This window comes from Plastoroseomonas hellenica (assembly GCF_018129085.1).
GTDB lineage: Bacteria > Pseudomonadota > Alphaproteobacteria > Acetobacterales > Acetobacteraceae > Plastoroseomonas > Plastoroseomonas hellenica.
Genome location: NZ_JAAGBB010000025.1, coordinates 1 through 57671, shown reverse-complemented (window position 1 = coordinate 57671; position 57671 = coordinate 1). Strand labels below are relative to the sequence as shown.

Below are 57671 nucleotides of genomic sequence, written 5' to 3'. Positions count from 1 at the left end.
TGCCGCGGCGCGGCTGGGCTATGTCTATGACCGCTCGGCGGCCGTCATGCGGTCCGGCAAGTCGCACACCATCGGCCTTCTGGTCTGCGAGATCACCAACCCCTTCTATGCCGAGCTGACAGCGGGCGTCGAGGAAGCGCTCGATGCCGCGGGCTATGTCACCATCCTCGCCAACACCTCGGAATCGGTGGCGCGCCAGAAGCGGATGCTGGAACGCTTCCGGGAGCAGCCGGTCGACGGCGTGCTGATCATGCCTGCCACCGGCACGCCGGCGACCTTGCTCGACGAGCTGGATAAGGTGCGCCTGCCCTATGCGACTGTCGTGCGCGGCTTCCGGCGCGGCGCGCATGCAGGGCCGGACGATCGGGCCGGCACCCGGCTCGCCACCGAGCATCTGCTGCGCCTCGGCCACCGGCGCATCGCCTTCCTGGGCGGCGGGCGGAAGAACTCCGTCAGCACGGGCCGATGGGACGGCTATGCGCGTGCGATGGCCAAGGCCGGCCTCGCCACCGAGCACATGCCCTGCCCGACGGACATCGGCGAGGCGTCGCGGCTGACGCGGGCGCTGTCGGCTGCGGGGCCGACCGCCCTCGTCTGCTTCAATGATTCCGTCGCCTTCGGCGCGATGCTCGGCCTCATGCGGGCGGGCCGCAAGCCCGGTGTCGACGTGGCGGTGACCGGCTTCGATGGCATCCGCGAAGCGGCGGCCTGGTATCCGTCGCTGACCACGGTCTGCGTCGCGCCGCGCGCGATCGGCCAGGCAGCCGCACGCGTCCTGCTGCAGCAGATGGCCAATCCCGGATCGACCCCGATACGGGAGATCCTGAAGCCAACCCTGATCATCCGCGAATCCTGCGGCGCTGCCGGAGGGGCCCCGCCGGATACGCCGTGAGCCAAGCGCCGTCGCGGCGGATGCCGGTGCAATCCGAGGAGGAAGTTCCGTGCTGGATGTCCTTGACGCGTCGGACCTGACCGACTGGCATAGGGCGCTGCGCGACACAGCGCGCCGCTTCGCCGAGGCCGAGGTCGCGCCGATCGCGGGCGAGCTCGATGAGAGCGAGCGTTTCCCGGCGGAGCTTTACGAGCGGCTGGCCGCGACTGGGCTGTTCGGGATCGGCGTACCGGAAGCGCTCGGCGGCGTCGGCGCCGATACCCTGGCCTATGCGCTGGTGATGGAGGAGTTGTCGCACGGCTATGCCTCGGTCGCCGATCAGGTCGGCCTGGTGGAGCTGCTGGGCACCTTGCTCTCGGCGCATGGCACGGCGTCCCAGCAGGAACGATATCTGCGGCCGCTGTTGCGGGCGGAGCGCCGCTGCGCTTATGCCCTGACCGAGGCGGAGGCGGGGTCCGACCTCGCGGGGTTGCGCAGCACGGCGCGCCGGACCGCGGATGGCTGGGTGCTGGATGGGGCGAAGCTCTGGATCCACAACGCACCGGTCGCGGATTTCGCGGCGGTGCTCGCGCGCACCGATCCGGAAGCCGGCCATCGCGGCATGTCGATCCTGCTCGTCGATCTGGATCAACCAGGCGTCACGCGGGACCGCAAGGAACGCAAGATGGGGCAGCGCGCCTCGCCGGTCGGCGGGCTGCGCTTCGATGGCGTCGCCCTGCCCGCCGACGCCTTGCTGGGGCAGGAAGGCCGTGGCTTCCACATGGTGATGTCGGTGCTGGACAAGGGCCGCATCGGCATCGCGGCGCTCGCGGTCGGCATCCTGCGGGCGGCGCTGGAGGACAGCATCGACTACGCCCGCCAGCGCCGGCAATTCGGCAAGCCGATCGCCGATTTCCAGGCGGTGCAATGGATGATCGCCGACATGGCGAAGGATACGCATGCCGCGCGGCTGATGGTGCACAACGCCGCTGGCCTGCTGGACCGCGGCCAGCGCGCCACCTTGCAGGCCAGCATGGCGAAGTGCTTCGCCTCCGACGCGGCGGTGGCGCGTACCGCGGATGCGGTGCAGATCCATGGCGGATCCGGCTATATCCGCGGCGTGCGCGTCGAGCGCCTGTACCGCGACGCCAAGATCACGCAGATCTACGAAGGCACCAACCAGATCCAGCGCATGATCATGGCGCGGGCCCTGCTGGCATGAGCGCGGATCGGCAACGCCGCCCGCTGGCCCTCGTCACCGGCGGGCGCCGCGGCATCGGCCGCGCGACCTGCATCGCCCTGGCGGAGCGGGGCTTCGACATCCTCGCCGCCGACCGCGAGGAGGAGGGGGCAGCGGAAACCGCGGCGGCGGTGGCGGCGGCCGGCGCCGCCTTCACCTTCCGGGTGCTCGACATCGCACGCATCGACACCCATGCCGCCTTCCTGGAGGCGGTGCGGCGGGATCTCGGCAGCCTCGACTGCCTCGTCAACAATGCCGGCGTCGGTGCGCTCCGCCGCGGCGATCTGCTGGAGGTGACGGCGGAATCCTGGGACCGGGCCTTCGGCGTGAATGCGCGCGGCAGCTTCTTCCTCACCCAGGCGGTGGCGGCCGGCATGCTCGCGGATGGGCCGTCCGACCGCTATCGCAGCATCGTCTTCGTCTCCTCGGCCAATGCCATCATGGCGGCGCCGGAGCGTGGGGAATACTGCGCTTCCAAGGCGGCGGTCTCGATGCTCGCGCGGCTCTTCGCGTTGCGCCTCGCCGAGCATGGGATCGCCGTGCACGAGGTGCGGCCGGGCGTCATCCGCACCGACATGACGGCCCCCGTCGCGGCACGCTACGAGCAGCGGATCGCCGAGGGGCTGTCGCCGATCCGCCGCTGGGGCGAGGCGGGGGATGTCGGCCGCGCCATCGCCATGCTGGCCGCCGGCGAGATGCCGTTCAGCACCGGCGACGCCCTGCACATCGACGGAGGCCTGCATGTCCAGCGGCTCTGACGCGATCCGCGCCGCCGATCGCCGGCTCCACTACGAGGAGATCACCCCCGGCATGGCCTGGCAGACCGGCGGGATCACCGTGACGGAGGCGCATCTCCTCGCCTTCGCCGGCCTCTCGGGCGATTTCTACGACATCCATGTCGACGATGCCTATGCGCAGGCGCTCGGCTATCCCGGCCGCATCGCGCATGGGCTGCTGGGGCTCGCCATGGCCGATGGGCTGAAGAACCGGGCGCAGACCCAGCTCGCGGCCATCGTCTCGCTCGGCTGGCGCTGGCGCTTCGTGGGCCCGATCCTGATCGGTGACCGCTTGCAGGCCAGCATCCGTGTCACAGGCCTGCGGCCGACGCGCCACGCCGATCGGGGCATCGTCACGCTCGGCTTCGACCTGCGCACCCAACGCGGCGAGACGGTGCAGGAAGGCGAGAACGACATGATGGTGCACCGGCGGGTTGCCGCGCCGCCGGCTGAGGTCAGCCCTCCCAGCCGGTGATGCCGAGATAGGCGGCGGCCAGGCGCGCCTGTCCTTCATGCATCGCACGGCCAGTGACGATCGGGCAGCCGCGCTCCCGCGCCGCCGCGAGCAGTGGCGTGATCTCCGGCTTCGGGATCACATCCGCCACCACCTGCCCCGGCGCGATCGTATCCGGCTGCAGCGGCAGCGGATCGCCGGGGCGCAGGCCGAGCGGCGTGGCGTTGACGATGATGGCGTGCCCGGCCGGCGCCGCGGCACCCGCCGCGACCTCGAGGGACGGCCAGCCCGCCTTGAGCGCTGCCACGAGCGCTTCGGCCCTGCCGGCCGCGGCGTCATGCAGGGTCAGCCGCCCGACACCGGCGCGAGCCAGGGCGAAGGCGATGGCGCGCCCCGCCGCGCCGCAGCCGACCTGCAGGATGGCGGCGCCGCGCGGTGCATGGCCCGCGCGTTCCAGCCCGTCGCGGAAGCCCTCGCCGTCGAACATCTCGCCTTCCCAGCCGCCGCCCTCGCGCCGGCGCACGGTATTGACCGTGCCGGTCAGCCGCGCGGTCGGGCCGAGCGCGTCCAGCAGCGGCACCACCGCTTCCTTGTGCGGCATGGTCATCACCAGCCCGTCGAGGTTGCGCAGCCGCGTCAGCCCCGCCCAGACGGCGGGTAAGTCACCCGCCGGCACCTCGAAGGGCAGGAAGGCAGCATCGCGCGCCAGCCGCGCGAAGCCCGCGTTGAACAGCGCCGGCGAGCGCAGCGGCGCCACCGGATCGCCGATGATGCCGAACAGCCGCGTCGTCCCGGTGATCATCATGCCGTGCCGGCCTCCTTCAAGAGATCCTCGATCAGGTGCTGGACCAGGAGCGCGGAGCGGATGTCGTTGCTCGGCGCGCGCCCCGCCTCCAGCGCATCCAGCATCTCCGCGATCAGGGCCCGGTGCGGGCCGTGGTCGAAGGCCATCGGGTCGGCGCCGCCGCCGGTCGCCGCATCCGCGCCGAGGGTCAGAGCCTCGCCGCCGCGTCCGTGCAGGGTCAGCCTTCCGCCTTCCAGCAGGGCAGAGCCCTCGGTGCCGGCCAGCTCGATGCGTTCTGGGTAGCCGGGGCGGGCGACGGTGGTCGCATCCAGCACGCCGATCGCGCCGCTGCGGAAGCGCAGCGCCGCGGCCACCACATCCTCGGTGTCGATGGCGCGCAGCGGTGAGGTCATGGCGAAGCCGCGCACCGCGTCGCAGGGGCCGGCGAGGTGCAGCAGCAGGTCGAGCGTGTGGATCGCCTGGGTCATCAGCACGCCGCCGCCATCGCGGGCCCGCATGCCGCGGCCGGGTTGCGCGAAGTAGGCGGCATCGCGCCACCAGCGGATGGAGGCGCTGGCCGACAGCAGCCGGCCGAGCCCACCCGCGTCCAGCGCCGCCTTCAGGCGCAGCGCGGCCGGGCGGAAGCGATGCTGCAGGCAGACGCCGCAGCGCAGCCCCGCCCGCTCCGACATCGCCGCCAGGGCCTCGCCGCGCACGGCAGTGATCTCGACCGGTTTCTCGACGATCATGTGCCGCCGCGCGGCGACGACCTGTTCGGCGATCGGCAGGTGGGTGCCGGGCGGGGTCAGGATCAGCACGAGATCGAGCCCGGGCGCCGCCAGCAGATCCTCCAGCCGCTCGAAGACCGGCGCGTGCCATTGGTCGGCGAAACCTGCGCGACGCGCCGGGGTCGGCGAGAAGCCGCCGATCAGTGTGACGCGGCCCTCCGCCGCAAGGTCGCGCAGCGCCAGCATATGCGGCGTCACGGCCATGCCGAGACCGATCAGTCCGACACCGATCATGGCTTTCCTCCGCTAAGTGTCGGCGCGTTCATCTTCCGCCGCGATTCTGTTGGAACGTTCCTATGTGCATGCTAGCCTCGGCAAAACCGGAGGAAAAGTCCATGCACATCCCGTCTCTCACGCGGCGCGATCTCGCTCGGCTGCTCTGCGGCACGGCCTTGCTCCCGCTGGTCTCCGGCGGCAGCGCCTCGGCGCAGGGACGGCGCGACACGCTCGTCATCGGGCTCGACATCAGCGACACCGTGACCTTCGATCCCGTGCGCCAGGCGCAGTACACGCCGCCGCTGACGCTCGCCGCCTGCTATGACAGCCTCGCGACCTTCGAGCCCGGCGACTACGTGAATCCGAAGCCTTCGCTGGCCACGCGCTGGGTGCGGCGCCCGGGTGGCGATGGCTGGCGCTTCACCCTGCGCGACGGGGTGAAGTTCGCTTCCGGCGCCGCGGTGACGGTCGAGGATGTGAAGTTCAGCTTCGACCGCCTGATCAACATGCGGGAACAGACGCAGGTCTACATCAAGTCGGTCGACCGCGTGGAAGTGGTCGACGCCAGCACCGTCGACTTCGTCATGAACGCGCCCAATGCGCCGATCCTGCCGATCCTCTGCAACCCCGGCTGCTCCATCCTGGAAAAGGCAGTGCTGCTGCGCAACGGCGCGGTGCAAGGGCCGGAGGCGCGCGACAGCGATCGTGCGACGGATTGGCTGAACGGCAACAGTGCCGGCACCGGCCCCTATCGCCTGATGCGGTGGGAGCGCGGCTCCCAGATCATGCTCCAGCGCAACCCGCATTACTGGGGCCCGGCGCCGGCCTTCGAGCGCGTGGTCATCCGCCATCTCTCGGACAGCGCCGCCCAGCTCCTGGCGTTGCGGCGTGGTGACGTGCACGCCGCCTTCAACCTGATCCCCGAACATGTCGCTTCGCTTCAGGGTGACGGCAACGTCACCATCACCCGGCTGCCGAGCCTCGACTTCGTCTACATGGCGGTGACGCAGAATCCGGCGGCCAATCCGGCATTGGCCAAGAAGGAAGCGCGCCAGGCCATCGGCTACGCCATCGATTATGACGGCATCCTCGGCAATCTGCTGGGCGGCGCCGCGGTGCGGCCGGCGCATTTCCTGCCGATCGGCGTGATCGGCAGCACGCCGGAGATCGCCCGCGACATCGGCTTCCGCCAGGATCTCGACCGTGCCCGGCGGCTGCTGCAGGCGGCCGGCCTGCCGGACGGCTTCGAGATGGAGATCGCCTATGGCAATGCCGCGGTCGCCGGCGTGTCCTATCAGGTGCTGGCGCAGAAGGTGCAGGCGGATCTCGGGCGGGTCGGCATCCGGGTGCGCCTCAATCCGATGGACCAGGTCAATCTGCGCACCACCTACACCACCGGGCGCATGCAGGGCGGCGTGCTGACCTTCTGGAATCCGCCGGCCGTCTCCAACGATCTCTGGGCCTCGGCCGTGGTGGAGCGGGTGGCGCGGCGGGTCGGCTGGGAAGTGCCGCCGGCCATGACCCAATTGGTCAAGCAGGCGTCCGAGGCCCAGGACGTCGAGCAGGCGACGGCGCTCTGGACCGAATGGCAGCGCCAGGTGGTCGACCAGGCGAACCACGTCATCCTGTTCCAGCCGAGCTATCAGATCGGCGTGCGCCGCTCGCTCGGCGACTTCCCGCTGACCGCGGCAGGCTGGCAGCTCAATCTAGGCAAGGTCAGGCCCGCCTGAGGCGAGGAGGGCGCGGTGACGTTGCCGCTCACCGCCCCCCGCTCACCGCGCGAAATCCGCCGCCCGCTTCTCATTGAAGGCACGGATGCCTTCCAGGTGATCCCCGGCACTGAAGCAGAGCACGTTCATCTCGTTCTCATAGGCGAGGCCGGCGGCCAGCGGCGCTTCCATGGCCGCACGCAGCGCCGCCTTCACCGATTGCACGGCGACCGGGCTGAAGCCCGCCAGGCGGGATGCGACGGCGCGGGCGCGCGTCAGCAACGCGCCCTGCGGCACCACCTCATGCACCAGGCCGAGGCCGAGCGCTTCGGCCGCGTCGATGGGATCGCCCAGCATCAGCAGCCGGGTCGCGGCGGCATGGCCGATCAGCCGCGGCAGGAGCTGGGATGCGCCGCCGCCGCCCACCCAGCCGCGCTGCACCTCCGGGAAGCCGATGCGCGTGGTGTCGGCGGCGATGCGGACATCCGCGCCCAGCGACATCTCGGCGCCGCCGCCGAGCGTCCAGCCCTGCAGCGCCGCCACCACGGGCTTCCGGATCGCGCGCACCACCGCCGCGTATTCCAGCCGGTTGCGGAAATGCCAGGTGGAGGGATAGGTCGCGAGCGCATTCAGATCGCTGCCGGAGCAGAAGGCGCGATCGCCGGCGCCACGCAGCAGCACCGCACGGACGGTGTCATCGGCCTGGATGGCCCGGACGTGATCGGCAAGGCGCTGCGCCATGGCGGGAGTGACGGCATTGTGCTTGGCGGCACGGTCCAGCAGCAGTTCCGCGACGCCATCCTCGATGATCAGCTTCACATCGCCTTCCATGGCGCTTCTCCTCCCGCGGTCCGCCGCATCGTGGCCGGCGGCAGCGCGAGTATAACGTTCCAACGATTTGCGGCGGAAGCCCGAAAACAGATTGATCGGAACGTTCCAATGGGCCACTACTGCGGCAAGAGGAGTGCGGGGGGAGGGCGGTGATGGCCCGCTACATCGGCAAACGTCTGCTGTTGGCCGCGCTCATGGCGGTCCTGGCCAGTTGTGTCATTTTCCTGATCGCCAACCTCGTGCCTGGCGACCCCGTGCTCGCACAGCTCGGCGATGTCGCAGCGAGCGACCCGGCCATCGTGGCGCGCTGGCGCGCCAAATGGGGGCTCGATCTGCCGCTCTGGGAGCGGTACGGGATCTTCCTCACCGGCCTCCTGCACGGCGATCTCGGCATCTCCATCGCGACGCACCGCCCGGTGCTCGACGACATCCGCCAGTACGCGCCGGCGACCATCGAGCTGGCGACGATCGCCTTCCTGCTCTCGCTCGTCATCGGCATCCCGCTCGGCATCGCCGCGGCGGTGCGGCGCGACGGCTGGATCGATTCCGCCGCGCGCGCGCTGTCCCTGCTCGGCGTCTCCGCGCCGACCTTCTGGCTCGCCTTCATGATGCTCGCGATCTTCTATGGCGGGCTGGGCTGGGCGCCGGGGCCCGGCCGGATCGATCCCATCGCCTTCCCGCCGGAAGGGCCGACCGGCCTCTTCCTGATCGACAGCATCTGGTCGGGTGACTGGGAGGGCTTCCAGGACAGCCTGGCGCATCTCGTGCTGCCCTCCATCGTGCTGGCGGCGGCGACCATCGGTCTGATCACCCGCACCACCCGTGCGGCGATGCTCGACAGCCTGCAGCAGGACTATGTGCGGGTGTCGCGGGCCAAGGGCCTGCACGAATGGGCCATCATCCTGCGCCACGCCCTGCCCAATGCGCTGGTGCCGGTGGTGACGCTCGGCGGCCTCGCCTATGCGAACCTGCTGGCGGGCGCTGTCATGACGGAGACCGTCTTCGCCTGGCCGGGGCTCGGCCGCTACACCTTCACCTCGGCCGCGGCGCTGGATTTCCCGGCGATCGTCGGCATCACGCTCGTCGTCTCGATCACCTTCCTGCTCGTGAACCTGGCGGTGGATCTCTCTTACGCCTTGCTCGATCCGCGGGTGCGGCGATGAGCGCCCCGCTGGACGTGTCGATCGGCGCGCCGGGGATTGCTGTCCCGGCCGTCGCGGCGCCATCGCGGCTGCGGCGGCGGTTGCGACGATATGGCCCGGCCTGGGTGGGGGGCGGCATCGTCATCGCCTGGGTGCTGGTCGCCCTGCTCGCACCCTGGATCTCGCCCTATCACCCCGACGCCGTGGACGTCTCGATCCGGCTGCGGCCGCCATCGCTGGCCCATTGGATGGGCACCGATACCCTGGGGCGGGATGTCTTCTCCCGCCTGCTGCACGGCGCGCGCCTGTCGCTGGCGGCGGGCTTCACCGTGGTGATCCTCGGCGCCGCGATCGGCACCACGATCGGCATCGTCGCCGCCTGGACGCGCGGCTTCGGGGACGAGGCGCTGATGCGGCTGACCGACCTCGTGCTCTGCTTCCCGCCAATCATCCTGGCACTCGCCATTGCCGCGGCACTCGGCATCGGACCGCTCAACACCATCCTCGCGATGCTGGTGGTCTGGTGGCCGAAATTCGCGCGGCTCGCGCGCGCCCTGGCCCTGGTGCAGCGCAGCCAGGAATATGTCGAGGCCGCGACCGTGCTCGGCCTCAGGCCGCGCCGCATCCTGGCGCGCCATATCCTGCCCAATACGCTGGGCCCGCTGGCGGTGCTGGTCACCCTCGACCTCGGCAACGCCATCCTCACCTTCGCCGGCCTCTCCTTCCTTGGCCTCGGGGTGATCCCGCCGATGCCGGAATGGGGCTCGATGGTTGCGGAGGGGCGGGAGCTCGTGGAGCAATGGTGGGTGGCCGCCTTCCCCGGCCTCGCCATCCTCACCGTCGTGGTCGGCTTCAATTTCTGCGGCGACGGGTTGCGCGACTGGCTCGATCCCAGGTCGCGGTCGCGGTGATGAGCGACGCGGCCGGACAGGAGGCGGGATTGATGGATGGCTCGCTCACCACGCCGCCGACCACGACGCTCGATCCCCCCGTGCTGGAGGTGGAGGATCTGCGCACGGTTTTCCTGACCGATGCCGGGGTGGTGCGTGCCGTCGACGGCGTCTCCTTCCGGGTCGGTGCCGGGGAGACGCTCGGCATCGTCGGCGAAAGCGGCTCCGGCAAGAGCGTCACGGCGCTCTCCCTGCTCCGCCTGCTCGACGAACAAGCACGGATCGTCGGCGGCACCATCCGCTTCAAGGGCCAGGATGTGCTGGCGATGCGGCCCGCCGAGCTGCGCGCCTGGCGCGGCGATCAGGCGGCGATGGTCTTCCAGGATCCGATGACCGGGCTCAACCCGGTGCTGCGCATCCTGCGCCAGGTGACCGAGCACATCGTCTCCCACGGCCGGATGCCGCCGGCCGAGGCACGGCAGCGCGGTGTCGGGCTGCTGCGCCGGATGGGCGTCGCGGCGCCGGAACGCGCGGCCGCGTCCTATCCGCACCAGTTCTCGGGCGGCATGCGCCAGCGCGTCATGCTGGCGATCGGCGTCGCCAACGATCCGGCGCTGCTGATCGCGGATGAACCGACCACCGCACTCGACGTCACCATCCAGGCGCAGATCCTCGACCTGCTGCGCGGGTTGAACGAGGAGTTCGGCACCGCCATCGTGCTGGTCAGCCACGACCTCGGCGTCATCGCCAGCGTCTGCCGCCGCGTCGTCGTGATGTATGCCGGGGAGGCGGTGGAGGAAGCGGCGACCGCCGAGGTGTTGGCCGACCCGCGGCACCCTTACGCCTGGGCGCTGGTCAATGCGGTCCCGCGGCTCGACGCGCCGATCGGCGCCAGGCTGACCAGCATCGAAGGCATGCCGCCCGACCCGCTCCACCTGCCGCAGGGCTGCCGGTTCGAGCCGCGCTGCCCATTCAAGATCGCCCGTTGTGCGACCGAACATCCGCCGATGCTGGAGGTAGCGCCGGGCCGGCGCGCCCGCTGCTGGGTCACTGCCGATGGCCGCAGCCTGCCGCGCCCGGCGGTGCCGGCCACGCCGGCCGCCCCCGCGGCCCGCGACGCGGCGCCGCCGCTGCTGGAGGCGCGCGACCTGGTGAAGCATTTCGTGCTCCCGCGCAGATCGCTCTTCGCGCCGGCGGAGAAGGTGCATGCCGTGAACGGCGTCGACATCGCGCTCGGGCGCGGCGAGAGCCTGGGCGTGGTCGGGGAAAGCGGCTGCGGCAAATCCACTCTGGCCCGCCTGCTCACCCGGCTGCACGAGCCGACAGCCGGCAGCGTGTTGTTCGAAGGACGGGACATCACCCATGCCAGCCCGGCCGCGCTGCGTCCGCTGCGTCCGCGGCTGCAGATGGTGTTCCAGGATCCCTACGCCTCGCTAAATCCGCGCATGACGGTGGGGGAGATCCTGGTCGAGCCGATCCTCGCGCATGGCCGCGCCGCCAGCCGCCAGGCGGCGCGGGAGCGCGTCGGTGAGCTGCTGACGACGGTGGGGCTGAAGCCCGGCTTCGCCAGCCGCTACCCGCATGAATTCTCCGGCGGCCAGCGCCAGCGCGTCTCCATCGCCCGCGCCCTCGCGCTCGATCCCGCCGCGGTGGTGGCGGACGAACCGGTCTCGGCACTCGACGTCAATGTGCAGGCGCAGGTGCTGAATCTGATGCAGGACCTGCAGCAGCGGCTCGGCCTGTCCTACCTCTTCATCGCCCATGACCTCGCCGTGGTGCGCGCCTTCTGCGACCGCGTGGCTGTCATGTATCTCGGCCGCATCGTCGAGGAAGGGCCAGCGGCCGAGATCTTCGCCGCACCCCTGCACCCCTATACGGTGGCCCTGACCAGCGCGATCCCGGAACCGGGGCGGCAGCGTGTCGTGCTGGGCGGTGAACCGCCCTCCACCCTGCGCCTGCCGGAGGGCTGCGCCTTCCGCGCCCGCTGCCCGGTGGCGCGGGCGGCCTGCGCCGAGCCGCCGCCGCTGCGCGAGGTCGCGCCGGGCCGCCGCGCCGCCTGCCATTTCCCCGGGGATTTCGCGCCCCATCCGACGCCAGTCAGGAGTGCCTCCCTTGCAGATCATCAGCGCCGCTGACGCCGCCCGGCTGCTGCAGGACGGCGACACCCTCCTGATCGGGGGCTCCGGCGGCGGGCATGCCGTCCCGGATGCCTTGCTCGCCGCGATCGGCGCGCGCTTCCGCGAAACCGGCGCGCCGCGCGGCCTCACCGCGCTGCATCCGGTCGGTCTCGGCGACGGCAAGACGCGGGGCGCCGGCCATCTGGCGCAGGACGGCCTGCTGAAGCGCGTGGTCTCTGGCACCTTCGTCAACAGCCCCGGCATCGCCCGGCTGGCGCTCGACGAGAAGATCGAAGCCTACACCCTGCCGCAAGGTTCCATGTCCCAGCTCATGCGGGAGATGGCGGCCGGCCGCCCCGGCCTGCTGACCCGCATCGGCCTGCACAGCTTCGTCGATCCGCGCCTGCAGGGCGGCCGGCAGAGCCGGTGCGCCACCGAGGATCTCGTCGAATTGGTCCAGTTCCAGGGCGAGGAATACCTGTTCTACCGCCCCTTCCAGGCCGACATCGCCTTCGTGCGCGGCTCCGCTGCCGACGAGGACGGCAACATCTCGATGGAGCATGAGGCGGTGACGCTGGAGATGCTGAGCATCGCACAGGCCGCGCGCCGCTCGGGGGGCATCGTGGTGGCGCAGGTCAAGCGCATCGTGCCGCGCGGCAGCATCCACCCGAAGATGGTCAAGGTGCCGGGCATCCTGGTCGATGCGCTGGTCGTCGATCCCGACCAGTGGCAGACCTATGAGACCGAGGATAGCCTGGCCTATTCCGGCCATGCCCGCGTCGCGCTCGAGGACGTGCCGCGCCTGCCGCCCGGCCCGCGCCGGATCGTTGCCCGCCGCGGCGCCTGCGAGCTGTTCGAAGGCGCGATCTGCAATCTCGGCTCCGGCATCTCGACCGGCATCGCCAATGTCGCGGCGGAGGAGGGGGTGCTGCGCCGCGTCTGCCTGACCAATGAGCAGGGCAATATCGGGGGCGCGCCCGCGAGCGGCAATGAGGCCGGCGCCGCGCGGTCCCCCGACGCGCAGATCGACCAGCCCTATCAGTTCGATTTCTACGATGGCGGCGGCCTCGACCTCGCCTTCCTGTCCTTCGCGGAGTTCGACGCGGAGGGGAATGTCAATGTCTCCCGCTTCGGCGGCCGCATCGTCGGGCCGGGTGGCTTCATCAACATCAGCCAGGGCGCGCGTGCCGTGGTGTTCGGCGGCACGCTCACCGCCAATGGCGCGCCCAAGGCGGTGCAGCGGGTGGAGCAAGTCACTTTCTCCGGGCGCTTCGCGCGCGAACGGTCGCAACCCGTGCTCTACGTCACCGAGCGCGCCGTCTTCCGCCTCGGCGAGTTCGGCCCTGAATTGATCGAGATCGCCCCCGGGCTGGATCTCGAATCGGAGGTGATCGGTGCCATGGGCTTCCGCCCGCGCATCTCGCCGGCGCTGCGGCGCATGGATGCCGGCCTGTTCGCCGAAGGGCCGATGGGCCTCGCCGACCGCCTGCCTGTGCGACCGCCGCGTGCCGCTGCGCGGCTTGCCCCGGCCATCGCCTGACGGAGCCACACCATGCCGAGCCTCACCGGTCTTGCCATCGGCGACAGCGTCGAGTTCCGCCGCGGCCTCTCTGCGGAGGACATCGCGGCCTTCGCCGCGCTCAGCGGCGACGATGACCCTGTGCATGTCGATGAGGAATTCGCTGCTGGTACCGCCTTCGGGCGCTGCATCGCCCATGGCGCCCATGTGATGGCGCTGGTCTCGGCCGCTTCATCGCAGATGTCCCGCCGCGCGGTGCGGCAGGGCTGCGCCGGCACACCGGTCTCGGCGGGCTATGACCGCATCCGCTTCCTGCATCCGGTCTTCGCTGGCGATGCCTTGACGGCGCACTACCGCATCGAGGCCGTGGAGGAGGAGCCCGTCCGCACCCGATCGCGATTCGAAGTGACGAATCAGGATGGCGTGCTCTGCGTGGTCGGCACGCATATTCTGCGCTTCGTGCCGGCCTGAGCCGGCGGCGATCGCCGCACTACGGGTGCGTGCGCGCGTCCGGATAACCGGGCAGGCGATCGGCGAGCTTCACCCAGGACAGCCTGGTGGCGAGGTGCGTGTGATCGCGCGGCGGCATCGCCTCGGGATCGTCCAGACTCGCCGTCGTGATGTCGACCTCGTCCGGATAGTCGCTGCTTTCGAAGGTCAGCGGCGTTCCGCAGCGCGGGCAGAAGCTGCGCATCGCTTTGCCGCTGGAGGCGAAGCGGGTCGGCTCCCCGGTCATGATGCGAAAGGCGGATTGCGGCACCGTGAACCAGGCGACCATCGGCGCGCCGGCTGTCCTGCGGCACATCGTGCAGTGGCAGATCGAGGGGTGGAAGGGCTCGCCGTCGGCCTCATACCGGACATGGCCACAGAAACACCCGCCGGTCAGCATGCGCATTCTCCTCGCCACCGCTGTGCTCAGAATGTCAGGAGATGAACGAGGTTTCATTCTCCACATGACGGGAAAGCCAGGACCGGGATAGCTTCAGGCGACCGACCGAGCCCCTTGGGGAAACGCCATGCGTCACCGGCGCCTGATCTGCGTGATTGCCCTGATGGGGCTGCTGGGAGCCGCTTCGGCCGGCCCCGCGATGGCGGCCGATGACCCGCTGGAGGGGCTAAATCGCCGTGTCCACAGCTTCAATCGGACGGTCCAGGTCAATCTCCTGAGGCCGCTCGCGGAACTATATGAAGCGAACACGTCACCCGGCTTCCGCCGGGGCGTCAGCAACACCGTCGCCAATCTGGGTGAGCCGGTCAGCGCCGTCAGCGGGCTCATGGCCGGAGATCTCGACCTCGCATGGAATGCAGCGGCGCGCTTCGGGATCAATTCCACCTTGGGTCTTGCGGGGGTCTACGACCCGGCGGCGTCGATGGGCTATGCCCGCCGCCCGGCTGCGGTCGCCGACGCGCTCTGCGCCTGGGGCGTGCCGAGCGGGCCGTTCCTCGTCCTGCCGCTGATCGGCCCCTCAACAATTCGGGACGCCGGCGCCTTGATCGCATCGACGACCGCCTTGTCCCAGGCGATCGGCCCGGAAGCCGTCCTCGCATGGAGCGCGAGCGATTCGCTCATCACCTATGCCGAGGCCCAAAGCGAACTCGGCCGTATCGAGGCGCAGTCCCTGGACGTCTATGCGGTCTATCGCAGCGCCTATCTGCAGCGCCGCGCCGCTCGCTGCCGCACGGATCGCGATCCAGGTGATGCCGAGGGCGATACGGGTACGCCGTAAGCCAGGGCGAAGCGCTCAGCGAAAGACACCCAGCAGCCAGAGCAACAGGATGATGGGCAGCGGAATACCCAGCAGCCAGAGCAGAGCACCGCGCATCATGACGCGTCCTCCCTTGGTCGCCTCGGGGATTGAGGCGCTTCGGTGAGGCAACGTTGGGGCGGTGGTGCGGTTGCTGCCCGGCCGGCCGGGGAATCGAATCTCAGTCGGCAGGACCGGCCACCGCCCCCATCTGCGGTGCTGCCCGGGCGGGCCGCGGATCCATCGCCGCGTGCAGCTTCTTGCCATCCAGCTCACCCTCCCAGCGCGAGACGACGAGGCAGGCCACGCCATTGCCCACCAGGTTGGTCAGGGCGCGAACCTCGCTCATGAACTTGTCGATGCCGATCAGCACCGCCAGCGCCGCGATCGGGATGTCCGGAATGACGGAGAGCGTGGCGGCCAGGGTGATGAAGCCGGCGCCGGTGACGCCTGAGGCGCCCTTGGAGGTCAGCATGGCCACCAGCAGGATGGTGAGCTCCTGCCCCAGGGTCAGGTGGGTGTTCGTGGCATAGGCCAGGAACATGGTGGACAGCGTCATGTAGATGTTGGTGCCATCCAGGTTGAAGGAATAGCCCAGCGGCACCGTGATCCCGACCACCTTGGGCGAGGCGCCGAGCCTTTCCATCTTGCGCATGAGCTGCGCCAGCACGCTCTCGCTCGAGGAGGTGCCGAGGACGATCAGCAGCTCCTCCTTGATGTAGGCGACGAAGCGGAAGATCGAGAAGCCGCAGAAGCGTGCGATGGCGCCCAGCACCACGATCACGAAGAACAGCGAGGTCAGGTAGAAGGTCGCGACCAGCTCCGCCAGGCGGGCCAGGGATCCGAAGCCATAGGCGCCGATGGTGAAGGCCATCGCCCCGAAGGCGCCAACCGGTGCGGCCTTCACCACGATGCCGACGATGCCGAAGAACACCGCACCCATCGCATCGAGCGCGCGGGAGATGGGCTCGCGGATGCTGTCCGGCATGGCATTGATGGAAAAGCCGGTCAGTGCCGCCAGCAGCAGCACCTGCAGCAGGTCGCCAGTGGCGAAGGCGCTGATGAAGGTGTCGGGGATGATGGCCATCAGATGCGCCGCCACGCTGTCATTCGCCGCGCGCTGGGCGAAGCCGTGAACGGCGTTGGCGTCCATCTGGGCGGGATCGATGTTGAACCCCTCGCCGGTGCGGAAGATCTTGGCGACGCCGAGGCCGATGACCAGCGCGAAGCTGGAGACCACCTCGAAATAGACCAGCGCCTTCACGCCGACGCGGCCGACGCTCTTTGCGTCTCGCACCGAAGCGATGCCGTGGACGATGGTGAAGAACACCACTGGGGCGATGACCATGCGGATCAGCTTGACGAAGCCGTCACCGAGCGGGCGCATCGCGGCGCCTGTCTCCGGCCAGAACACGCCGACGGCGACGCCGAGCACAATGGCGATGAGGACCTGCACATAAAGGACGGAGAGGGTACGCCGGAGCATGCTGCAATTCCCAACTGCAGGGACGCCGGCGCGCCAGGCGCAGGTCCCACCAAGATGGGCTGAGGTATGACGACGGTCACAACTCGGCAATGGCAACGGCGACGTGGCGCCTGTGCATCGGCAGCATGGCAAATGGCTGACAATGAACGGTCTGTAATCAGTCGCGTCATCTGAGCCCGGAAAGCAGAAAAGGGCAGGCGCTATGCCTGCCCTTTTCGATCTGCAGTTCATGCCGGGGCGCGATCGCGCCCCGGCATCGATATCACAGCATGAAGTGATCGCTCACGAGGTTGCTGGCCTGGGTCAGGAAATCCTCGCCCTGCACGCCGTAGTCGCCGCCGTCCTGGATCACATCGAGCAGGATGGCGACCAGCTTCTGGTCGTTGATATCAGCACCGTAAGCCAGCTTGCGCTCGGCCGCGGAGAGCTGGTTGGCATTGTTCCAGAAGAAGTCCTCCAGCGTGACGGAGGACGCTTCCGGCGACCCGCCGACGAAGGTCAGCGTCAGATCGCCGCCATCCGCCGACCGCAGGCCCGTGACGAAGTCGCTCTGCGCCAGCGCCAGGAGCTGCGCCGGATCGTCCCAGAAGCCCTCGACGGCGTTGAAGGCGATGAGCTGATCGTCCTGGCTGAGGCGGAAGTCGGTGATCACGTCGTGACCCCAGCCGGCCGCCGCGCCATCGCGGCTGTCGAGAAACAGCGCATAGCCGTCCGCACCGCGGCCCCCGGTGAACCGGTCGTCGCCATCGCTGATCGCACCCGTGATGCCGCCGAGCTTGAAGAGATTGTCGCCATTGCCGGCGAAGACGATGTCGTCGCCCGCCCCGGCGATGACCACGTCATCGCCGTTGCCGGTCGTGACCCAGTCGTCGCCCGCGCCGGCATCGACGCGGTTGTCGCCGCCATTCACGTGAATGATGTCGCGGCCGTCGCCACCGAAGACCAGATCATCCCCGCTATCGGCGGTGATGGTGTCGTCACCGCTGCCGCCGACCAGGATATTGTCGCCGCCGCCGCCGTGCAGGGCATCGCGGCCCGCACCGCCATCCAGCAGGTCGCGACCGCTGCCGCCGGTCAGCATGTCGTTGCCGTCGCCACCGAACAGGCGGTCGATGCCGCTGCCGCCGTCGAGATTGTCGTTTCCGCCGCGCCCGATCAGCGCGTCATGGCCGCTGCCACCCGCGACGAAGTTCCCCGACTGGGTGCCGAGCATGTAGTCGTCGCCGCTGCGGCCCCAGTAGCCACCGAACCGCGGCTCCGTCTGCACGGTCTGATAGCCTTCATAAGCCGCCGTGAAGACGCCATCCGTGCTCTTCGACCCATCCGACAACGTGAAGCCGAAGCTGTCGGCGAGAGCGCCGCCGGCGCCCGGCGTCACGGCGCCGGCCAGCAGCGCGACGCGCCCGGCGTCGATATCCGCCTGGGTGAAGTGCGTGCCGACGGTCGCGATCTCGCCGCGCACCAGCAGGATGCCGGTAGGCAGCGTGGTGACCGTGTAGGTGAGCGGCGCATCGCCATCGTCGCTACCGGAGAGATCGTCGGCACCGAGCGTGGCGCCGAGCGCATCCGTCGCCAGCACCGGGTCGAGGCTGTTCTCGACGATCTCCGGCGCATCGTTCATGCCCACCAGGACCGTGTCCTCGCGGACATTCAGGTTCTGGATGCGCAGGTCCCCAGCCTCCGACGTATCGGCGGTGTCGTAGGCGGTCTCCGGCGTCCCATGGAACTCCTGCAGATACTCGCCGAGCGCCTGCTGCTCCCCGAGCAGCGTGCTGCCCGGCGGCGTATTCGCAGCGATCACCGCCGGGGCGGTGAAGTCGAGCGCCTCGTCGACCGGCGCCGAGAGCGAGCCGTCTGCCAGGAGGTAGCGGAAGTTCTGGCCATTCGCCTTGGCCGGATAGCCGTCGCCGCCATTGGCGAGGAAGTTCAAGGTCACCACGGTGATCGCCGCCGGTGCGCCGGGCTGCAGCACCCCATTGTCATAGAGCGCGTAGGCGATCTCGCCATTGCCGTCGAGCAGCGCGATATCGGAGACACGGCCGCCCGCCGGAAGATCCGGATCCCAGGAGAAGGCGACGCCGCCGATCTGCGGGAAGCGGCCCTGCAGCGCGCCGGCCGCGACGCCGTGCTCCAGGATCGCCTTCAGCCCCTCGGCCGTGGTGTCGAAGGCCATCAGCTTGTTGTCGAAGCGGAGCGAGTTCTCGATATCGAGCTGGGAGATGCCGCCGGCAGGCTTGCCGGCCTCCGGATTGGCGGGCGGCGGCAGCTTGTCCACCGAGCCATCCGGCTCCGGTGCACCGAGCGTGCCGATCTGCGCCCGGACGCCGCCACCATTCTTGAAGGAGACGATGACGGCTTCGGCCGGAGCGCTGATCGCCTGGCGCAGCGCATGGGCGTTGGCGTCGGCCGAAAGGTTGCCGAGGTTGGTCTCCTGGCTCCGCACCAGGGCACGCTCGCCTTCCAGGTAGACATTGGTGAAGCCGAAGACGTTGCCGTCCTTGACGTTGATCACGCTGCCGACCGCGTCGGTGAGGTCACGGACGGCATCGCCCTTGGTGCCTTCCGCGAAGGCGGTGCCTTCCAGGTTGTCGACCGTCGTGTTCCAGGCGGCGGCCGCATTCTCCGCCGTCGAGGCATAGGCGCCGTTGATCCCGGCATCCGTGGCGAGATTGCCGACGATGATCTTGCCCTCGGCGTCGAAGTCGACCTTGAGACGACCGAGATAGGTGTACTCGTTATCGGTGTTGACGATCAGCGTCGTGCCACCCTCGGCATCGGTGATGACGAGTGGATAGGTGTCGGCGAAATCGGCGCCATGGCCGGGGAAGGCCACCGCATCGTCATCGGCATCGCCGAGCCGGGTGTTCGAGCCGGCCGAGAGGATGATGTCGACGCCCTTGAGCAGCGTCGCCAGCAGCTTTTCGTTGGCGATGTCCTGCAGATGCGCCTGCAGGATGATCTTGTTGATGCCGTCGGCGCGCATCTGATCGATGATCGGCTGCAACTGGGACGCCAGCAGCGCCATGTCGTCGACTTCGCCATTGGCGCCCTGACCGGTCGGGAAGCCCTTGACCTCGGTCCCGGTCGGCGAGGAGATTGCCTCCAGGATCTGCGTCGTGGCGCCCAGGATACCGATCCGCTCGCCACCCTTTTCGACCACGACGGCCGGCGCGACCCGGCCCTTGAGGCTAGAGGCGAGCTCCGTCACATGGCCATCGGCCAGCGTGTCCGTGTAGCGGGCGTTCATGACGCTGTCGCCGGAGAAGTCGAGATTGGCGCTGACCATCGCGTAGTTGGCGCCGACCCAGCCGGCGGCCGGGGTGAAGCTGCCGGCGAAGGCGTTCGAGCCCAGATCCCACTCATGGTTGCCGATGGCCGAGACCTCGACGCCAAGGGCGTTGTGGATCGCGGTGTCGACAGCCCCGATCGGCACGGTGGCGCCGGCCGCGATGGTCGAGCCGGTGACCGCGTTGAGCGTCGGGATGATGGAAGGATCGGTGCCGGCCGCGAGGAAGGGTCCGGGCAGGTAGGTGTCGCCGCCCGACAGGATCAGCGTGTTCGCATAGTCATCGTCGAAGGCATCGAGCATCGCCGCCAGGTACTTGGCCGTGCTGCCCGCGAGCAGCCCCGCCTCGCCATCCGAAAGGTGCAGGAGCTGGAGGGTGAACACCTCCTCCTCGATCAGGTCCTCGGTCAGGTCGAGCCCGACGACGATCGGGTCATGGTCGGAGACGCGGGCCAGGACCTCCGGGTCGAAGATCGAGGGGTCGCGCTCATTCGTCGTCAGGTCGCTGTTGAAGTTGAGCTGGTAGTCGAGCGCATCCGCCTCATCGGCATTGATGTGCCAATCCGTCACGCCGGTGACCTGCGTGCTGAGGCTCCCATTGGTCAGGATATGGTCGAGCGAGCCCTTCTGGCCATCGAAGACGTAGCTGTAGCCGCCGGCGCCATGGTCGGTGTAGCCGGCATTCACCAGCGCCTGGATGGCGTCCTCCCTATCATAGGCATTGAGGTCGCCGAGGATCAGGAAGTCCTCGTCGCCGGCGCCGGTCGGATCGGCCTCGATCCAGGCCTTGAGCGCTTCGACCGCCAGGGCGCGCTGGAGGTTCCAGCCGCCGGCACCGTCCTTGATATCGGCATCGGCGCCGGTGCCGGAGCCGCCCTTCGACTTCAGATGGTTGACGACCGCGGTGAACTCGCCGCCGGTGTCGATCTCCTCGAAGGTCACGGCCAGCGCATTGCGGCTGGTGTTGGCGCCATCGAAGATGTGCCCGAGCGTGCTCTGCGCCAGGAGGTCGGGCGCAATGTCCTGCACCACGGCGTCATTGAGGATCGAGACGCTGCTGCCATCCGCGACGCGGACCTTGCTGGTGTCGTAGATGAAGCCGACCGCGATGGCGTCGCCGCCGACGAAGTCCTGGCCCGGCCGCACCCAGTCATACTCCGTGTCCGACGCGGCGTTCAGCTTATCCACCAGGTACTGGATGGCGTTGCCATCATCGTCGATCTTGAAGTTGTTCTCGATCTCCATCAGTCCCAGCACATCGGCGTCGAGCCCGAGGATGACGTTGACCAGCTTCTCGGTCTGGCGCTCGAATTCTGCCGTGGTCTCGGCGCCGCGCGGCTCCAGGCCGTTGTCGGTCAGGGTGCCGTTGTCCAGCGTCCGGAAGTAGTTCAGCACGTTGAAGCTGGCGACCTTCAGCGTGCCGCCGACATCGGCCGGCGCCGCCGGGCGCTCATTCACCTCGACGAAGTCGTTGATATCAGGGCCGTTTTCGACCGCGTGGACGCGGAACTGGTTGAAGTCGTAGTCCAGCACGCCGGTCAGCCCGGTCACCTGGTCGCCCATCCGCGGTGCATTGGCCGAGGTGTAGTCGCCATCGACGACGGTGTTGTCGAGGTTCGGGTTGGAGGTGCCGCGGCCGTCGTCGAAGATGATCGAGCGTGCAGCGATGTCGCGCAGATGCGCGTCATAGCCGGCGACATCCGGCGCGTGGTCCATCGTGTAGGAGTTCGGCGCCGCGCCCTGGGTCACCCGGATTTCACCGAACTGATCGAGGTTGAACTGCTCGGTGATCGTCAGGGTCTCGGGGAATTTGACCAGCATGCCTTCATAGGCTTCCAGGTCTGCAGTGTAGGTGCCGTTCGCGCCCTGGACGCCATTCGCCGGCAGGTCGATCTCGACGGCCAGCGTATTGACGTCGGCCACCGCATCGGCCTCGACCACGGTGACGGCGGTCGCCTTGATCTCGGTGTTGCCGAAGGTCTCGGCCACCGTCCCTGTGACGCGGACGCGGTCGCCGATCTGCACATCGACGCCGAGCGTGCCGTCGGCGACGAAGATGCCCTCGGAGCTCAGCAGGTTGCCGTCCTGGTCGTAGCTCTCTTCCTGCAGGTACAAGCCACCGAGGTTACGCCCGCCATCGGCATCGCCGTTCTGGAAGTCGCCGACGACCACCGCTTCGACATTCACGACCTGGCCGACCTTGGCGCTGGCGGCGGCGGTGCCCTGGATCTCGCTGATGGTGGTGAGGTCGGAGACCTCATAGACCGTCACGCTGCCGCTGATCTCATTGGCGGTCAGCACCATGGCGCGGCCGTTCGGGCTCTCCTCGGCGCTGACGAACTTGATCACCTCCGGCCCGTAATCCTGCGCGGTCGGCGGCATGTAGCGCACGAACTTCGCATCCGCCGGGTTCGAGAGATCCCACACCATGACGCCGCCGATCCGCTCCAGCGCGACGAAGGCATAGGGCACGCCGTTGATCTCGCCGACCGCGACACCCTCGGGCTCCGCTCCCTTGTTGTCGGAGCGGCTGTCGAAGCCGCCGCCATTCTCGCCGTTGAAGACGGTCCCGGCATTGGGCAGGGCAGCGATGATCTGCTCGAAATCGCCGCCAGTCTCCTCGACCTTGACGATGGAGCCGTCGGCATTCTGCTGGAAGATTGAGAAGCCGCGGCCGCCAAAGGTGTAGAGCTCCTCCGCGGTGGACCAGACGGTGTCGACATTGACGCGGGCATAGTCGCTGGACGCGCCCGACTGCACGCTGCTCGCTCGCGCTTCGTTCAGCGCGGGATCCTCGAGCGTGGCGCTGGAGACGATGCGGCTGTCACCCTCATTCGCGGTGATGAAGTAGGTCGTGCCGTTCACCTCGAAGCTCGCGATCGCGTCCGGCTGCAACAGGCCGTTGACCGGCGCATTGCCGACCGAGATGGAGGCGGTGTTGCCGGCGCCGTCCCGATCCGAGAAATCGGCTTCGTTGCCGGGCAGGCTGAAATCAATGCTGCCGAGCGGCAGGAGCGATACCGGACGGTCGGCCGCGCCGTTGGTCAGGTCGATGACCGCGACGGCATTGACCTCCTGCAGCGTGACATAGGCCTTGGTGCCGTCGGGCGAGACGGCGATGTATTCGGGCTCGATGTCCTGCGAGACCGTGGAGTCCGGCACCGCGAGCTCGCCGTTGAGGGCGCCCGATTCAAATTCGATCGTGGTCGCGTCGAGGGTCTTGATGCCAAGCGCGTCGAGCTGCGCCTCGAAGGCATCGAGCGCGCCGAAGCCGACCGTGTTGCGCACCACGGCGTCAGCCGCGTTCGCCGGCACCGAGATGATGGTGATGGTGCCGGGGGCGTTGTCGACCGTGGCTTCACCCGAGAGGTCGAGGAAACGCTCGGCCTCGTTCGCGACCAGCAGCAGCGAACCGTCGGGGCTGAAGGTGAGCTGGTCGGGCAGCACGCCGACTTCGATGGTCTTGATCAGGCTGCCGGTGGCGCCGTCATAGAGCGCGACGACGCCATTTTCGCCGCCATCGGCATTCTGCACCGCCACCGCGACGACCCCGTTGCGGACCGCTACCGAGTTGACATTGCCGTAGTCGAAGCCGGCGAGCGTCGCCGGCAGGTCGATCGAGCCGAGCTTCGCCGGGCTGCGCGGGTCGGAGAGGTCGAGGATGTCGATGCGGTCGAGCGCCGCATTGGTGACATAGGCGCGGGCGCTGCCGGCATCGAAGGCGATCGATTCCGCGCCACCTTCGCCGTCGCCGGCCAGATAGCCGCCGATCCGCGTCACGTTCAGCGTGTTGGTGGCGACCGGCGTGGCGACGGAGCCCTGCAGCGATTCCGCCTGCTCCAGGATCGTGATGCCGCCGATGACGGTCACGGGCGGCGCGTCATTGTCGATGATGGTCGCGGCCGCCTCGTGCGTCTCGGCGCCGAGCGTCGCGCTGATCGTGAAGGCGACATCGCTTTCCGCCACCGTATCGTCGGTGCTGACGGCTTCGAAGCTCGCGCTGGTCGCGCCGGCCGGGATGGTGATGCTGGCGGGCACCGAGCCGAGCGCGTCCCCCGCGCCGGTCGCGACGATCGTCACGACGGTGTCGGCGGTGGCGGCCGCGCTCAAGGTCGCGGTGAAGGTGAAGCTGGCGCCTTCCGGCTTCTCCGCGGCATCGACGGTGAGGCTGACCAGCGTCGGGGTGGCGGTGCTGCCGATGCCGAAGGTGACGCCGGCGAGGGGGGAGGCGGTCAGGAAGGGCGCATCCGGCACCACGCCATCGGCGCTCTGGTCGCCGCTGCCGTCCTGGGCGATCCAGTTGGCGGTGGCGTTGAAGGCCGCGAGCGCCGCCTCACGGGTGGCGAAGTCGCTGCCGCCGGTCGACGGCGCATAGACCGCGACATCGGCGCCGCTGCTGCCGGGCAGCACCAGGGCGGTCGCGCCGGCGGCGAGGCCGGTGCCGGCGAGCAACCCGCTGGTGGTCGCGCCGGAGAAGCCGCCATTGTTGTTGGTCACTGCGGCCAGGAAGATATCCGGCTGAGTCACGGAGTCGCCGAGGAAAGCGAAGATGGCCTCGCCGGAATTGCCGAGCGCGACGCTGCCGCCGCTGAGCGTGCCGAGATTGGCGGTGCGGAAATCGACCTCGCTGGTGCGCGCGAACTCGATGAGGGTGCCGGCGGGCAGGTCGCTCGCACCGTTGGTCCAGGTCAGCCCGCCTTCGCCCGTGTTGAAGGCGCCCCCGGCGCCGATCGCCTGGCCATTCCACTCATTGTCGCTGAAGTGGATGACCGTCCCGGCCGGGATGGTATCGACGGCGATGAAGGCGAAGCCATCATCCGCATCCGCATTGAAGCCGACGAAAGCGATGCTGCCGCTGGTGAGACTCATGCCCGTGCCCCTCTTTTCGAAAGCGGCGCGACTTATCGGGAGAGTCCCCGGGTAACGTCCCATTCATCTTCGTGGCAATCGGATGAAATGGGTGCAACGCGATGGCGTGGTCATCAAATAAGATGTGATATCGAAATTTGCACCGCGGCCCACGGTGCGCCCCGATGCGTCCCGGGGTCTGAAACGACAGCGATCCGGCCAGGATCCGCAGGGAGGAAATGATGCTCAAGCGCCGCCACGTGCTGGCCCTGTCCGCCGCTGCGCCGCTCGCGGCGCCCGCGCTGGCGCAGGCACCCTGGCCCAACCGGCCGGTGCGGGTGCTGGTGGGCTTCCCGCCAGGCGGTTCCCTCGATGTCCTGACGCGTATGGCGGCCGAGCAGATGGCCCAGCGCCTTGGCCAGCCCTTCGTCGTCGAAACGCGCAGCGGCGCTTCCGGCAACATCGCCGCCGAGGCGCTCGCCCGCGCCCCGGCCGATGGCTACACGATCAGCACCGTGTCGATGCATACGGTGGTGATCAACCCGATGGTCTTCCCGAGCGTGCCTTTCGATGCCGCCAGGGATTTCCAGTGGATCAGCGCCATGTGGGATCTGCCCAACGTCTTCGCCGTCCCGGCGCAGCATGTCCCGGTGCAGACCGCGCAGGAATTCGTGGCATGGGCGCGCGGGCGTCGCGGGGGCGTCAGCTACGGCTCGCCGGGCGCCGGCACCACCGGGCACCTGTCGGGGGCGTACTTCGCCAGCCGGGCTGGCATCGAAGCCACGCATGTCCCCTTCCGCGGCGCGGCGCAGACGATCCCCGCCATGCTGGGCGGGGATGTCCAGATGGCCATCGACAATCTCGCCAGCTACACGGGGGTGATCCAGAACGGCAGCATTCGCCCCCTCGCGGTCACGATGCCGGAGCGCTGGCCGACCCTGCCGGAGGTGCCGACGATGGCGGAGGCCGGCTTCGACCGCTTCAACATCAGCCCCTGGCATTTCTGGGCAGGCCCGGCCGGCATGCCGCGCGAGATCGCTGAGCGGCTGTCGAGGGAGATACGGGCCACCTGGGCCAATCCGGACCTGCAGCAGCGCGCCATCGCGATGGGCGCCCGGCTCACCGGGTCGACGCCGGAGGCGCTCGGCGCACGCCTGGGTGCGGAGACACCGCGCTGGGCGGAGATGGTGCGGATCTCAGGCGCGCAGGCAGGGTGAAGGGCTGGACGCCGCCCCGATAGGCAATCCCGCTGCGACTTCGGCTGCGCTTGGCAAGCCGGCGCTGGACCTTGCCCAGCACCGCCCAGACGCCGTCCGCGGACATCACTTGCGTTCGATCGTCACGGCGAGCCCGCAGTGATCCGTGACCGTGACGGCACCCGAGGATTGGGAGATATAGACGGGCCCCTGCCGCAGGGTATTGATGTCCGAGCGGTAGACGGCGATGTCGTACACCTTGGTTCCGACGCTGTTCGTGCCCCCTGCCGGCACATTCCAACTGTCGAACCTGACGATATCGGCCTGGCTGCTGGCATTCACATAGGCATTGGTGCCGAAGGCCTGATTGAGGACCTGCGCGCTGAAATTGAAGCTGGGCTGGTTGGTGTCGCCGATGATGAGGTCAATGACTTTCGACTTGCCGTTCAGGGAGCCGGCGATATTCAAATAGAATTTCACCGTTTCGGAGGCATTGGTGGCGATCCGGTTCGGCACATGGACGAAGACGACGGTTAGATCGCCGACGGCGTAGACGACATATCCTTCTCCGTCCTGAAGCAGGCTGATGCCGGAGGCAACCGCGTTCTGGCTGATCGCGGTGAAGGACTGGCAGGCCTTCTTCGCGGGGTGCGCGGTGGTGCTGATGCCCGGGCCGCCGACCATGCCTGTGAAATCCGGGTGCGACGTATCCAGCTCGCCCACGACCATGATGTCCGGCATTGCCCCGAGGGAGCGGTAGAAATTCTGAAAGGCCAGCGATACCTGTGCACCAAAGGTGGTCACGGTAGGCGGCCCTGAAAGACTCTCGACGGGCCTCAGATGGGCCGGGCCCTGGACTGGCGTGGTCAGGTCCGACGAATAGTGCGGCAGTACCAGCGCCTGATGGCCTTGCTCCGTCGCATGGGCATTGGTGTTCCGCGTGAAGGTCTGATTACTGATCGATGCCAATCCATGGGTCGAGCTGGAATTCGCATTGAACGATTGATACGCGATAGTTGGCATGATGCCCCCGCGGCTCCGCTGATGGGTGTCATTCCAGCCCGAGTGCGTCGGACAGCGTAGCCTCATCGGCATATAACAACGATATCGTGATGATCTGTCCGCGGAGATCGTCGGTCGTTCGCTGCCCGCCGCATTCGGATTGGCGCCGGTCGATCTCGTGCGCTCCGCGTCGATGTGCCGGCGCATACGCCCAGCCACGCGCATGGGCGCGGCGCCGTCGAGAATAGAGACTGTTCTGAGAGAGACCGAATGGAGCGGGCGAAGGGATTCGAACCCTCGACCCCGACCTTGGCAAGGTCGTGCTCTACCCCTGAGCTACGCCCGCGCTCCGAGCGGAGGCGGCTTCTACCACGCCTTCGGAGGATTGCAAGCCGCCTTGTCGGGGTCCCCGCTTCCCGCCAGCATCGGGGCCAACGGATCCTGGGAAGCATTCCTGCATGCGCCGCCTCGCCCTTGCACCACCGGCCTTCGGCTCGGCCGTCTCCGCCGCCCTCGCACGTCCCCTGTGATGGCGGAGACGGCGGAGGGCCTGCTCGCCCGGCTGGACATGCTCGGCATCGCGCATCGCACGGTCCGGCACGCGCCGGTCTTCACGGTGGCCGAAAGCCAGGCGCTGCGCGGCGACCTGCCGGGCGCCCATACCAAGAACCTCTTCCTCGCGCCCGCGAAGGGGGAGGGGCCGCATATGCTGGCGACGCTGGAGGAGCATCGGCAGATCTCGGTCAATGCGCTCGCCCGTGCCGCCGGCTGGCCGCGGGTGCGCATGGGCGATGCCGCGGCGCTGGCCGCGCTGCTCGGCGTCGTGCCGGGCTCGGTCACGCCGCTCGCGCTGGTGAACGCGCTGCCGGGCAGCGTGCGCTTCGTGCTCGACCGTGCGCTGGCGGAAGCGCCGGGCCTGGTCTGGGTGCATCCCCTGACCAACGACACCTCGACCGGCCTCGCGGCGCGCGACCTGATCCGCTTCCTGGAGCATCTCGGCCACGAGGTCGCCGTCCTCGATGCCGAGCTGCCCGCCGCATGATCCCGCAGCGCCCCTTCTATCGCTTGATCGGCCTGCAGGTGATGGAGGCGAAGGACGGCACCGCCCTGGTGATGCTGGACGCGACGCCCGACAACGCGAACAGCCGGGGCGAGGTGCATGGCGGCGCCATCGCCACCATGCTCGACGCCGCGCTCGCGAATGCTGCGCGCTCGGTGCTGTCGGAGGGCGCGGCCACGACGACGGTCTCCCTCTCCGTGAACTATCTCTCGCCCGGCGCGAGCCGGCTGACCGCACGCGGCCGAGTCGTGCGCAAGGGCCGCAGCCTGATCTCCGCGGAGGCGTCGGTGGAGGATGCAGCTGGCCACGCCGTCGCGCAGGCGATCGGAACCTTGCGCGTCATCCTGTCGAAAGCCTGACCCCGGCCCCTGGCCACCTTTCTGGACCGGGCGCATAGTCCGTGCTGGATCAGGGGAAGGAGACGCGGCATGGGCGCGCGCATCGCGATCATGGGGACCGGCGCGGTCGGCGGCTATGCCGGCGCGCATATGGCGCAGGCCGGCGAGGATGTGACCTTCATCGACATGTGGCCCGAGAATGTGCAGGCCATGCGCGAAGGCGGGCTGCGCATCACCCATCTGCGCGACGTGCCGGAATTCGTCGTTTCCGACATCAAGGCGCTGCACCTGACCGAGGTTCAGAAGGTCAGCCACCAGAAGCCCTTCGACATCGTCTTCATCTGCACCAAGTCCTACGACACCGCCTGGGCCGCGATGATGATGCGGCAGTATCTCTCGCCTGGCGGCTTCATGGTCTCGCTGCAGAACTGCATGAACGAAGCGACGATCGCGGAGGTGGTCGGCTGGGGCCGCGTGCTCGGCTCCATCGCGAGCTCGATCACTGTGGATCTCGCGGCGCCCGGCCATGTGAAGCGCGCCTCCGGCAAGGGCGGCGCCGCGCATACCGTCTACCGCGTGGGCGAGACGCATGGTCGCATCACCGACCGCCTGAAGGAGGTGGCGCGGCTGCTCGCGCTCTCCGACAGCGCACTGGTCACCAGCAACCTTTGGGGGGAGCGCTGGTCGAAGCTCGTCACCAATGCGATGGGCAACGGGCTCTGCGCCTGCACCGGCCTGATCACCCGCGACACCCTGCTGGATGATCAGCTCCGCCGCTTCGGCGCGCGGCTCGGCGCCGAGGCGATTCGCGTCGGCGAAGCGCTCGGCTATGTGCTGGAGGAGATCCACCACCTCGATCCCGCCATCATCGCCGGCGCCGGGGAAGGCGATCCCGAAGCGGTCGCCGCCTATGACAAGCACCGCCTGGCGGAAGCCGCGAAACCCGGCGGTGGCGCGCACCGGCCGTCGATGGGCCAGGACATGGTCAAGGGCCGCCGCACCGAAATCGAATTCCTGAACGGCTTCATCGTCGACCGCGGCAAGGAGGTCGGCATCGTGACGCCGGCCAATGCCGCGCTGACCCGCATCGTGCAGCAGGTGGAGCGGGGTGAGCTGCAGGCCGATCCGAAGCACATCAAGGATCTGCGGCTGAACTGACGCGGTGGCAGTGGATGCTGGCGGTGCTCTGACGCCGGCGCTAGCCTCGGGGCATAAGAAACCAACCGAGGACATGTCCATGCTCACGCGCCGGCATATCGCCGCGCTCACCGGTGCGGCCATTTTCGGCCGCGCCGCGCGGGCCCAGCCCCGCTGGTCCCCGAGCCGCAGCATCCGCATCCTGGTCGGCGCTGTCCCCGGCGGCGGCAATGACACCACGACGCGCATCCTGGCGCCGAAGCTGCAGGCGCTGCTCGGCCAGCCGATCGTCGTCGAGAACCGGCCCGGCGGCGCCGGCAATATCGCGGCCGAGGCGACGATCAACGCGCCGCCTGATGGCCATACGCTGGTGATGGGCACCATCGCCTCCCTGGTCATGAACCCGATCATGACCCGGCTGACGTCCGACATGACGACCGACCTGACGCCGATCGGCCGCTCGGTCGAGGTGCTGAATGTGGTGGTGGTCCCGCCCGATCGCCCCTGGCGCGACCTGCGATCGCTGATCGAAGCCGCCCGCGCCCGGCCGGACGCGCTCGCCTATGGCAGCTCGGGCATCGGCAGCGGCGGGCACCTCGCCGGCGCGCTGCTCGACCATCGCGCCGGCATCCGCACCGTGCATGTGCCCTATCGCGGCGGCGGCCAGCTCATCAGCGACATCATCTCGGGCAAGGTGGATTACTCGGCGGCAACCGCGGCGACCGTGCTGCCGCATATCGAGGCCGGCCGGCTGCGCGCCCTGGCGGTCCCTGCCGCGCAGCGCACCGCCATGCTGCCGGAGGTGCCGACCGTCGCTGAGGCGGCTGACCTGCCCGGCTACGCGATCCCCAATTGGTATGCGGTGATGGGGCCGCGCGCCCTGCCGGAGCCGATCATCGCCCGGCTGTCGGAGGCGCTGACCGAGGCGCTGCACGACCCCGGGACGGTCGCCGCCTTGATGCGCCACGGGCTTGAGCCGTCCCCGAGCACCCCTGCCGAGCTGCTGCGCTTCATGCGCGAGGAGACGGCTCGCTGGACGCCGATCCTCCGCGAAGCCGGGGCGAGTGGGAATTAGATCTGTCCTCAAACGCCGGCGCCGAGTTTTTTGTTTACCTCAAACGCCGGCGGCCGCATCCGCGGCCTTGGCTTTCGCGCTGTCAGGGCGCATTGGCGACAACGGTCGGTCGCGCGCGGGCCGCATTCGCGGCCTCGGCCTGCATCGGCTGACGCCTCGCAGTCCGGCCTTTCGGGTGGCGGCCTGCGGCCGCTTGGCCCGCTAGGCTAACGCTCGCAGCGGATGAACATGGTGCTGCGATGCGCGGTTTCGCCCACCTCCGCCGCGCCGCGCTCGGGGCCGCGGCTTTCGGCGACCTGCGGGATCACGCCGGCGCGGCGCACGAACTCCAGCGCCTCATTGCCCTTCACCGCGAAATTGACATTCTGCGGGATGTCGCCGGTGCGCTGCGCGATACGCTGGGCATTGAGCTTGGAGACGATGACGCCGACGATATTGCCCTGGCGGTCGAGCAGCGGGCCGCCGGAATTGCCCGGCTGCACCGGCGCGCTGATCTGGAATTGCGTCTGGTTGTCCTGCAGCCCGGCCAGCGCGCTGATCTCTCCGGTGGTGAGCGTCGGGCCGGAGGAGAGCAGGCCGGCCAGCGGGAAGCCATAGGTCACCACGCCCTCGCCCCGCCGCACCGGGTTGCTGCGGAAGGACAGCACCGGCCCCGGATCACCCGGGACGGTCAGCAGCGCCAGGTCGCGCTGGGCATCGACCCGGGCCGGCGGCGTCGCGGCCAGGGTCCGCCCGTCCGCGGTGCGGACCAGGATGCGGTTGCAGCCGTCGATGACGTGGTGGTTGGTCAGCACCCGGTCACGCGCGACAACGAAGCCGGTGCCGGAGGCGACGCGGGCCTGCGGGTTCGGCTGTGCCGGCGACCCCGGCTGCGCGGCCTGGGCCGGGGGGCGGGCGGCACCGGGTGCCGCGGTCGCCACCTGCGCCAGCCGGACCTCCCGCTGGGCGCAGATGTCCTGGTTGCGCAGCACCGCCTCCCGCCCATCCTCCAGCACCAGTCGCAGGTCGAAGCGGCAGCCGGCGGCCGCGGAGGGGCGCAGACTGAAGCCGGCATCGGCGGCGAGCGCCCCCCGGTTCAGCAGGTTGCCGCCCCAATCGGGGCGGCCGGTCCGCACCGCGTGCAGCGCGACCGCCGGCGCCCCGGTGGCGTTGACGATGCGGAACGGCTCCGGCTGCGTCTGGGCGACGACCGGCGTGGCGAGGGCCAGGAGGCCGGCCAGGAGGAAACGGGCTGGATGCATGGCGGGCAGCATGTCGGCAGCCCTGGGGCCTGCGTCAATCGGCATTCCGATGACGGGCGTGACGGCGGCCCTTGACCTTCCCATATTGGGAAGCCCCACATCCGCGCCATGCCCGAAAGCCCGCTCCCTTCCCCCCGCCTTTCCCTGCCGATCGCCGGCATGACCTGCGCGAGCTGCGTCGGCCGGGTGACCCGCGCCCTGTCGCGGGTGCCCGGCGTCGCCGCGGCGGCGGTCAACCTCGCGACCGAGCGGGCCGAGGTCACCGGCACCGCGCCCCTGTCCGCCCTCACCGCAGCCGTGGCCACGGCGGGCTATGCCGTGCCGGCCGCCGAGGCACGGCTCGCGATCGGCGGCATGACCTGCGCCGCCTGTGGGACCCGCGTGGCCCGGGCGTTGGAGCGTGTGCCGGGCGTCACCGCCGCCAGCGTGAACCCGATGAGCGGCGTGGCCGAGATCCGGATGCTGGCCGGCACCGATCCCGCCCTGCTGGAAGCGGCGGTGCTGCGCGCCGGCTATACGGTCGAGAGCAGCGAGGCAGCGGCCGCTCCGCCGCGTGCCTGGCTGGCGCCGCTGGCCGCCGCGGCGCTGGTCGCGCCCTTCCTGATCGGCATGGTCGGCATGGCGCTCGGCCGGGACTGGATGCCCGGCCCCTGGTGGCAGCTTGCCCTCGCGACGCCAGTGCAGTTCGTCCTCGGCGCCCGCTTCTACCGGGCCGGCTGGGCGGCGCTCCGCGCCGGCACCGGCAACATGGACCTGCTGATCGCCCTCGGCACCAGCGCGGCTTATGGCCTGTCGCTGTACCTGCTGCTGCGCCACGGCGCAGCGCATGCGGCGCACGGCCTCTATTTCGAGGCGTCGGCCACCGTCATCCTCTTCGTCCTGATCGGGAAGTGGCTGGAAGCGCGGGCGAAGCGCGCGACGGGTGCTGCGATCGCGGCGCTGCTGGCGCTCCGCCCGCGCACCGCCCGCATCCTGAAGGATGGCGCGGAGCAGGAGGTGCCGGCCGCCGGCCTGCTGCCGGGCGATGTCCTCGTGGTCCGCCCCGGCGAGCGCATCGCCGCCGATGGCGTGGTGCGGGAAGGGCTCTCCGGCGTCAACGAAAGCGCGCTCACCGGCGAAAGCCGCGCCATGGAGCGCGGCCCGGGCGACACCGTCCGCACCGGCACCATCGCGCTCGATGGACGGCTGGTGGTGATGGTGCAGGCGGTCGGTGGCGAGACCATGCTCGCCCGCGTCGCGGCGCTGGTGGAGGCCGCGCAGGCCAGCCGCGCCCCGGTGCAGAAGCTGGTGGACCGGATCAGCGCCGTCTTCGTGCCGGCGGTGCTGGGCATCGCCGTGCTCGCCTTCCTCGGCTGGTGGCTGGCGGGCGCGGGCGTGGAGACCGCTTTGCTGCATGCGGTGGCGGTGCTGGTCATCGCCTGCCCCTGCGCGCTTGGCCTGGCGACCCCGGCCGCCATCATGGCGGGCACCGGCGCGGCGGCGCGGGCCGGCATCCTGGTGCGCGACGCCGAAGCGATCGAGCGCGCCGGCGCCATCACCCTCGTCGCCTTCGACAAGACCGGCACGCTGACCGAAGGACGTCCGCGCCTGGCTGCCACCCACGGTGACATGGATGGCCTGCGTCTGGCCGCGGCGCTGAATGCCGGCAGTGAGCATCCGCTGGCACGCGCGGTCCTCACCGCTTACGGCGCGCCGCCGCCCGCGGTCGCGGAGTTCCGCGCGCTGCCGGGCCGCGGCGTGGAAGGCGTGGTGGAGGGCAGGCATCTTCGCCTTGGCGCGGCGCGGCTGCTCGCCGAAAGCGGCGCCGATCCCGGCCTGCTCGCCGAAGCCGTGGCGCGGGAGGAGGCGCTGGGCCGCACCCTGTCCTGGCTCATCGACGGTGATCGTGCCCTGGCGCTGCTCGCTTTCGAGGATGCGCCGAAGCCCGGCGCCGCGGCTGCCATCGCCGGTCTTTCCGCTATGGGCGTCGCGGTCGCCATGATCAGCGGCGACCGGCGAGCGGCGGCGGAGCAGGTGGCGCGTGGCCTTGGTATCGCGGAGGTCGCAGCCGAGGTCCTGCCCGCCGACAAGGCGGCGGCCGTTGCCCGCTTCCGCGATGGCGGCCGGCGCGTCGCCATGGTGGGCGATGGCGTCAACGACGCCCCCGCGCTCGCCACCGCCGATCTCGGCATCGCCATGGGCACCGGCACCGATGTCGCGATCGCGGCCGCCGGCATCACCCTGCTGCGCGGCGATCCCGCGCTGGTGCCCGCCGCCCTGCAGGTCACACGCCGGACACTGGCAAAGATCCGGCAGAACCTGGTCTGGGCCTTCGGCTTCAATGCCATCGGCATCCCGCTCGCGGCTTTCGGCCAGCTCTCCCCGGTGATCGCGGGGGCGGCGATGGCGCTCTCCTCGGTCGCTGTCCTGACCAATGCCTTGCTGCTCGCACGCTGGAGGCCCGCATGAAAAGCATTGGGGAAGCCGCCGCCGAGTCCGGCGTCTCGGCCAAGATGATCCGCCACTATGAATCGATCGGCCTGGTGGATGCGCAACGCGCCGCCAACAACTACCGCACCTATGGCAAGGATGAAGTCGCGGTGTTGCGCTTCATCCGCCATGCTCGCGCGCTCGGCTTCCCGCTCGAGGACGTGCGGCGGCTGCTCGATCTCTGGCGCGACCGCAACCGCGCCAGCGCGGAGGTGAAGCGCCTGGCGCTCGACCATGTCGCAACGCTGGAGGCCAAGGCCGACAGCCTGCGCGCCATGGCCACCTCGCTCCGGCATCTCGCCGCGCATTGCCACGGTGATGCGCGGCCGGACTGCCCGATCATCGCCGAACTCGAGAAGAAGGACTGACCCGTGACCCAGATGGTGCTGAAGGTCGAAGGCATGAGCTGCGGCCACTGCGTGCGCGCGGTGACCGATGCAGTGCATGCGCGGGACGCGGCGGCGAAGGTCGCAATCGATCTCGCCGCCGGGACCTTGACGCTGCAGACGGTAGCGTCGCGCGCGGCGCTGGCGGAAGCGATCGCCGCGGAGGGCTACGTGGTCGCCGGCTGACCCGAAGCGGCGCCGGAATGACGCTTACGCAGCGTTGCAGAACGACATATCACTTAAAATGCGAAGCCGCCCCGCATCGCTAGATTGAGGCGATGATGACATCGGGGCCTCCGTCATGCGCAGCATGATCCATAGGGATCGCCGTTCCGGAGCACGGCGATGGGCCTAGCGAGGAGCGGAGGCCCGGCGCCTCTCCACACGATCCACCTCACCGCCGATCCGGATCCCTTGCATCTCCGCGGCCGTGCCGTGTTGTTCCTCGACGATTTCACGCGCTCGGGCGCCAACGGGCTCGTGCATCACGCGGCGAACCGGCTTTGGCTGCGCTCGCTGATGGGGGCGGCCTTGACCGGCGCCGGAGCCTGCCTCCGCGACTGGGGGGGCGACGGGCGCCCCGGGGAGATTCAGGCGTTCATGGAACTTCTGGGTTTGCCGACCTCCCCGGAGGGATGGGCGGCGACCTCGGCCATCGACCCGTTGCCCGCCGCCGCGCAATGGCTGGACCTGCGCATGGCGGGCACCGAGCTCGTGATCGGCTTCGAGCTGCCGGTGTTTCTGATGCGCTTCCTGGCCGATCGCGGGATTCCGTTCCTGGATATCGCGATCGATGCAGTCCGCTTCGGCCGCGACCTGTTCTTCTCCGCGCGGACTAATGATCCGGTGCTGGAAGGCGCCCTGGCACTCAACGAGGTCGAGGAGGAGATCCTCAGGATCGACGCCGCGCTCCTGCGCGCCAGTGCCGTGCGCCATGCGGGCCGCACCGTCGGTGATCCGGCGCTGCGCGTCGCGGTCTTCTTCGGCCAGACACGCGTCGATCGTGCTCTCGTGCGCGGTGGGGTCCTGGCGAAGCCGTCGGACTTCATCGCCCCGATCGCCGAGATGGCCAAAGGCTATGATCTGCTGCTGGTGCGGCCGCATCCCTTCGAGCCTGATCGTGCCGAGCTGGAGCAGCTCCTGGCGAACATCCCCAATGCGCGCATGAGCCTGGCCAGCTCCTACGCCCTGCTGGCCTGCGAGAATGTTCATGAGGTCATCTCGCTCTCCTCCAGCCTGGTGGTGGAAGCGGGCTATTTCGGCAAGCCGGCGACCGCGCTCGTCCTGCCCGATACGGCGGATCCGAGGCTGGTCGCATCCGGCATATGCTCGCGGTCCTACCGGCTCGACACCGGTTTCCTGTCCGCCGATTTCTGGCATGGCAGGCGGGCCGCCTTGCCGACCGTGCCGCATATGCTGCGGCAATCCCTCGGCATCGCCTGGGGCCTGGCGTCGCCCCTGACGCTCAGCCCGGAAGCGCCGCCAGCCGCACCCTCGGTCCTGGCGCGGCTGCGTCGGCAAGGCGCCGCTCCCCTGCGCTGGCTTGGCTTGCGGCCCGCAGCCGCTGCCCAGGGCGTGCGGCCATGAACATGCCTCTTCGCCGGCATCGGCCGGCCCATACCCCCGGCATGATCGAGGACCGGCTGCGCTCGATCTGCGAGGATATGCGGATCCTGTGCACGGATGCCGACCAGGCAATCGGCATCGAGATCTCCGTCTCCGGCGCCTGTCCGGATGCCCTGGCCGATACCGTGCTGCATGTCGCGCAGATCTTCATCGGCAATGCCCTGGATCACGGCCTGCATGGCAGGCCCGCCGGGCGGATCGAGATCCGCATCTCCACCGTCTATGACCAGACCGCGCTCGTCGTCGCCGATGATGGCTGGGGCCTGCCGGGAACGCTGCGCGAAGGTGCGGGCCTGGCTCTGGTCCGCCAGCTCGCGGCGCGGCATCACGGCCATCTCCGGTTGCTGCGCACCAGCAGAACCGAAGCCGTCCTCAATCTGCACCACGGCCGGCTCAGGTAAACACTTGCCGCGCCGCAGCTCGGCGCGGCAAGTGTTCGACGCAGCCGTCAGATGCGCAGCGTGCCCGCCTTGGCCGCCGCGTAGCGCTCGCCCACCTTGGCCCAGTTCACGACGTTCCACCAATTGCGCGTGTATTCCGCGCGACGGTTCTGGTAGCGCAGGTAATAGGCATGCTCCCAGACGTCGTTGCCCATCAGCACGCGGACGCCATCCATCAGCGGCGTGTCCTGGTTGGGCTTGGCCACGATCGCGAGCTTGCCGTCATTGGCGGCGGTCAGGAAGGCCCAGCCGGAGCCGAACTGGCTGTTCGCCGCCGCCTCGAACCGGGTCTTGAACTGGTCGAAGCCTTCGAAGTCGCGGGTGATCGCGGCTGCCAGCTCACCCTCAGGCGCGCCGCCCTGGCCGCCCATGATCTCCCAGAACATGCTGTGGTTGGCGTGGCCGCCGGCGTTGTTGCGCACCACGGTGCGGATGTTCTCCGGCACCTGGCTCAGCCGCATCAGGATCTCGTCGAGCTGCATGCTGCCGAGCTGCGGCTGCTGCGCCACCGCGTTGTTCAGGTTGGTGACATAGGCGCGGTGATGGAAGCCGTGATGGATCTCCATGGTGCGCGCATCGATCGCCGCTTCATTGGCGCCCGCCGCATAGGGCAGATCGGGCAGCGTGAAGGGGCCGGTTGGCGCGGCGGCCTGGGCGAGCACCCGGCGCGGCAGGGCGGTGGCGGCAAGCAGGCCTCCGGCGGCCAGCAGCAGGCTGCGGCGTTGGATGAAGCTCATGTGATGCGTCACTCCCCTGTAGCGTGATGACTGGGGGCCAATCGGCCAAAAGTCTGAATCACGCGACCCAACGAAAGGTTCCGGTGCGAGGCATGTCGGGACTGTCTCGCGCCGGGCAAGAACCTATCACGCTGGCCCGGACGGTTTCACGCCCGGGAACCAGGCGCGTCACGCTTTGGGATCGAGATCCTGGAGCAGCACGCGCGCCGCCTGCGGTGGCCAGGCGAGCGCGCAAGGCGAGCCCGGCTTCGGGGCGGCGCCGAAGCCCCGCGGCCGCAGCGCCTCCATCACCGTGCCGTCGCCGAGTGCCAGCCGCAGCATCATGCGCGCGCCTTGCGGCCGGACGGAGAGCACCCTGGCGCCGATCGCGCCGTCGCCCAGCGCGTCCGCCGCCATGGCGGCGACCGCCACATGCTCCGGCCGGACCAGCAGCCAGACCCGCGCCCCGCGGCGAAGCGGCCGCACCGCGCGCCCCGCGAGGAAGGGGCCGGCCTCCAGCTTGACCATGGTCAGCCCCTCCTCATCCTCCGCCTCCTCGACCTGGCCGGCGAGCAGGTTGGCCGCGCCGGTGAGCCTGGCCGCGGCAGCGCTGCCCGGCATGTCGAAGACCGCTTCGGGCGGTCCCGCCTGCAGGATGCGGCCACGGTCGAGGATCGCCAGCCGGTCCGCGACCGCCATCGCCTCCGCCGCGTCGCGCGTCACATGCAGGACGGCGAAGCCCCGCCCTTGCTGCCGCTCCCGCAGCAGGTCCAGCAGGGCGGCGCGCCCGGCCGGATCCTGCGCCGAGAAGGGATCGTCGAGCAGCAGCAGCGGCGCTTCCGCCAGCAGCGCGGCGGCGATCGCGCAGCGCTGCTCCTCCGCCTCCGACAAGGTCGCCGGCGGTTGCTCGGCCACATGGCGCAGGCGCAGCACATCGAGGGTTCCGGCGACCAGCGCCTCGCGCTCCGCCTGAGGCATGCCCCGCTTGCGCAAGGGCTGGACGAGGCGCTGGGTGACGCTTTCCCAGGGCAGGCCACCCCGCAGCGGCGCCACGAGCAGGGCGCCCGGCGCCGCGACCCGGCCGGCCTCCGGCCGCAGCTCCCCGGCCGCCAGCCGCAACAGGCTGGTGGCGCCGGCGCCGGATGCCGCGAGCAGGCTGAGCCATTCCCCCGCCGCAACCTCGAGCGTCAGCCCGTCCAGGAGCCGCATCCCGGGACGCGGCGCATAGCGGAGCCCGTCGATCCTCAGCGCCGTGTCATCAGCCATTCGCCCTCCCAGCTTGCTCCGTCATCATTCAGCGTCTAGGCGACCATGTGAACGTCTGAAAGCCTGCCCCATGTCCGATGCCGCCGAACCGAGCCTGCTGACCCGCCGCGAGGGCGCCCTGGGCCTGCTGACCATGAACCGCCCCAAGGCGCTGAATGCGCTGGACCAGGCGATGATCGACGGCTTCGGCGCCGCGATCGCGGCTTGGCGCGACGATGCCTCGTTGCGTGCGGTGCTGCTCGACGGCGCCGGCGGCCGCGCCTTCTGCGCCGGCGGCGATGTGCGCGCCATCCGCACCGCGGCGCTGGCCGACGACCAGGCGACGATCGAGCGCTTCTTCAGCACGGAATATGCGGTCAACCAGGGCATCGCCGAGTTCGGCAAGCCCTGGATCAGCCTGATCGACGGCGTCTGCATGGGCGGCGGCATCGGCGTCGCGGTGCATGGCAGCCACCGCATCGTGACCGAGCATGCGCTGCTGGCGATGCCGGAGACCGCGATCGCGCTGTTTCCCGATGTCGGCACCAGCTATGTGCTGCCGCGCCTGCCCGGCAAGATCGGGCTCTGGCTGGCGCTGACCGGGGCGCGGCTAAAGGGCGCCGATGCGGTGCATGCCGGGTTTGCCACCCACTACGTCCCCCGTGACGCGGTGCCCGCCCTGCGGGCGGCGCTGGCCGGCGGCGATGCTGCAGCAGTGGACCGTTTCGCCGTGGCACCGCCGCCGGCGAGCTTCGCCGCGCATCGGGAGGCGATCGACCGCTGCTTCGGCGCCGGCGGCCTTCCGGCGATCCTCGACGCTTTGGAGGCCGAGGGCACCGAATGGGCGGAGGAACAGCGCAGCATCCTGCTGCGCATGTCCCCCACCAGCCTCAGCGTCTCGCATGAGCTGCTGGCACGCGGTGCCGAGCAATCGCTGCGCGAATGCCTGGCGATGGAGCTGGCCCTGACCCGCGTCGTCGTGAATCACCACCCGGATTTCGTGGAGGGCGTGCGCTCGGTGCTGGTGGACAAGGACGGCGCGCCGCACTGGCAGCCGGCGACGATCGAGGAGGTCGATCCGGTCGCCATCGCCGGCATGTTCGCGGCCTGAGCGTGATCGCTTGAGGCGAATCGCCGAAAAGCGCGAATCACGCGATTAGAAAAAAAGCCAACCCGGCCGCCCATCACGATCGGTGATGGGCCGCCGCACCCGAAGTCGTTTCCCGCGGCGCCAGCCATCCGGCAGCGTCCGGGCATGTCGGAAGCGCTCGGGCTGCTCGCCGCCTGCCTCTCCAGCCTGCTCGGCGGCTCCGCCGTGGCGGCGACGCGCTGGTCGGTCGCCGGCATCGAGCCGTTGACCCTGGCCGCGCTGCGCTACGGCATTGCGGCACTCTGCCTGGCGCCGCTCGCGGTGCGCGCCACCCGCCGGCTGCATTCGCCGCAGGACGCGGCAGCGGCGATCGCCCTCGCGCTGCTGTTCTTCGCGCTGTTCCCCTGGCTCTTCACGCTGTCGCTCGCCCACACCACCGCGGCGCGCGGATCGCTGGCGCTCACGACCCTGCCGCTGCTGACCTATGCGCTGTCGGTGATGCTGGGGCGGGAGGCACCGTCGCGCCGGCGCCTTGCCGGGATCGCGCTGGCGATGGCGGGCGTGGCGCTCGGCCTGTCGTCGCGGCTTGCGGGCGGGGGACTGACGGGCGACCTGCTGATGGTCGCGGCGGCGGCGGTCGGTGCTGCCTACAACGTGCTCTCGAAACCGATCATCCAGCGCCTGGGCGCGCTGCCCTTCACGGGGCTCGGCCTCGCGATCGGCGCCGCGGCGCTGATCGCCGCCGACCCCGGCATCGGCGCCGCGGCACAGCTTCCCGGAACGCAATGGATGGCGGTGCTCTATCTCGGCGTCGTGGGCTGCGCGCTGACCTTCGCGCTCTGGTCTCTCGGGCTCCAGTACGCGCCGCCGGCGTTGGTCGCGCTGACCGTCGCGCTCAATCCCATCGCCTCGGCGGCCCTGGCCGCGCTGATGCTCGGGGAACCGGTGACGCCGGGGATGGCAGCGGGGTTCATGCTGGTGGTCGCCGGGCTGGTGGTCGCGAGTGGCCTCGGCTTCAGGCGGCCAGCCGTTCCGTGAGGAAGGCCGCCAGGCGCCGCGCTCCGTCACCAAGCTTCGGCGCCGCGTGCAGCCGGATCTCGGAACCCGGCAGGGGTGGCAGGCCATCCAGCGGGCGCAGGCCTGGCGCCATCGTTGCCTCCCGCGCCAGGGTGCAGCCGATGCCGCCGGCGACGGCCGCCTCCACCGCCGCCTGGGAGCCGGCCGAATAGGCGAGGCGCCAGGGCCTCCCGGCGCCCTCCAGCGCCGCGATCGCCCAGTCCCGGAACAGGCAGCCCTCCGCATAGAGCGCGAGCGGCACGGTGCCCGGCATCCGGAAGCCGGGTGCCGCCGCCCAGACCGGCCGGCTGCGCCGCAGCGTCCTGCCGTCGCCGCCCGCGCCCTGGCGATGCATGGCCAGCAGCAACTCGTGGCGGCGCCCGAGTTGCGGCAGCATGCGTTGGGTCAGCCCGGTCTCCACCTCGACCACCACCTCCGGCACCGCCTGGCGGAAGGCCGCAAGCAATGGCGGCAGCACCCGCGTCGCATAATCCTCCATGGCGCCGAGGCGCACCGTCTCCATCCGCGGTGCGCCATGCAGCGCGGCGCGGGCTGCCTCGTTCAGCCGCAGCAACCGCCGCGCATGCGGCAGGAAGGCTGCCCCCTGGGGCGTCAGCCGCACCATCCCCGGCAGCCGGTCGAAGAGGCGCACATCCTCGGCTTCCTCCAGCCGGCGGATGCGCATGCTGATGCCGGATTGCGTGAGGTTCAGCACCGCGGCGGCACGCGTGAAGCCGCCGAGCTCCGCCACGGCGGTGAAGGCGCTGATGGCATCGAGGTCGAGGACGCGGCGCGGCGGCATGAGTGCATCATGGCAGGGATGACGGGGCGTCCGCCATGTCGCGCGGGACTGTCCGATCCGCGCCGCGGCGATTGCCGGTTTTCGCGCCGCCGCCTGCCCCGCATGGCGGCAAAGCTGCCGCCATGCCGGATTTTTCATCCCGGCAGCGGGTTGCCGGCGCGGCGCCGGCGCCCTTAGCTGGGTGCTGCCCAGAATGACGCCCCGCCTGGGGCGCACCTCGAGGAACGCTGCGATCCGGCGCGCCGGCCCCATCGGGCCGGTGCGCAGCATGGGGTGCATCATGCCTGGTCCCAGCCGCCGAACCCTGCTCAGCCTCGCCTCCGCCACGCCACTCCTGCGCGCAGCGCGTGCAACGGCGCAGGCGGGCTTTCCCAACCGCCCCATCACCATCGTCATGCCGGTAGCCCCGGGTGGCCCCGGTGACGTGCTCGGCCGCCCGCTCGCCCAGGTGATGAGCGCGGAACTCGGGCAAGCCGTGGTGATCGATGCGCGTCCGGGCGCGGGCGGTACCATCGGGCTCGACTACGCGGCGCGGCAGCGGCCGGACGGGCACACGCTGGTGATCGTCAGCAACAGCACCTATGCGATCGCGCCGCATCTCTACACCATGCCCTACGATAACGACACGGCCTTCGCGCCGATCGCACTGCTGGCCGGGGCGCCGAGCTTCCTCTGCGTGCATCGTAGCGTGCCCGCGAACACTGTCGCCGAATTCATCGCGCTGGCGCGGCAGCGTCCGGACAGCATCACCTTCGCGACCGCCGGCATCGGCTTCACCAGCCACCTCGCGACCGAGCTCTTCATGGCGAAGACCGGTGTCTCCATGCTGCATGTGCCGTATCGGGGCGGGGCCCCGGCCAGCCAGGCGCTGTTGGCGGGCGAGGTGAACATGAACTTCATGGAGGCGGCGCTGGTCCGATCCCTGGCATCGACCGGCATGATCCGGCCGCTCGCGATCACCAGCCGGGTCCGCTCGCCGCTCTTCCCCGATGTGCCGACCCTGGAGGAAGCGGGCGTGCAGGGCTTCGAATCCGCGACCTATTGGGCCATGATCGCGCCGGCCGGCACGCCGCAGCCGATCCTCGACCGGGTCGGCGGCATCGCGCTGGCGCATATGCGGCGGCCAGAGACGCAGGCGACGGTGAGCCATGCCGGCTTCATCCCGATCGCCGGCGACGCCGAGGCCTTCACGCGGCACAAGGCCGCGGATACGGCGTTGTGGGGCGAGATCATTCGCACCCGCGGCATCCGATTGAGCAGTTGAGACGGGAAGGAAACAGGCAGCATGCATGACATCGTGATCCGCGGCGGCACCATCGTCGACGGCACCGGCGCGCCCGCCTTCACGGGCGATGTCGCCATCGACGGGGACAAGATCACGGCGGTCGGCGGCAAGGCCGGTCCCGCGAAGCGCGACGTTCAGGCCGAAGGCCGGCTGGTGGCGCCCGGCTGGGTCGACATCCACACCCATTACGATGGCCAGGCGACCTGGGATCCGGTGCTGGCGCCCTCCTCCTGGCATGGCGCCACGACCATCCTGTTCGGCAATTGCGGCGTCGGCTTCGCGCCGGTCCGGACCGAGCATCACCAGGCGCTGATCGATCTGATGGAAGGCGTCGAGGACATCCCCGGCATCGCCCTCGCCGAAGGCCTGAAATGGGACTGGGAGAGCTTCCCGGATTATCTCGACGCGCTGGAGCGCCTGCCGCGCGCCATCGACATCGGCACCCAGGTCGCACACCACCCGCTGCGCGTCTATGTGATGGGCGAACGCGCCATCCAGCGCGAGATGGCGACCGGCGACGACATCGAGGCGATGGCGAAGTTGGCGGAGGAGGCGGTCCGCGCCGGCGCCTTCGGCTTCACCACGTCCCGCACCGATCAACATAAGACACCGGCCGGTGAGCTGGTTCCCGGCCGTTACGCCGAGCATGAGGAACTGATCGCGATCGGCGATGCGCTCGGCCGCGTCGGGCGCGGCACCTTCGGCATGCTGAGCGATTTCGAGGATGAGGCCGCCGAATTCGCCTGGATGGAGCGTATCGCGGAGAAGAACCGGCTGCCGCTCTGGTTCCTGCTGACCGACCGGTCCTACGATCCGCAGCGCTGGCGGCGTCTGATGGATGGCGTCCGCTCGGCGCGTGCGCGCGGGTTGCCGATGTCGGCGCAGGTGGCGGGTCGGCCGGTCGGGCTGATCCTCGGCCTGACCACCTCGCTGAACCCTTTCGCGCTGCGCGAGGCCTTCGCGGATACCGCGCATTTGCCAGCACCCGAGCAGCTCGCGCGGCTGCGCGACCCGGAGATGCGGCGGAAGATCCTGAACGAGACGGCGTCCGATCGCCTGATGGCGCTGTTGCCGCCGCTGTCGCGTCAGATCGCGACGCGCTGGGACCGGATGTACGTGCTCGGCGATCCCCCGGATTACGAGCCGCCGGCCGAGCGCAGCATCGCCGCCATGGCGGAAAAGACCGGGCAGACGCCGCAGGAATTTTGCTACGACTACCTGACCGGCGGCGATGGCGGCCGCATGCTGTATTTCCCGGTCACCAACTACGTGCATGGCGACCTGGACGTTGTGCGGGAGATGGTGACCGATCCGCACACCGTGCTCGGCCTGTCCGACGGCGGTGCGCATTGCGGCGTGATCTGCGACGCCTCGCTCAACACCTTCATGCTGACCCACTGGGTGCGTGATCGCGCGCGCGGCGACCGGCTGCCGCTGGAATTCTCCATCCAGAGGCAGACCAGCGAGACCGCGGATTTCTTCGGCTTCCACGATCGCGGCCGCCTGAAGCCGGGCCTCAAGGCGGATGTGAACGTCATCGACTTCGACGCGCTGCGGCTGCACCACCCGCATATGGTCTACGACCTGCCGGCCGGCGGGCGGCGCCTGGTGCAGCGCGTCGACGGCTATGACATGACCATGGTCTCCGGCGTGCCGATCTTCGAGCGCGGCGTGGAGACCGGCGCGCGGCCCGGCAAGCTGGTGCGCGCAGGGCGCTGAAAACCTCCGGGCCGGTCTTCCGACCGGCCCGAGAACGCGACCCACGTGAAGCCAAGCGGCCGCAGGCGGCGCCCGGCGTCTGAGGACAAAACTACTCCTCGCAAAACTACTCCTCACTGATCCCCGCGGCGCGAATGACGGTCGCCCAGCGGGCGACCTCGCTCTCCACCAGCCGTTGCAGGGCGGCGGGCCCGCGCTGCTCAGGCGTGGCGGGGATCGAACCGAGATCCTCGATCCGCCGCCGCAGCGCCGCGTCGTCGAGCGCGGCGTTGAGCGCCGCGGACAGCCGCTGCACCACCCGTTCCGGGGTGCCGCGCGGAGCGAAGATCGCGTTCCAGCCCTGGAAGATGAAGTCCGGGGCACCGGCCTCCACGGCGCTTGGGACGTTGGGCGACAGGGCACCGCGCCGCGTGTCGGCGACCAGCAGCCCGCGCATGGTGCCGGCCTGGATCTGCGGCACCGCCGCCGGCGCCAGCAGGCAGGCGCTGTCGATCTGGCCGGCGACCACGTCGTTCATGGCCGGGCCTTCGCCGCGATAGGGCACGAAGTTCATCTGCAGCCCGGTGACGTGGCGCAGCAGCTCGCAGGCCAGATGGTTGGTGGAGCCGACGCCCGCATGCCCGTTGGAGATCCGCCCCGGATTGGCGCGCACCATGGCCGCGAAATCCTGGAAGCGCTCCACCGGCAATCCGCTGCGGACGACGAAATAGAGCGGCGTGCCGGCGATCAGCCCGATCGGCGTCAGGTTGCGCGGGTCGTATTGGATCGATCGGTAGATGGACAGTGCGGCGGAATGGCTGCCAAGGCTGCCGACCGTCAGCGTGTGGCCGTCCGGTGCCGCCTGGGCCCCGCGTGCGCCGCCGATGGTGCCGCCGGCGCCGCTCACATTCTCGACCAGCACCCGCTGGCCCAGGGTGCGGGCCATGTGGTCCGCGACCAGCCGCGCCAGCACGTCCGTGGCGCCGCCCGGCGCAAAGACCACCAGCATGGAGATCGGCCGGGCTGGAAACTCCTGCGCCTGCGCCTGGAAACAGATGCCCAGCATGGCCGCAAGTGCTGCGATCAGCCGTGTCATTCTCCGGTCCTCCCCGTGCGGCCTCGTTCCGGGCTCGCGTCGGAGGCCAGGGGACCCCATTCCGAATTGCGGCGTCAAATGCTTCGGATTTGGCGCCCGTGGAGTTAGGCGACGGCGATCGCCATCCCGTCCCGCTGCGGATCCGCGCCGCCCTCCATCCGGCCTTCGGCGACACGGATCCCGTGCAGCGCCGCGAAGGCATAGCTCATCCAGGACCGCTTCACCGCATAGCCTTGCGCTTCGAGGGCGTCGGTGACGTAGCGCGGCACGCGGTTGGAGACGTCGATCATGTCGGACACCGCGACGATGCGCGGCGCCGCGACCGCTTCCAGCATCGGCATGCCGAAATCGATTACGTTCATGATGCCTTGCGCGATCGCCGGCGCGATGAAACTGCCGCCGGGCGCGCCCAGCACGATGTAGGGCGCATCCCCCTTGAACACGATGGTCGGCGCCGCGGAGCTGGCGCGCCGCTTGCCCGGTGCGACCGAGGCCGCGTGGCCCGGCCGCGGATCGAAGCGGCTCATGGTGCCGTTGTACATGAAGCCGAGCCCATCGGTGATCGCACCCGACGGGCTGCCGAGCGTATGCGTCAGCGCCACCGCATTCCCCTCGCCATCCACCACCGAGATGTGCGTGGTGTCGCGCTGCGAGCGGTCCAGCCGCGTGACGCCGGCGCGCTCCCCGGCGCGGATGCTGGCGGCGAGGGTCGCGCAGTAATCGCGGGAGATCAGGCGCTCGGTCGGGACCTCGACATAGGCCGGGTCGCCCATGTGGCGATCCTTGTCGATGGTCATGCGCTTCATCGCCTCGGCCAGCAGCGCGACATGCGCGGCGCTGTTGTGGCCGAGCGCCGCCAGGTCGAAATGCTCCAGCATGTGCAGGATCTGCAGCATGGAGAGCCCGCTCGCCGGCGGCGGGCTAGTGGAGATGCGATGGCCGCGATAGCTGCCCCAGATCGGCTCCACGACGGAAAGCTCGTAGGCGGCCAGATCCTCGCATGTGATCAGCCCGCCATGAGCAGCGAAATCGGCCGCCATCTCCTCGGCGAGCGTGCCGCGGTAGAAGAGATCGGGCCCGCCCTTCGCCAGCCGCTCCAGCGTGCGCACCATGTCCGGGTTCTGCAGCACATCGCCGGGGCGCTTCAGGCTGTCGTCCGGGCGGAAATAGACGGCGCGGCCGGTCGCGCTGAAGCGCAGCTTGTCGATGGTGTTGACCTGGCCGCTGCCGCTCTGGTCCTGGCTCCAGTACCAATGCATGTGCGGCCGCACCATGACGCCGCGCTTCGCCTCCGCGATCGCCGGCGCCATCGCATCCGCCCAATCGAAGGTGCCGTAGCGCGACAGCGCCTCGGCATAGCCCTTGACGCTGCCCGGCGTGCAGGCGGCCAGGTAGCCGATTTCGCTGGCGCCGCCTTCAAGCAGGAAGGCGAAGCCATCGCGGGACTGGCCTAGCAGCTTGTCCGCCCACATGTCGGGCTTCGCGGCCAGCGGTGCGCGGGCATAGAATTCCAGCACCTGGTGCAGGCCGCGCTTCGGCATGTAGACCTGCATGGAGCCGAAGCCGCCGATGCCGGCCATCTGCGGATCGACCACGCCTTGCACGAAGGCGGCCGCGACCGCGGCGTCCACTGCATTGCCGCCACGGCTCAGCACCACTGCGCCGGCCTCAGCCGCCTCCGGCTGCGGCGCCACGATCATGCCGGGCATCTCAGCGCGCCCGCATCGTGGCCAGCACGCCGGCGAGGAAATCCTTCACCCGGCCGAGCACCTTCATCCGGTCATGCGAGACACCCGGCACGACCTCGAGCTGGACCTTCACGCCCGCCTTCTCGAAGGAAGCGGCCAGGGCCTTGATCCGCTCCGGCCGGGTGCGGCCGGCATCATTGGCGCCTTCCATCCAGTAGCGGCCGCCCGGCTTGTGGGTGATCTCCCAGGTCTCGAGGTCGGCGTCGCCCACCAGCATCTGCACGGGCAGGCGCGCCAGGGCTGCCTGGTCGAAGCGGATGCCGAAGCGTGCCTCCAGGTCGCGGATGCCGACCCACCAGTCACGGTCCGGGTCCAGCAGCGTCACCGAACCCGGGGAACCGATGCAGGCGGCCCAGAGCGTCTCCGGATGCAGGATCGCGAAGCGATGGGTGAAGTGGCCACCGCCGGAGAAGCCGAACATCGCGAAGCGCTGCCAGTTCTGCTGGTACTTCGCCGCGACCTCCTCGACCATCGCGAGCAGGACCTGGTCGTAGCGGATATCGCCTTCCTGCATGTATTTGTAGCCGCTGCTGGCGCCGTCGCCGAGCACGCCGGTCGGGAAGACCGGGCAGAGGATCGCGACGTTGTTCCAGCGCCCGAACTCCGCGAAGCCGTCGCGGAACTCCAGGAAGGAGGTTCGGCTGCTGCCATGCACCGCGACCAGCAGCTCCACCTTCGCGCCCTTGCCGACTGCGGGCGGCACATAGAGGGTGTAGTGGAAGCGCGGATCCGCCTTGCTCGCGAAAATGGAAGTATTCCCGAGGTCATAGAGAGCCCGGGCGCGGGCCACGGCTTCCGGGCTGTTGGGGGCGTCACTCATGTCAGCAGTCCTTCTCTCAAGCTCGTACCTGCGGACCGGTCGCTTGACCGGTCCGAGGCCGCGCCGGCGTCTAAGGCTATGAATTGCGGCCGACGCCCATGGCGAGCGTGTATTGGTCGTTGCGGGTTTCGTAGGTGATGCCGCGGCGCGCCGCCCAGACCGACACCTCATGGTGCAGGGGCAGGATGGCGAGGTCGTTGAAGGCGATCTCGGAGGCCTGCGCGAGCAGCGCGTTGCGCGCCATGTCATCCATGGTGCCGAGCGCCTGCAACAGCAGCCGGTCCACCTCGGGGTTGGAATAGCGTCCGGAATTCGAGGCGCCGAGGCCGGCGGCGCGGTTCGGCGTCGCCAGCACCGCCTTGATCGGGTTGGAGGTCTCGCCGGTGTTCACGCCCCAGGCGCCGAGGCTCAGGCTGAATTCGCCCTGCGCGCTGCGGCTGGCATAGACCGACCAGGGCATCACCTCAGCCCGCGCCTCGATGCCGATGCGGGTCAGCATCTGCGCCACCGCCTGCACGATCTTGGCGTCGTTGATGTAGCGGTCGTTCGGGCCATGCACGGCCAGGCGGAAGCCGCGGGGATAGCCGGCCTCGGTCAGCAATGCGCGGGCGCGGCTGACATCGAAGACTGCCGGCTGGATGCGGTCGGATGTGCCGGCGCCGCCGGGGGGCAGGAATTGCGTCGCGATGACCGCATCGCCTTCCATCACCCGCTCCACCATCGCCTGCCGGTTGATCGCCATGTTGATGGCCCGGCGGACCCGCAGGTCCTTGAAGGGGTTGCGCTCCAGCGGCCGTCCGTCCGCGCTCGTCGCGAAAGGCGTCACGTCGCGCCCCTGGTCCATCGCGAGATAGGCGACGCGGCTGGAGATGCCGCGGATCAGGTGCAGCCGTTGATCCGCGCGCACCCGCGCCATGCTCTGGGACGGCACCGCCTCGATGATGTCGAGGTCGCCGGACAGCAGCGACGCGAGCCGGCCGCCGTCATCGGTCGCGACGCGCAGCACCACCTCCGTCCAGGGCAGGCGCGGGCCCCACCAGTTCAGATTCGGCGCCAGGCGCACATGGCTGCCGGGCACATATTCGCGCAGCACCAGTGCGCCGGTGCCGATCATCGCCTGGCCATTGTTGAAATCGGCGGTGGTCGCATCCTTGAAGCGTGCGCTGATGATGCGGATGCGGCTGAGGGAATTGGGCAGCAGCGGATCCGGCTCCGCGGTCTCGATCCTGAGCGTATGCGCATCGGGTGCCGTCATCGTCTTGATGCCGCGCGTATAGGTGCGGAAGGAGGCGGTGCTGGGCAGGTCATTGGCGCGGCGGAGCGAGATGATGGCATCCTCCACCGTGAAGGGCGTGCCGTCGGTGAAGGTGACGCCTTCCCGCAGCTTGTACTCCCAGTTCCGGTCGTCGATCAGCCGCCAGGAGGCTGCGAGGCCGGGCTGGGACCGCGACTGCGCATCATTGGTGACCAGCGCATCGAAGACGTGGCTCGCCATGGCGTTGTTCGGCGCGTTGCTCTGGAAATGCGGATCGAGGGTGGTGTTCGGCGCCGCGAGGCCGACGCGGAGCACGCCGCCCGGCGCCGCACCCTGGGCCAGCGCTTCCCCCATCCAGCCGGGCAATGCGGTGCCGCCGAGGCCGCCGAGCGTCGCCCGGGTCAGCCATCGGCGGGTGAACGGGGTATCAACCATCGGGGAAACTCCATGCATGGTCGGGCGGGACTCTCGCATCCCCGGGCCCGGGCGGGTAGCCGGCGTGAAACCCCTCGCCTCCGCCCGGCAGCGGGCACCGACGCCGCGCCATGCCCGAAAATGGTCGGCTGCGCCTCGACGGCCGTGTCATCCGCGACGTCCATCTGATGCGGGTTAAGGCACCCTATGCGCTGGCGCGCAGCCTACGGGGAGGCCTCCGCGGCGTTTGAACCGCTTGTGTTGCGGGGTGATGGGTTCCGGCGCGCTACTCTGCCGGGCATATAGCGCGCCCCGAACGCCGCGCCGGAGCTTGCCACACGTGTCCCTACGCCGCTGGTTGCTGGCGCTGCCCCTGCTGCTGATCCTGATCACCGTCGCCGGTCTGCTGGCCGTGCTGCATTTCGTGGATCTGGCACCGCTGGCCGCGCGTTACGCCACCGGCGCCTTGGCGCGTGAGGTGCAGCTCGGCGCGCTGCGGCTGGGATGGAACAACGGCATCCTGCTGGAAATCGAGGATCTGCGCCTCGCCAGCCCAGATTGGGGCAGCCAGCCGGAGATGCTGCGCATCGCCCGGCTGCATGCGGAGATCGCGCCCTGGTCGCTGATCGCCGGGCCCCTGGAGCTGCGGCGCCTGGAGATCGACCAGCCCGATATCCTGCTGGAGCGGGGGCCGGGCCGGCAGGGCAACTGGCATTTCAGCGAAGCGCCGGCGGTGCCACCGGATGCCGCGGCCATCATCGCCCAGCGCGCGCGGCTGCCGGCGCTGCTGGATGCCACGCTGCGCGACGCCCGGGTGCGCTACCGTACCAGCGGCGGCGCCCTGCTGCGCATCGCCGCCAGGACCCTCGCCATCGCCGCCGCCGATGAGGAGGGCCCGCTGACCCTGACCTATGCGGGCAGCTACAACGACGCCGCCCTCACCGCGACCATCGAAGCCGAGTCGATCACAGCGCTCCGCGGCCCCGCGCCATTGCCGATGCGCATCGCGGCCGACATGGCGGGCGCCCATCTGACCTTCGACGGCGCCGCGACCGCGCCGCTGGACATGGATGGCGCCCGCGGCCGCGTGACGCTGGAGACCGCGGATTTCGGTGCCTTCCTGGCCGCGCTCGACGCCGAGGGCCTGCCGGGCGGCATCACCCTGCATGTCGCGGGTGAGATCGCCCGCCAGGGTGAACGCTGGGATCTGCAGCCGGCCGTCGGCAATATCGCGGGCAGCCGGGTGGTGGGCTCGGTGCGCCTGGATGAGGGTCGGGCCGGCGCGCCCGACGAGATCACGCTCGATCTTGAAGGCGATCGCCTCGATCTCGGGCCGCTGCTGGGGCGCGGGGGTGGCGGTGGTGACTGGCAGGCGCTGCCGCTGACGGTCGCGCGACGGCGCGGCACGCATCTGCAGGGCCGCATCGCCGCCGATGAGCTCGTGCTCGGCGCGGTCAGCCTGCGGGACATGGTGCTGCGCGGCCGCTTCGCCTCCGGCGCGATCGAGATCGCGGAGCTCGGCTTCGGCCAGGCCGGCGGGCGCATTCAGATGCTCGCCGCGCTCCGGGCCGTGGACGATGTCGTCGGCCGGTTGACCCTGCGGCTGGATGCGACCGGGCTGGATGCGGCGCAGCTCGCGCGCAGCGCGGCCCTGCAATCGGCGCGGCTCTCGGGACAGGCGACCGCCGGGATCACCCTGGATATCGCCGGGGAGACACTCGGTGCCGCGCTCCGCAACGGGCGGGGCCAGGCGGTGGTGACCATGATCGAAGGGCGCATCGCGCGATCGGCGCTGGAAGCGGCCTCCACCAATATCCTTGCCCTGTTCCGCGATCAGGACGGCACAGCGCGCATCCGCTGCCTGGTCGCGGCCGCGGATCTGCGCGACGGCCGCACCACCATCGCGCCGCTTCGGCTGCGCACCACCGAGGCGACGATCAGCGGTGGCGGCAGCATCGATCTGGGGCGCGCGCGGATGGACCTGCTCATCGGCTCGGAATCGGCCTCGACGGGCTTTTTCGCGCTCGATATCCCGGTGCGGATCAGCGGGCCCTTCCGCAACCTCGACATCGGTCCCTCCCGCAGCACCCCGCCCCGGCGGTTCAGCCTCTCGGAAGGCTTCCCGGCGGAGCAGCGGGCGCTGGCCGAGCGGAGCGGCTGCCTGCGCTAAATGCATAGCTTCGGCCAGCAGACTCAGGCCACGGGCGGTCTCGCCCCGACGATCTGCTCCGAACTTCGAAACGAATTGCTTGACAGGGCGCCGGCCGCTATGAACTAGTACGAACGTTCGTTCGGAAGCATTCATGCACGCACCCCAGGAATCCACCAAGGACCGCGTCCGACGGGAGGCCGTGCGCCTCTTCGCCGAGCGCGGCATCGATGCGGTCTCCCAGCGTGACATCGCCGCCGCGGCGGGGCTGCAGGTCAGCACCCTCTATGCCCATTGGAAGGGCGGCCGGGACCAGCTCATCGCGGAGCTCTTCGTCGCCGGCTATGCGGAGTATGCGCAGGTGCTGGCCGATGCCGCGGCCCCGCATGCGGATTTCGCATCGGCGCTGGAGGCCATGGTCCGCCGCATCTGCGGGCTGCAGACCGAGGATCGCGCCCTCTTCGCCTTCCTGCTGCTGAGCCAGCACCGCGCCCTCGACGGCGTGGCCTATGGCGGCGCCAATCCCGTCGATGTGCTGCACGCCCGAGTCGAGGCCGCGATCGGGCGGCGAGAGATCCCGGATGCCGACCCGACCCTGCTGACCGCGGCGATCGTGGGCGTCATCGTCCAGGCCGCGACCTTCCGCCTCTATGGCCGCCTCGCCAAGGACCTGGAGCCGATGGCGGATGCCGTCGTCGCGCTCTGCTTCCGCGTCGCCGGCCTCGAACCCCCTGCCCAGGCAAGGACACGCCCATGAGCACCGAAGGCAATCCCACGGCGCTGCTGCGCACGCGGCGCTTCCTGCCGCTTTTCGTCACCCAGACGGCGGGCGCGCTGAACGACAACCTGGTGAAGAACGCCATCGCCATCCTGGCGCTGATCAGCATGGCGGATGACGGGGCGAGCTTCATCGCACTCCTCGGCGGCGTCTTCATCGCGCCCTACATCCTGTTCTCGGGCCTCGGCGGCCAACTCGCCGATGCCCGTGACAAGGCGCGGCTGATTCGCTGGAACAAGGGGTTCGAGGTGGTGCTGATGGCCGGCGCCGCCGCCGGCTTCGCACTCGGCAGCTTCCCTGTCCTGATCGTGGTTCTGTTCGGCCTCGGGCTGCAGGCGACGCTGTTCTCGCCGCTGAAGTACGGGCTGCTGCCGCAGCACCTGGAAGAGCAGGAGCTGGTCGCCGGCAATGGCCTGATCGAAGCCGGCACCTTCTCCGGCATCCTGGTCGGCACCATCCTGGGTGGCGCGCTGATTGGGCTGACCGCCGGCGCCGTCTGGGTGGGCGGCCTCGGCATGGTGCTGGCGGCCGTCGGCCTGGCCGCCGCCATGCGCATCCCGGCCGCACCGGCCATGGCGCCCGATCTCCGCGTCGATCCCAATATCTTCCGCAGCACCGGCGCGCTGATCGTGCAGGCGCGGGGCAACCGCCCCGTCTGGCTGAGCGCGCTCGGCCTGTCCTGGTTCTGGTCGCTCGGCGCCACGGTGATCGCCGCCCTGCCGGTGATCGCCCATACCGCGCTCCGCGGTGAGCCCGCGGTCGCGACCCTGCTGCTGACCGTCTTCGCGGTCGGCGTCGGCGCGGGCTCCGTGCTCTGCGCCAAGCTGCTGAAGGGCGAGGTCAGCGCCCGGTACGTGCCTTTCGCGGCCATCGGCATCTCGGTCGCCGCCATCGACATGGCGCTGGCCTGCTTCGCGATCGAAGGCGGTGCCGGCCTGCCGACGCCGCTGGCCGTCCTCGGCTCCGTGCAGGGCTGGCGGCTGATGGGCGACCTGCTGCTGCTCGCGGTCTGCGGCGGCCTCTATTCGGTGCCGCTCTACGCGGTGATCCAGGAACGGTCGGGCCATGACGCGACCTCGCGCATGATCGCCGCCAACAACGTGCTGAACGCGATCGCCATGGTCGCCTCGGCCGTCGTCACCGGCCTGCTGCTGCAGCAGGGCGTCAGCTTCGAATGGGTCCTGATCGGCACCGCGGTGCTGAATCTCGGCGTCGCCTTCATCATCGCCGCCCTGTTGCCGCAGGACACGCTGAAGACCATCTTCCGCGCCTATTTCCGGCTGCTGCACCGCGTCGAGATCGTGGGGCTCGAGAACTACCCGGCGGAAGGCGTGCGCGCCGTGGTCACGCCCAACCATCTCAGCCTCGCTGACGGTGCGCTCGTCGCCGCCTTCCTGCCGGGATACCCGACCTTCGCGGTCGATACCGGCATGGCGCGGAAATGGTGGGTGCGTCCTTTCCTGGCGCCGGTCGATATCTTCCGCGTCGATCCCGCCAGCGCCTATTCGGTGAAGGCCATGGTGCGTGCGGTGCGTGAGGAGGGGCGGCGCCTGGTGATCTTCCCCGAAGGCCGCCTGACCCGCACCGGCGCGCTGATGAAGATCTATGACGGCACCGCCGTCGTCGCCGACAAATCCGATGCGGTGATCGTCCCGGTGCGGCTGGAGGGCTTGCAGTACAGCCCCTTCTCCTATCTGCGCGGCATCCTCCGCCGGCGGCTGTTTCCGCGCTACCGGCTCACGATCCTGCCGCCGGTGCGGTTGCAGGCGGACGCGGCACTCTCCGGCCGGGCGCGGCGCAAAGTCCTCGGCACCGCGCTCGACGCGGTGATGAGTGAGAGTGCGGCGCGCACCGCGAATACCGGCCGCACCCTGTTCTCGGCGCTGCTCGATGCCCGCGACACGCATGACGCCAAGGCCCCGCTGATCGAGGATCTGGATCGCACGCCGATCGCCTATCGCCGCCTGCTGCTCGGCGCCGCGGTGCTGGGGCGGCGCTTGGCGCGCGGCACCGCGCCCGGGGAGCGGGTCGGCGTGATGCTGCCCAATGCGGTCGGCGGCGTGGTCACCTTCTTCGCCCTCCAGGCCTTCGGCCGCGTCCCGGCCATGTTGAATTTTTCCGCCGGCGCGGAGGCCATGCTGGCGGCCTGCACGGCGGCCGAGGTCAGGACCGTGCTCTGCTCCCGCCGCTTCGTCGAACGCGCCAAGCTCGGCCCGGTGGTGGAGCGCATGGCGCACGACATCACCTTCCTCTGGCTGGAGGATGTCCGCGCCGGCATCGGCATGCTGGCGAAGCTACGCGGCATGCTCGATGCGCGTCTGGCGCGGCGCCTGCCTGGGGCCCGCGGGGATGCTGATGCGCCGGCGGTCGCGCTGTTCACCAGCGGCTCGGAAGGTGTGCCGAAGGGGGTGCTGCTCAGTCACCGCAACATCCTGGCGAATTGCGCGCAGGTCGCTGCGGTGCTCGACTTCAACCCGCGCGATCGCGTCCTGAACGCGATGCCGATGTTCCACAGCTTCGGCCTGACCGGCGGCACCCTGCTGCCGCTGCTGAACGGGGTGCCGATCTTCTTCTACCCGAGCCCGCTGCATTTCCGGATCATCCCGGAAATCGCCTACGACACCGAATGCACGATCGTCTTCGGCACCGACACCTTCCTCAATGGCTGGGCGCGGCACGCCAATCCCTATGATTTCCGTTGCCTGCGTCTCGCCTTCGCCGGTGCCGAGAAGCTGCGCGATGAGACGCGCCGACTCTATGCCGATCGCTTCGGGGTGCGGGTGCTGGAAGGCTATGGCGTGACGGAAGCCGCGCCGGTCGTCGCCGTGAACTCGCCGCGCCAGCCGCGCGCCGGGACGGTCGGAAAACTGCTGCCGATGATCGAACACCGGCTGGAACCGGTGCCGGGCATCGAGACCGGCGGGCGGTTGCTGGTGCGCGGGCCCAACATCATGCTCGGCTATCTGCGCTCGACGGCACCCGGCGTGCTGGAGCCGCCGGCGGATGGCTGGCACGACACCGGCGACATCGTCGCCCTCGACGATGACGGCTTCGTCCGTATCGTCGGGCGGGTGAAGCGCTTCGCGAAGATCGCCGGCGAGATGGTCTCCATGCCGGCGGCCGAGGCGCTGGCCGAGCAGCTCTGGCCGGATGCGGTCCATGCCGTCGTCACTCAGCCCGATCCGCGCAAGGGTGAGCGTCTGGTGCTGGTCACCACCCAGCCGGGTGCCACGGCGCGTGCGCTGCTCGACCATGCACGCAGCCGTTCGGTGCCGGAGATCATGGTGCCGCGCGAGATCCTGACCGTCGCGAAGCTGCCGCTGCTCGGCACCGGCAAGGTCGACTACCCCGCGGTGCAGGCCCTGCTGGCGCGGGAGACGGTGCCGGCCTGACGGTGCCGGCACTCCAATGCTCGGGGAGCAGTGCGCGCGCCCGCGCGCACTGCCGACATCAATCCAACCGAATGTTGTTGGCGCGAATCACCTGGCCCCAGCCTTCGATCTCGCGCTGGATGAAGGCGGTGAACTCGGCCGGAGAAAAGTCCACCGGCAGCCCGCCCTGGCTCGCGACGCGCTGCTGTTCGGCCGGCGTTGCGGCCAGGCGCCGGATCTCGGCGTTCAGCCGCGCCACGATCGGCGCCGGGGTGCCGGCGGGCGCGATCACGCCGGACCAGGTGCTGGTCTCGTAGCCCGCGGCGCCCTGTTCCGCGATGGTCGGCACCGCGGCGAAGGCAGGCAGCCGCCGGGCCGCGGAGACGCCGAGCGCCCGGAGCGCGCCGTCACGGATCTGCGGCGTGGAGGACGTGCCGCTGTCGAACAGCATGTGACAGAGCCCGGCCATCGTGTCGGTCAGCGCCGGGGCGCTGCCGCGATGGGGGATATGCTCCATCTCCAGCCCGAAGGCGGTCAGGAACATCGCGGCGGAGAGGTGCGAGGGCGAGGCGACACCGATCGAGCAGTAGTTCAACCGCCCGGGATTCGCCCGCGCATGGGCCACGAATTCGCCGACGGTCCGGGCCGGGGATGCCGGCGGCACCACCATGAAGAGCGGCGTCACCGAGGGGATGGCGACATGCGCGAAGGACCGGATCGGATCATAGGGCGGGTTCGGCATCATCTGCGGCAGGATGGTCATCGGCCCGCTCGCCGTCATGCCGAGGGTGTAGCCGTCGGGCGCGGCACGGGCCACCGCCTCGCTGCCGACCACCCCCGATCCGCCGCTGCGGTTCTCGACGGCAACCGGCTGGCCGAGCGCCGCCTGCAGGTGCTGTGCGACGACGCGGGCCAGCACGTCGGTGCCGCCGCCGGGCGGGAAGGGCACGATCATGCGGATCGGCCGCTCCGGCCAGTTGCCCTGCGCCATGGCCGGTGCCGCCGCCAGCAGCATAGCCGCGGCCGCCATCATCATCCGTTTCACGTGAAAATTCTCCCGGTGCGTTCAGCCGTACTGCGTCCCTGTGTTCAGCGCCGTTCGACGGCCCTGAGATCGGCCTCGGTTTTCCGGAGTGCCGCGAATTCCCCGAGCGTGATCGGCTTCGCGGGGCTGCGAAGCCGCTGGGGGCCGACATCGCGGGGATGCGCGCCGCGCTCCTCCGCGATGGTCTCGGTGATGGTCAGGCCGCACATCCGCCCCTGGCAGGGACCCATGCCGCAGCGGAGAAAGGCCTTGAGCTGGTTGGGGCCGGTCGCGCCCATGCGTGCGGCGTCCCGCACGGCGGCGCCCGTCACCTCCTCGCAGCGGCAGGCGATCGCCTCCGGCGCCGCGCTGCGGAAGGGCTGCGCCGGCCGGTAGAGCGCGTCGAGGAAGGCGCGCCCGCGGGACCAGCGCGCCAGCGCGCGCCGCAGCGG

General features: G+C 69.9%; 45 protein-coding genes and 1 tRNA gene (1 of these 46 running past the window's edge). 28 read left to right on the top strand and 18 right to left on the bottom strand.

From position 1 onward, the window contains the following. The 4 genes in view from GXW71_RS20120 to GXW71_RS20105 are tightly spaced (at most 49 nt apart) and all read left to right on the top strand, a layout consistent with a single transcriptional unit that may run on beyond the window. Nucleotides 1-892, top strand: partial view of a LacI family DNA-binding transcriptional regulator gene (locus tag GXW71_RS20120; protein ID WP_211854413.1) — the 3' portion only. Its footprint begins 119 nt before the window's first position; 892 of the gene's 1011 nt are visible here — the last part of the coding sequence; its start codon lies off the left edge, out of view; the stop codon is at nt 890-892. Between the two features lie 49 nt (nt 893-941). Continuing rightward, entirely contained in the window at nt 942-2093 is a 1152-nt protein-coding gene (locus GXW71_RS20115) for an acyl-CoA dehydrogenase family protein (RefSeq protein ID WP_367617336.1), read from the top strand. Next, complete coding sequence (locus GXW71_RS20110) at nt 2090-2869, top strand: 3-ketoacyl-ACP reductase (RefSeq protein WP_211854412.1); 780 nt, start codon at nt 2090-2092, stop codon at nt 2867-2869. Before GXW71_RS20115 ends, GXW71_RS20110 begins: the two co-directional genes overlap by 4 nt. Beyond that, nucleotides 2853-3362: a MaoC family dehydratase gene (locus GXW71_RS20105; protein ID WP_211854411.1), complete on the top strand. Its 510-nt coding sequence runs from the start codon at nt 2853-2855 to the stop codon at nt 3360-3362. The genes GXW71_RS20110 and GXW71_RS20105 overlap by 17 nt, the downstream gene beginning before the upstream one ends. Here the strand turns inward: GXW71_RS20105 and GXW71_RS20100 are convergent. Then, nucleotides 3343-4146, bottom strand: coding sequence for a shikimate dehydrogenase family protein (locus GXW71_RS20100; RefSeq protein ID WP_211854409.1), 804 nt, complete (start codon nt 4144-4146; stop codon nt 3343-3345). The genes GXW71_RS20105 and GXW71_RS20100 overlap by 20 nt on opposite strands. Next, nucleotides 4143-5147, bottom strand: coding sequence for a Gfo/Idh/MocA family protein (locus GXW71_RS20095; protein WP_211854408.1), 1005 nt, complete (start codon nt 5145-5147; stop codon nt 4143-4145). Before GXW71_RS20095 ends, GXW71_RS20100 begins: the two co-directional genes overlap by 4 nt. A gap of 101 nt (nt 5148-5248) precedes the next feature. Between GXW71_RS20095 and GXW71_RS20090 the strand changes: the two genes are divergently transcribed. Continuing rightward, on the top strand, nt 5249-6859 hold the full coding sequence (locus GXW71_RS20090; protein ID WP_211854407.1) for an ABC transporter substrate-binding protein: 1611 nt from the start codon (nt 5249-5251) through the stop codon (nt 6857-6859). A gap of 42 nt (nt 6860-6901) precedes the next feature. Here the strand turns inward: GXW71_RS20090 and GXW71_RS20085 are convergent, their stop codons facing one another. Continuing rightward, entirely contained in the window at nt 6902-7669 is a 768-nt protein-coding gene (locus GXW71_RS20085) for an enoyl-CoA hydratase/isomerase family protein (protein WP_211854406.1), read from the bottom strand. A 152-nt stretch (nt 7670-7821) separates the two neighbouring features. Between GXW71_RS20085 and GXW71_RS20080 the strand changes: the two genes are divergently transcribed. Genes GXW71_RS20080 through GXW71_RS20060 form a run of 5 tightly spaced genes read left to right on the top strand, consistent with a single transcriptional unit; the run spans nt 7822 to nt 13808 of the window. Then, the gene (locus GXW71_RS20080; protein ID WP_211854405.1) at nt 7822-8832 is read left to right on the top strand and encodes an ABC transporter permease; all 1011 of its coding nucleotides are present in this window, start codon (nt 7822-7824) and stop codon (nt 8830-8832) included. After that, on the top strand, nt 8829-9722 hold the full coding sequence (locus GXW71_RS20075) for an ABC transporter permease (protein ID WP_211854404.1): 894 nt from the start codon (nt 8829-8831) through the stop codon (nt 9720-9722). Before GXW71_RS20080 ends, GXW71_RS20075 begins: the two co-directional genes overlap by 4 nt. A gap of 32 nt (nt 9723-9754) precedes the next feature. Beyond that, entirely contained in the window at nt 9755-11836 is a 2082-nt protein-coding gene (locus GXW71_RS35235) for a dipeptide ABC transporter ATP-binding protein (RefSeq protein WP_211854403.1), read from the top strand. Beyond that, nucleotides 11814-13358, top strand: coding sequence for an acyl CoA:acetate/3-ketoacid CoA transferase (locus GXW71_RS20065; protein ID WP_211854401.1), 1545 nt, complete (start codon nt 11814-11816; stop codon nt 13356-13358). The genes GXW71_RS35235 and GXW71_RS20065 overlap by 23 nt, the downstream gene beginning before the upstream one ends. Nucleotides 13359-13370: 12 nt before the next feature. Next, nucleotides 13371-13808: a MaoC family dehydratase gene (locus GXW71_RS20060; protein ID WP_211854399.1), complete on the top strand. Its 438-nt coding sequence runs from the start codon at nt 13371-13373 to the stop codon at nt 13806-13808. Between the two features lie 19 nt (nt 13809-13827). Here GXW71_RS20060 and GXW71_RS20055 read toward each other — a convergent pair whose 3' ends face one another. Beyond that, nucleotides 13828-14226 (bottom strand): GFA family protein, encoded by a 399-nt coding sequence (locus GXW71_RS20055; RefSeq protein ID WP_211854398.1) that lies wholly within the window; start codon nt 14224-14226, stop codon nt 13828-13830. 127 nt (nt 14227-14353) lie between these two features. On the opposite strand from GXW71_RS20055, the gene GXW71_RS20050 reads away from it, so the two are divergent. Then, nucleotides 14354-15064, top strand: coding sequence for an MlaA family lipoprotein (locus GXW71_RS20050; RefSeq protein WP_211854396.1), 711 nt, complete (start codon nt 14354-14356; stop codon nt 15062-15064). Between the two features lie 199 nt (nt 15065-15263). Here the strand turns inward: GXW71_RS20050 and dctA are convergent, their stop codons facing one another. After that, complete coding sequence (gene dctA / locus GXW71_RS20045) at nt 15264-16568, bottom strand: C4-dicarboxylate transporter DctA (RefSeq protein ID WP_211854395.1); 1305 nt, start codon at nt 16566-16568, stop codon at nt 15264-15266. A 262-nt stretch (nt 16569-16830) separates the two neighbouring features. Then, nucleotides 16831-24723 (bottom strand): ExeM/NucH family extracellular endonuclease, encoded by a 7893-nt coding sequence (locus GXW71_RS20040; protein WP_211854394.1) that lies wholly within the window; start codon nt 24721-24723, stop codon nt 16831-16833. Between the two features lie 221 nt (nt 24724-24944). Between GXW71_RS20040 and GXW71_RS20035 the strand changes: the two genes are divergently transcribed. After that, the gene (locus GXW71_RS20035; protein ID WP_211854393.1) at nt 24945-25919 is read left to right on the top strand and encodes a Bug family tripartite tricarboxylate transporter substrate binding protein; all 975 of its coding nucleotides are present in this window, start codon (nt 24945-24947) and stop codon (nt 25917-25919) included. Nucleotides 25920-26024: 105 nt separating this feature from the next. Here the strand turns inward: GXW71_RS20035 and GXW71_RS20030 are convergent, their stop codons facing one another. After that, the gene (locus GXW71_RS20030) at nt 26025-26921 is read right to left on the bottom strand and encodes a hypothetical protein (protein ID WP_211854392.1); all 897 of its coding nucleotides are present in this window, start codon (nt 26919-26921) and stop codon (nt 26025-26027) included. Between the two features lie 250 nt (nt 26922-27171). Continuing rightward, a tRNA-Gly gene (locus tag GXW71_RS20025) sits at nt 27172-27246 on the bottom strand. A 183-nt stretch (nt 27247-27429) separates the two neighbouring features. On the opposite strand from GXW71_RS20025, the gene GXW71_RS20020 reads away from it, so the two are divergent. The 4 genes from GXW71_RS20020 (at nt 27430) to GXW71_RS20005 (ending at nt 30510) form a co-directional block, all read left to right on the top strand. Further along, the gene (locus GXW71_RS20020; RefSeq protein WP_211854391.1) at nt 27430-27942 is read left to right on the top strand and encodes a prolyl-tRNA synthetase associated domain-containing protein; all 513 of its coding nucleotides are present in this window, start codon (nt 27430-27432) and stop codon (nt 27940-27942) included. Next, entirely contained in the window at nt 27939-28319 is a 381-nt protein-coding gene (locus GXW71_RS20015) for a PaaI family thioesterase (RefSeq protein ID WP_211854389.1), read from the top strand. The genes GXW71_RS20020 and GXW71_RS20015 overlap by 4 nt, the downstream gene beginning before the upstream one ends. Nucleotides 28320-28388: 69 nt before the next feature. Further along, nucleotides 28389-29456: a ketopantoate reductase family protein gene (locus GXW71_RS20010; RefSeq protein ID WP_211854387.1), complete on the top strand. Its 1068-nt coding sequence runs from the start codon at nt 28389-28391 to the stop codon at nt 29454-29456. Between the two features lie 79 nt (nt 29457-29535). Further along, nucleotides 29536-30510: a Bug family tripartite tricarboxylate transporter substrate binding protein gene (locus tag GXW71_RS20005; protein ID WP_211854385.1), complete on the top strand. Its 975-nt coding sequence runs from the start codon at nt 29536-29538 to the stop codon at nt 30508-30510. 206 nt (nt 30511-30716) lie between these two features. Here GXW71_RS20005 and GXW71_RS20000 read toward each other — a convergent pair whose 3' ends face one another. Then, nucleotides 30717-31751, bottom strand: a complete 1035-nt coding sequence (locus tag GXW71_RS20000; protein WP_211854384.1) for a S1C family serine protease — start codon at nt 31749-31751, stop codon at nt 30717-30719. A 108-nt stretch (nt 31752-31859) separates the two neighbouring features. Between GXW71_RS20000 and GXW71_RS19995 the strand changes: the two genes are divergently transcribed. The 5 genes from GXW71_RS19995 (at nt 31860) to GXW71_RS19975 (ending at nt 36633) form a co-directional block, all read left to right on the top strand. Continuing rightward, on the top strand, nt 31860-34199 hold the full coding sequence (locus GXW71_RS19995; RefSeq protein WP_211854382.1) for a heavy metal translocating P-type ATPase: 2340 nt from the start codon (nt 31860-31862) through the stop codon (nt 34197-34199). Beyond that, nucleotides 34196-34588, top strand: coding sequence for a Cu(I)-responsive transcriptional regulator (gene cueR / locus GXW71_RS19990; protein ID WP_211854381.1), 393 nt, complete (start codon nt 34196-34198; stop codon nt 34586-34588). Before GXW71_RS19995 ends, cueR begins: the two co-directional genes overlap by 4 nt. 12 nt (nt 34589-34600) lie before the next feature. Further along, the gene (locus GXW71_RS19985) at nt 34601-34792 is read left to right on the top strand and encodes a cation transporter (RefSeq protein ID WP_211854466.1); all 192 of its coding nucleotides are present in this window, start codon (nt 34601-34603) and stop codon (nt 34790-34792) included. 414 nt (nt 34793-35206) lie between these two features. Beyond that, nucleotides 35207-36193, top strand: coding sequence for a hypothetical protein (locus tag GXW71_RS19980; RefSeq protein WP_211854380.1), 987 nt, complete (start codon nt 35207-35209; stop codon nt 36191-36193). Then, entirely contained in the window at nt 36190-36633 is a 444-nt protein-coding gene (locus GXW71_RS19975; RefSeq protein WP_211854379.1) for an ATP-binding protein, read from the top strand. The genes GXW71_RS19980 and GXW71_RS19975 overlap by 4 nt, the downstream gene beginning before the upstream one ends. 47 nt (nt 36634-36680) lie before the next feature. Here the strand turns inward: GXW71_RS19975 and GXW71_RS19970 are convergent, their stop codons facing one another. Both GXW71_RS19970 and GXW71_RS19965 read right to left on the bottom strand, forming a co-directional pair. Beyond that, complete coding sequence (locus GXW71_RS19970; RefSeq protein WP_211854378.1) at nt 36681-37409, bottom strand: superoxide dismutase; 729 nt, start codon at nt 37407-37409, stop codon at nt 36681-36683. Nucleotides 37410-37577: 168 nt separating this feature from the next. Beyond that, the gene (locus tag GXW71_RS19965; RefSeq protein ID WP_211854377.1) at nt 37578-38654 is read right to left on the bottom strand and encodes an ATP-binding cassette domain-containing protein; all 1077 of its coding nucleotides are present in this window, start codon (nt 38652-38654) and stop codon (nt 37578-37580) included. A gap of 70 nt (nt 38655-38724) precedes the next feature. Between GXW71_RS19965 and GXW71_RS19960 the strand changes: the two genes are divergently transcribed. Next, entirely contained in the window at nt 38725-39744 is a 1020-nt protein-coding gene (locus tag GXW71_RS19960; protein ID WP_211854375.1) for an enoyl-CoA hydratase/isomerase family protein, read from the top strand. A gap of 144 nt (nt 39745-39888) precedes the next feature. After that, nucleotides 39889-40761, top strand: a complete 873-nt coding sequence (locus GXW71_RS19955; RefSeq protein ID WP_211854373.1) for a DMT family transporter — start codon at nt 39889-39891, stop codon at nt 40759-40761. On the opposite strand, the gene GXW71_RS19950 is transcribed toward GXW71_RS19955, so the two are convergent. Continuing rightward, nucleotides 40739-41581 carry a LysR substrate-binding domain-containing protein gene (locus tag GXW71_RS19950; protein ID WP_211854371.1) on the bottom strand — a complete coding sequence of 281 codons (843 nt, stop codon included), beginning with the start codon at nt 41579-41581 and terminating at the stop codon, nt 40739-40741. The genes GXW71_RS19955 and GXW71_RS19950 overlap by 23 nt on opposite strands. A gap of 280 nt (nt 41582-41861) precedes the next feature. Here GXW71_RS19950 and GXW71_RS19945 point away from each other — a divergent pair, with 280 nt between their 5' ends. Continuing rightward, nucleotides 41862-42845, top strand: coding sequence for a Bug family tripartite tricarboxylate transporter substrate binding protein (locus tag GXW71_RS19945; protein WP_211854369.1), 984 nt, complete (start codon nt 41862-41864; stop codon nt 42843-42845). Between the two features lie 21 nt (nt 42846-42866). Continuing rightward, a complete protein-coding gene (locus tag GXW71_RS19940; RefSeq protein WP_211854368.1) occupies nt 42867-44585 on the top strand; it encodes an N-acyl-D-amino-acid deacylase family protein in 1719 nt (572 codons plus the stop codon). Nucleotides 44586-44691: 106 nt separating this feature from the next. Here the strand turns inward: GXW71_RS19940 and GXW71_RS19935 are convergent, their stop codons facing one another. The 4 genes from GXW71_RS19935 to GXW71_RS19920 form a co-directional block, all read right to left on the bottom strand. After that, nucleotides 44692-45660: a Bug family tripartite tricarboxylate transporter substrate binding protein gene (locus GXW71_RS19935; RefSeq protein ID WP_211854367.1), complete on the bottom strand. Its 969-nt coding sequence runs from the start codon at nt 45658-45660 to the stop codon at nt 44692-44694. 104 nt (nt 45661-45764) lie between these two features. Next, a complete protein-coding gene (gene ggt, locus GXW71_RS19930) occupies nt 45765-47369 on the bottom strand; it encodes a gamma-glutamyltransferase (protein ID WP_211854366.1) in 1605 nt (534 codons plus the stop codon). Nucleotide 47370: 1 nt separating this feature from the next. Then, nucleotides 47371-48228 carry an alpha/beta hydrolase gene (locus GXW71_RS19925; RefSeq protein ID WP_211854365.1) on the bottom strand — a complete coding sequence of 286 codons (858 nt, stop codon included), beginning with the start codon at nt 48226-48228 and terminating at the stop codon, nt 47371-47373. A gap of 76 nt (nt 48229-48304) precedes the next feature. Next, nucleotides 48305-49918, bottom strand: coding sequence for an ABC transporter substrate-binding protein (locus GXW71_RS19920; protein WP_211854364.1), 1614 nt, complete (start codon nt 49916-49918; stop codon nt 48305-48307). Nucleotides 49919-50237: 319 nt separating this feature from the next. On the opposite strand from GXW71_RS19920, the gene GXW71_RS35500 reads away from it, so the two are divergent. The 3 genes from GXW71_RS35500 to GXW71_RS19905 all read left to right on the top strand — a co-directional run bounded on the left by GXW71_RS35500 (nt 50238) and on the right by GXW71_RS19905 (nt 56216). Then, nucleotides 50238-52067 carry an AsmA family protein gene (locus tag GXW71_RS35500; protein ID WP_211854363.1) on the top strand — a complete coding sequence of 610 codons (1830 nt, stop codon included), beginning with the start codon at nt 50238-50240 and terminating at the stop codon, nt 52065-52067. A 133-nt stretch (nt 52068-52200) separates the two neighbouring features. Beyond that, complete coding sequence (locus GXW71_RS19910; RefSeq protein WP_211854362.1) at nt 52201-52803, top strand: TetR/AcrR family transcriptional regulator; 603 nt, start codon at nt 52201-52203, stop codon at nt 52801-52803. Continuing rightward, complete coding sequence (locus GXW71_RS19905) at nt 52800-56216, top strand: acyl-[ACP]--phospholipid O-acyltransferase (RefSeq protein ID WP_211854361.1); 3417 nt, start codon at nt 52800-52802, stop codon at nt 56214-56216. The genes GXW71_RS19910 and GXW71_RS19905 overlap by 4 nt, the downstream gene beginning before the upstream one ends. A gap of 58 nt (nt 56217-56274) precedes the next feature. Here GXW71_RS19905 and GXW71_RS19900 read toward each other — a convergent pair whose 3' ends face one another. After that, the gene (locus GXW71_RS19900; protein ID WP_246526737.1) at nt 56275-57231 is read right to left on the bottom strand and encodes a Bug family tripartite tricarboxylate transporter substrate binding protein; all 957 of its coding nucleotides are present in this window, start codon (nt 57229-57231) and stop codon (nt 56275-56277) included. 53 nt (nt 57232-57284) lie between these two features. Next, nucleotides 57285-57671 (bottom strand): (2Fe-2S)-binding protein (locus tag GXW71_RS19895; protein ID WP_211854359.1); only part of this gene is annotated, 387 nt, incomplete at its 5' end.

What these genes read in the sequence shown, in the direction of transcription:
- GXW71_RS20110 (WP_211854412.1), top strand. Translation starts at nt 2,090, where the DNA reads ATGAGCGCGGATCGGCAACGCCGCCCGCTGGCCCTCGTCACCGGCGGG.
- GXW71_RS20105 (WP_211854411.1), top strand. Translation starts at nt 2,853, where the DNA reads ATGTCCAGCGGCTCTGACGCGATCCGCGCCGCCGATCGCCGGCTCCAC.
- GXW71_RS20100 (WP_211854409.1), bottom strand. Translation starts at nt 4,146, where the DNA reads ATGATGATCACCGGGACGACGCGGCTGTTCGGCATCATCGGCGATCCG.
- GXW71_RS20095 (WP_211854408.1), bottom strand. Translation starts at nt 5,147, where the DNA reads ATGATCGGTGTCGGACTGATCGGTCTCGGCATGGCCGTGACGCCGCAT.
- GXW71_RS20090 (WP_211854407.1), top strand. Translation starts at nt 5,249, where the DNA reads ATGCACATCCCGTCTCTCACGCGGCGCGATCTCGCTCGGCTGCTCTGC.
- GXW71_RS20085 (WP_211854406.1), bottom strand. Translation starts at nt 7,669, where the DNA reads ATGGAAGGCGATGTGAAGCTGATCATCGAGGATGGCGTCGCGGAACTG.
- GXW71_RS20080 (WP_211854405.1), top strand. Translation starts at nt 7,822, where the DNA reads ATGGCCCGCTACATCGGCAAACGTCTGCTGTTGGCCGCGCTCATGGCG.
- GXW71_RS20075 (WP_211854404.1), top strand. Translation starts at nt 8,829, where the DNA reads ATGAGCGCCCCGCTGGACGTGTCGATCGGCGCGCCGGGGATTGCTGTC.
- GXW71_RS35235 (WP_211854403.1), top strand. Translation starts at nt 9,755, where the DNA reads ATGGATGGCTCGCTCACCACGCCGCCGACCACGACGCTCGATCCCCCC.
- GXW71_RS20060 (WP_211854399.1), top strand. Translation starts at nt 13,371, where the DNA reads ATGCCGAGCCTCACCGGTCTTGCCATCGGCGACAGCGTCGAGTTCCGC.
- GXW71_RS20055 (WP_211854398.1), bottom strand. Translation starts at nt 14,226, where the DNA reads ATGCTGACCGGCGGGTGTTTCTGTGGCCATGTCCGGTATGAGGCCGAC.
- GXW71_RS20050 (WP_211854396.1), top strand. Translation starts at nt 14,354, where the DNA reads ATGCGTCACCGGCGCCTGATCTGCGTGATTGCCCTGATGGGGCTGCTG.
- dctA (WP_211854395.1), bottom strand. Translation starts at nt 16,568, where the DNA reads ATGCTCCGGCGTACCCTCTCCGTCCTTTATGTGCAGGTCCTCATCGCC.
- GXW71_RS20040 (WP_211854394.1), bottom strand. Translation starts at nt 24,723, where the DNA reads ATGAGTCTCACCAGCGGCAGCATCGCTTTCGTCGGCTTCAATGCGGAT.
- GXW71_RS20035 (WP_211854393.1), top strand. Translation starts at nt 24,945, where the DNA reads ATGCTCAAGCGCCGCCACGTGCTGGCCCTGTCCGCCGCTGCGCCGCTC.
- GXW71_RS20030 (WP_211854392.1), bottom strand. Translation starts at nt 26,921, where the DNA reads ATGCCAACTATCGCGTATCAATCGTTCAATGCGAATTCCAGCTCGACC.
- GXW71_RS20020 (WP_211854391.1), top strand. Translation starts at nt 27,430, where the DNA reads ATGGCGGAGACGGCGGAGGGCCTGCTCGCCCGGCTGGACATGCTCGGC.
- GXW71_RS20015 (WP_211854389.1), top strand. Translation starts at nt 27,939, where the DNA reads ATGATCCCGCAGCGCCCCTTCTATCGCTTGATCGGCCTGCAGGTGATG.
- GXW71_RS20010 (WP_211854387.1), top strand. Translation starts at nt 28,389, where the DNA reads ATGGGCGCGCGCATCGCGATCATGGGGACCGGCGCGGTCGGCGGCTAT.
- GXW71_RS20005 (WP_211854385.1), top strand. Translation starts at nt 29,536, where the DNA reads ATGCTCACGCGCCGGCATATCGCCGCGCTCACCGGTGCGGCCATTTTC.
- GXW71_RS20000 (WP_211854384.1), bottom strand. Translation starts at nt 31,751, where the DNA reads ATGCATCCAGCCCGTTTCCTCCTGGCCGGCCTCCTGGCCCTCGCCACG.
- GXW71_RS19995 (WP_211854382.1), top strand. Translation starts at nt 31,860, where the DNA reads ATGCCCGAAAGCCCGCTCCCTTCCCCCCGCCTTTCCCTGCCGATCGCC.
- cueR (WP_211854381.1), top strand. Translation starts at nt 34,196, where the DNA reads ATGAAAAGCATTGGGGAAGCCGCCGCCGAGTCCGGCGTCTCGGCCAAG.
- GXW71_RS19985 (WP_211854466.1), top strand. Translation starts at nt 34,601, where the DNA reads ATGGTGCTGAAGGTCGAAGGCATGAGCTGCGGCCACTGCGTGCGCGCG.
- GXW71_RS19980 (WP_211854380.1), top strand. Translation starts at nt 35,207, where the DNA reads ATGGAACTTCTGGGTTTGCCGACCTCCCCGGAGGGATGGGCGGCGACC.
- GXW71_RS19975 (WP_211854379.1), top strand. Translation starts at nt 36,190, where the DNA reads ATGAACATGCCTCTTCGCCGGCATCGGCCGGCCCATACCCCCGGCATG.
- GXW71_RS19970 (WP_211854378.1), bottom strand. Translation starts at nt 37,409, where the DNA reads ATGAGCTTCATCCAACGCCGCAGCCTGCTGCTGGCCGCCGGAGGCCTG.
- GXW71_RS19965 (WP_211854377.1), bottom strand. Translation starts at nt 38,654, where the DNA reads ATGGCTGATGACACGGCGCTGAGGATCGACGGGCTCCGCTATGCGCCG.
- GXW71_RS19960 (WP_211854375.1), top strand. Translation starts at nt 38,725, where the DNA reads ATGTCCGATGCCGCCGAACCGAGCCTGCTGACCCGCCGCGAGGGCGCC.
- GXW71_RS19955 (WP_211854373.1), top strand. Translation starts at nt 39,889, where the DNA reads ATGTCGGAAGCGCTCGGGCTGCTCGCCGCCTGCCTCTCCAGCCTGCTC.
- GXW71_RS19950 (WP_211854371.1), bottom strand. Translation starts at nt 41,581, where the DNA reads ATGCCGCCGCGCCGCGTCCTCGACCTCGATGCCATCAGCGCCTTCACC.
- GXW71_RS19945 (WP_211854369.1), top strand. Translation starts at nt 41,862, where the DNA reads ATGCCTGGTCCCAGCCGCCGAACCCTGCTCAGCCTCGCCTCCGCCACG.
- GXW71_RS19940 (WP_211854368.1), top strand. Translation starts at nt 42,867, where the DNA reads ATGCATGACATCGTGATCCGCGGCGGCACCATCGTCGACGGCACCGGC.
- GXW71_RS19935 (WP_211854367.1), bottom strand. Translation starts at nt 45,660, where the DNA reads ATGACACGGCTGATCGCAGCACTTGCGGCCATGCTGGGCATCTGTTTC.
- ggt (WP_211854366.1), bottom strand. Translation starts at nt 47,369, where the DNA reads ATGCCCGGCATGATCGTGGCGCCGCAGCCGGAGGCGGCTGAGGCCGGC.
- GXW71_RS19925 (WP_211854365.1), bottom strand. Translation starts at nt 48,228, where the DNA reads ATGAGTGACGCCCCCAACAGCCCGGAAGCCGTGGCCCGCGCCCGGGCT.
- GXW71_RS19920 (WP_211854364.1), bottom strand. Translation starts at nt 49,918, where the DNA reads ATGGTTGATACCCCGTTCACCCGCCGATGGCTGACCCGGGCGACGCTC.
- GXW71_RS19910 (WP_211854362.1), top strand. Translation starts at nt 52,201, where the DNA reads ATGCACGCACCCCAGGAATCCACCAAGGACCGCGTCCGACGGGAGGCC.
- GXW71_RS19905 (WP_211854361.1), top strand. Translation starts at nt 52,800, where the DNA reads ATGAGCACCGAAGGCAATCCCACGGCGCTGCTGCGCACGCGGCGCTTC.
- GXW71_RS19900 (WP_246526737.1), bottom strand. Translation starts at nt 57,231, where the DNA reads ATGATGATGGCGGCCGCGGCTATGCTGCTGGCGGCGGCACCGGCCATG.